Origin of the sequence: Actinoplanes palleronii (assembly GCF_016862315.1) — a bacterium.
GTDB classification, from domain to species: domain Bacteria; phylum Actinomycetota; class Actinomycetes; order Mycobacteriales; family Micromonosporaceae; genus Actinoplanes; species Actinoplanes palleronii.
Genome location: NZ_BOMS01000007.1, coordinates 1 through 42,062, shown reverse-complemented (window position 1 = coordinate 42,062; position 42,062 = coordinate 1). Strand labels below are relative to the sequence as shown.

Below are 42,062 nucleotides of genomic sequence, written 5' to 3'. Positions count from 1 at the left end.
CCTCGGCCCGGACGTGCGCGCCCTCCTCGGCCGGCGGGTGCGCGACGCGGGCCTCGTCGCGAGCCGCGCTCGAGGAGCTGCGCCTGCTGGGCCGCGGGATCAACCCGCCGGTGCTCGTCGAGCGCGGCCTGGCCGACGCGGTGCGGGCCCTGGCGCTGGACCTTGCGCCGTCAAAAGCGGCGTGAAGCAGGTGTGGTTTTCGTGATCTTCTGGTTGCGGCACCGACGTCATGGGGGCCGCTGCATCGAGGTTTATGGTTTTCTGCGGAAGTTCGGGTTGGCATGATCGAATGCTGACGGCGGGGCTTGCGGGTTCGAAAGAATATGTGCATGCGGCAGCTGTCATTGTTTGGGCGGACCGAGATCGCAGGAATGCGTGACCGGACCGCGTCGCGGCATTATTCGGCTGCTCGTGATGAATTCCGTCGCGAGCATGAACGTCATCGTGCCTGGGGCCTGCGGCGCCGACACGCTGAACGGCCACGCCAAATCCACGGTGACAGTTCCCGGCCTCGCGCAGTGCCGCCCACCCGGGATGATCAGCCGCAGCCGCAGCCGCAGCCGCAGCCGCAGCCGCGTGGGCCAACCTGGTGCTGCGGGCTATCCGGGTGTGGAGGTGGGTTATGGGCCGGGGATTTCCAGGGTGACCACCGCGCCGTCGGGGCCACCGCCGGTCGTGGCGGTGGTGGATATCTGGCGGGCGATGTCCAGGCCCAGGCCCGTTGAGTTGGCGCCTGACGTGCCTCGCTGGGATGCGGCCGGGGGGAAGCCTGGGCCCTTGTCGGCGACGGTGAGCAGGGCGCCTCCGGACGGGCGCGGGGTCAGGGTGACGGTGAACGGGGTTTCGTCCGGGGTGTGGGCGAAGACGTTTCCCAGCAGGGCGTCCAAGGCTGCGGCCAGGTCGTCGGCTGCTACCGCTACCGGGACGGGGGTGTCCGGGAGGGACTGGGTCACCGGGCGGCCGGTGTCCTCGGCCAGCACGCGCCAGAAGGCGACCCGGTCGGTGACCACCGCGGTCGCGTCGCAGACGGGTGGGGTGGCGGACGCGGAGGCGGCCGAGGCGCGGCGGGTTTGCTGGATCACCGCGGTGACGGCGCGGGCTACGCCGTCGGCGGCGGCGGAGATGCGGGAGGACTCGTCCGGGTCGCGAAGGGACTCGGCTTCCAGGCGCAGGGCGGTGAGCGGGGTGCGCAGGCGGTGGGAGAGGTCGGCGACACGTTCGCGTTCGGCGGCGAGGAGGTCCTGGATGCGGGTGGCCAGGTGGTTGAGGGCGCCGGCGACCTCACGGAGTTCCGGGGGGCCGGAGGGCTGTGCGCGGGCGGTCAGTTCGGCGCCGGCCAGGCGGTGGGAGACGTCGCTGAGCTGGGTGATCGGGGCGGTGATGGTGCGGGCCAGACGGTCGGCGACCAGCAGTCCGAGCAGCAGCAGCGCGATGCCCAGGGCGGCCAGGGTGAGCCACGAGCGGCTGACGCCGCGGGTCAGCTCGGCCGAGGTGACAACCGTGCGGACCACGCTGCGGCCGGAGGCGCCGACCACCGGCACCACCAGCTCGCGGCCGGCTTCGGTGGCCACGGTCAGGGCACGCCCGCGGGCGGCGGCCAGCCGGACGGCGGGGGTGGGCGCGGCCGGGGCGCCGATCACGGCGCCGTTCGGGAGGAAGACCGTGACCGGAACCTCCTGCGCGGTCACCGCCAGGCGCAGCGTCGCCTCGTCCCCGCCGGCCAGCGGCACGATGGTCCGGATCACGTCGTCGGCGCGGCTCAGGGCCTGGTTCTCGGCGACCTGGCGCAGCAGCAGCGCGATCGGCACCAGGAACGCCAGCAGCACCAGGACCGTGGTCGCCGCGACCAGCAGGGTCAGCCGGGCCCTCACGCCGGCTCGCTCAGCTTGACCCCGACCCCGCGGACGGTGTGCAGGTACCGCGGCTCCTGCGCGGTCTCGCCGAGCTTGCGGCGCAGCCAGGACAGGTGCACGTCGACGGTCTTGTCCGCCCCGCCGTACGGCACCTGCCAGACCTCGCTGAGCAGCTCCCGTTTGGTGACCACCTGCCCGGCCCGGGTCGCCAGGTGGTGCAGCAGGTCGAACTCGCGCGGGGTGAGTTCGACCGTCGCGCCGTCCAGGGTGACCGCCCGGCCGCCCGGGTCGATCCGCAGCCCGCCGACCGTCAGCACCGGGTCGGCCGTCTCGACGGCACCGCCGCGGCGCAGCACCGCACGGATCCGCGCGTCCAGCTGCGCGGCGGTGAACGGCTTCACCACGTAGTCGTCGGCTCCGGCGTCGAGCAGTCGTACCATCTCGGTCTCCTCGTCCCGCGCGGTCGCGATGATGACCGGGATCCGGCTCACCGCGCGCAGCATCCGGAGCAGTTCCCGCCCGTCGAGGTCGGGAAGTCCCAGGTCCAGGACGATCAGGTCGGGGCGTTCGGCGAGCGCGGTCTGCAAGCCGTCCATCGCGGCCGGCGACGCGGCCACCGCGTGTCCACGCTCCCGCAGGGCGCGCAGCAGGGTGTTCCGGATAGCCGGATCGTCCTCGATCAACAACAGTCGTGCCACGGCTGCACGGTAACGGCTGGACCGGCGGTGACGGGCGTTCTTAACCGTCCCTTAGCCATGTCCTGGGCCTGCCTTGTCCTGGCCGGGCGCATAGTGGGCCGGTGAGCAGGAACGGGCAGCGCGTGGTGATCGTCGCGGGATGGTTGGTCGCGGCGGTGCTCGCCGTGCTCGTCGGCGTGGTCGGTATCGGACTGGTGGGGACCGGGCTGACGACCCGGGCCGGTGAGTCGGTGAGTGAGGCCCAGGTCGAGCAGGAGCTGGGGAGCGTGTCCACAGCGCCGACGGCCGCCGCGGAGAGCCCGACGGCCGCGCAGGGGAAAGGGACCACGGCGCGGTCGTTCCCGACCCGGGGCGGGACGGTCGTCGCCGACTGCGACAAGATCACCTCGATGGCGCCGGCACAGGGCTACGAGGTGCACGAGCAGTCGGCCCGCGAAGGCGAGTTCCGCGGTCTGCGTGACAACCACGTACGGATAAAGGTGCAGTTGACCTGTGCGGCCGGAACCCCGCAGATCCGTGAGCGCGGGGAGAGTTGAAGCAGGCCAGGCCTGGTGAACTGGACCGCGACACCCCCGCCGCACCCTGCCTACCGTGCCCTGGTGGACTCTCGCCTCGCCGCTGACCTGACCGGTCTGCCGGATCTGCTGACCGCCGCCCGCGACTACGCCGCCACCGTGCTGGACGGCCTGCCGGACCGCCCCGTCGCGGTCCCGGCGCCGGAGGTCGCACCGGCTCCGCTGCCGGTGACCGGCGCCGGCGCGTCCGGAGCCCTCGTGGAGTTCCAGGACCGCTGGGCGCCCGGCTTCTCCGGCAGCGCGGGCCCCCGCTACCTGGGCTTCGTCACCGGCGGGGCGACGCCGGCCGCGCTGATCGGCGACTGGCTGACCGGCACGTTCGACCAGAACGCGGTGACCCGGCAGGACTCGTCCGCGGTCGACCTGGAACGGGAGACGGTCGCCTGGCTGCGCGAGCTGTTCGGCCTGAGCGACGCGCACACCGGCACGTTCGTGACCGGCGCGACCATGTCGAACACGGTCGGCCTGGCGATCGGCCGGGAGTGGCTGGGCGAGCAGCGCGGTGTCAGCGTGTCCCGGCAGGGCGTCGGCGCGCTCGGCGACATCGCGGTGCTGTCCGGAGCGCCGCACTCCAGCATCTACAAGGCGCTCGCCATGCTCGGCGTCGGCCGTGATCAGCTTCGGACAGTCCGGTTGCTGGCCGATCGGGAAGCCGTCGACGTCGCGGCGCTGGAGGAGGAGCTGAGGAAGGGGCCGGCGATCGTGGTGGCCAACGCCGGCACGGTCAACACCGTCGACTTCGACGACCTGCGGGCGATCGCGGCGCTCAAGAGCAAGTACGCGTTCTGGCTGCACGTCGACGCGGCGTTCGGTGCGTTCGCGGCGCTCTCGCCGGAGCACGCGGAGCTGCTCGCCGGGCTGGACCTCGCCGACTCGATCTGCGTGGACCTGCACAAGTGGCTCAACGTCCCCTACGACGCCGCGGTGCAGTTCACCCGACGCCGGGACCTGCAGGTCAGCGTCTTCCAGAACACGGCCGCCTACCTCACCCTGCCGAGCGGTGACCCGGACCTGTTCCATCTGACCCCGGAGAACTCCCGCCGGCTGCGCGCGCTGGCCGCCTGGTTCTCGCTCGCTGCGTACGGCGCGGAGGGTCACCGCGAGATCGTCATCCGGAACATCGCCGCGGCACGCCGGCTGGGCGACCGGCTCGCGGAGATTCCCGGGGCACGGCTGCTTTCCCCCGTACGTCTGAACGTGGTGTGTTTCGGGGTTGACCGTGACGTGCCCGCCCTCCTGGCGGCCGTCGCCTCCTCCGGCGAGGCGTTCCTGACGCCGACCGTCTATCAGGGAGTCCCGGCCCTGCGTGCGGCGTTCTCGAACTGGCGGACGCAGGAGTCCGACGCGGACCGCGTCATCACGGTGCTCCGCGATCTGCTCACTTAGACTGCCGCGATGTTCTCCGATCTGCTGACGCAGCACGTCGCCACCGCACACGCCCGCCAGCTCGCGCTCGCCGACCTGATCGGCGCGCGCGACTGGGAGCTCGACCTGAGCACCGGCCTGGTGACGTTCGGTGAGGACCTGCGCTTCCCGGTCCAGCTGCTCGGCACCGAGAGTCACACCGACGGCAGCTGGCTGTGGGCCTGGGCCAACCCGCAGAGCGGCCTGCCCCGGGAGCTGGTCACGCTGGCCGACGGGGTGCGCGCGTTCGGCGCCGAGCACGGGATCGCCGAGCTGACCGAGCCGTCGTTCCCGCTCGACCAGGCCGACGGGCACCAGCTCGCCCTGATCACTTCCGGACTGACCGGCCGCTGCTACTACCGCGGCCCGTACGACGGCGGCGCGGTCTTCTTCCACCTGGAGGGGGTGCCCGAGCAGCCGGTCGGCCCGGAGCGCGCGTTCACCGTGCTGGGCGAGGTGATCCAGGCGTACCCGGTCGCTCATCACGCGATGACCACCGCGTTCCTCGAGCAGCAGGGCTGGCGGGTGGAGAGCCGGGATGACCTGGTCATCGGCCTGCACCCGGGTGGCACCGAGATGCGGGTGGACTTCGACGAACTGGGACGGCTGATCAAGCTGAGTGGTCAGATCAGGCCCTGATCTACCCTTGGCCGCGTGCCCGAAACATCGTTGACCGCTGAAGCCCGTTCCGCGACCGGCGAGGAGGCGACCCGGATCGCTGAGATCTGCGTCTCCTCCTATCAGGCCGCCTACCAGGAGCTGCTGCCGCCCGGCTACATCGAGCGGACCGTCGCGGAGTATTTCGGCGAGGCGCGGGTCACCCGGCAGGTGCGGGCAGCACTGCCGGGCTGGTTCGGGTACCAGGTCGCCGAGGAGGGCGGCCGGCTGGTCGGCGTCTCCGGTGGCGGCCTGACCGCGCCGGGGGTCGGCGAGCTGCACCTGATCTATCTGGACCCGCGGGAGCGCGGCCGCGGCCTGGGCACCCTGCTGCTGGACCGGGTGACCGAGATGATCCGGTCGTCCGGCGGCACCCAGATGTGGGTCTCGGTGTTCCTCGGTGACGCGGCCGGGATCGGGTTCTACCGCTCGCGCGGCTTCCAGCCGATGGAGACGGTCCAGGCACCCCTGTCGCGCACCGACGACCACATCCGCAGCCTCCGGATGCGACGCCTGCTGAACTAAACAAGCCGGATAAATCGGTATCGGCGCCATACCCGAACTCGGCAGGATGTCGGGTGTGGAGAGCGGACCCGGGCGTTACCTGTGGTGGCTGGCACGACAGATCAAGGGCCGGGTGGCGCTCGGCGCGCTGTTCGGATCCCTGTGGTTCGTCAGCCTGGCCGCGATGCCGTACCTGATCTCGCAGGCCATCGACCACGGCCTGAGCCCGCGCCGTACCGGCCCGCTGATCGCCTGGTCGCTCGCCGTTCTCGGGATGGGCCTGACCGGCGCCGGGCTCGGCATCATGCGCCATCGCAGCATGACCAAACTGCGGATCGCCGCCGCGCTGCGCACCGCCGACCAGGTGCTGACCCACGCCACCGAGCTCGGCGCGGCCCTGCCCCGCCGGGTCACCGCGGGCGAGGTGGTCACCATCGGCATCTCCGACGTGTGGCTGATCGGCCGGGCCATGAACGTCGGCGGCGTCGGCGTGGCCTCGATCCTGGCCTGCTCGGTGATCGCCACCCTGCTCTACCGCACCGCGCCGTCGCTCGCGCTGGTCGTGGTGATCGGCGTGCCTGCGCTCGGCCTGGTCGTCGGGCCGCTGCTGCGGCGCACCCAGCGGTCCGGCTCGCACTACCGGGAACGGCAGGGTGAACTCAACGCCCGGCTGGTCGACGTGGTCGGTGGGCTGCGGGTGCTCAGCGGGCTCGGCGGCAGCGACACCCACCTGGCCCGCTACGTGCGCGAGTCCGGCCGGCTGCGTGACCTGGGCTACCGGGTGGGCCGCCCGTCCAGCTGGATCGGCGCGCTCGGCGACGGCCTGCCGATGGTGTTCCTGGCCGTGGTCATCTGGGTGGCCGCGCGGATGGCGGCGGCCGGCGAGATCACCGTGGGTGAGCTGGTCGCGGTCTACGGCTACACCGCGATGCTGGTCATCCCGGTCAGCGTGCTGATCTTCTGCGGGTTCGATCTGACGTACGGCCTGGTCGCCGCCCGGCGCGTGATCGGTTTCCTGAACCTCCCCGCCGACGACCCCGCCGGCGCGGCCGGACCACCCGGACCGGCCCCGCTGCACGACCCGGAGTCCGGGGTGACCGCCGAGCCCGGCCGGCTGACCGCGCTGGCCGGCGCCCGCCCGGCCGACGCCGCCGAGGTGCTCGACCGCCTCGGGCGATACACCCCCGCCCCGGCCACCTGGGGCGACCACCGGCTGTCCGAGCTGGCCCGCGACGTGGTCCGGGAGCGCATCCTGGTCGCCGAGAACGACGCCGACCTGTTCGCCGGCCCGCTGCGCGAGGTGGTGGCCGGCCGGCACGACCCGGACGACGACCTGGTCCGCGCCGCGATCGACACCGCGGTGGCCCACGACGTGGCCCACGACCTGGCACGACCGGTCGAGTGGGGCGGGCGCAACCTCTCCGGCGGCCAGCGGCAGCGGCTCCGGCTGGCCCGCGCCGTGCACGCCGACCCGGAGATGCTGCTGCTCGCCGAACCCACCTCGGCGGTCGACGCGCACACCGAGTCGGCCATCGCCGAACGACTGTCCCGGGCGCGGGCCGGCCGCGGCACCGTGGTGGCGACCACCTCGCCGGTGCTACTGGACCGCGCCGACACGGTGCACTTCCTGGTCGGCGGGCGGGTCGCCGCCACCGGCACGCACCGTGAGCTGCTCACCGCCGAGCCCGGCTACCGCGCCCTGGTCACCCGAGTGTTCGGAGACGACGCATGAGCAACCGACTGCCGGCCGCCGACCAGCGCCTGGTCATCCGGGCCGCGCTGCGGCTGCTCGCCGCGGACCGGCGCTCGGTGGCCGCGATGATCCTGCTGAACTCGCTCGCCGCGATCGCCGGGCTGGGCGGGCCGTGGCTGCTCGGCCGGGTGATCGACACGGTGTCCACCGGCGGTGGGGTGGCCGCGGTCGACCGGCTGGCGCTGGCGGTGCTGGGTTTCGCGCTCGCACAGACGTTGCTGTCCCGCTATGCGCTCGCGCTCGCGTACCGGTTCGGGGAACGCACCTCGGCCCGGATCCGCGAGACGTTCCTGCGCCGCGCGCTGGCCCTGCCCGCCGCCGTGGTGGAACGGGTGCCGGACGGTGACATCGCCGCGCGCGGCACCACCGACGTGGACGCGGTCGCCACCACGCTGCGCGACGTACTGCCCCGGATCCTGATCGGCCTGGTCGAGATGGTGTTCATCATGATCGCCGTGGTGGTGCTCGACCCGCTGCTGGGCGTGGTCGGGGTGCTCGGGCTGTCCGGCATCTGGTTCGTCACCCGGTGGTACCTGCGGCGGGCGCGGGACGCGTACCTGCGCGAGGGTGACGCGAACTCGTGGCTGGCCGAGGAGCTCTCCGCGACCACGTCCGGGGCGCGGACCGTGGAGGCGTTCGGGCTGGCCGACCGGCGGCTGGCGGCGGGGCACGCGGCGATTGCCGACACCCGTCGTACCCGGCTGATCACTCTCGGACTGCGGAGTGTGTTCTTTCCGCTCGCGGAGACGTCGTACGCGGTGCCGGTGGTGTTGATCCTGTTGCTCGGCGGGATGCTCTACATCGATCACCGGGTGAGCCTCGGCACCGTCGGCGCGGCCGTGCTCTACCTGCGGCAGCTGGTGAACCCGCTGGACACGCTGCTGATCCGGATCGAGCAGCTGCAGGCGGCGAGCGCGTCGTTCGCCCGGGTCGAGGGGCTCGGCGCGGCGCTGGCCGACTCGCCGGCACCGTCCGCGGCCACGCCGGCCGACGACCGGATCGAGGTCCGCGGGGTCCGCTTCGCCTACGACGGCGGCCGCGACGTTCTGCACGACGTCTTCTTGACGGTACGACCAGGGGAGCGCCTGGCCATCGTCGGTCTCTCCGGCGCCGGCAAGTCCACCCTGGGCCGCCTGCTCGCCGGCGTCGACCGGCCCACCGCCGGCACGGTCACCGCGGGCGGGGCGCCGATCGCCGACCTGCCACCGGAGTTGCTGCGCCGCCAGGTCGTCCTGGTGACCCAGGAGCACCACGTGTTCCGCGAGACGGTCCGGGACAACCTGATGGTGCCCGCCCCCGACGACGAGCTGCGGCGCGCCCTGGCCACGGTCGGCGCGGACTGGGCGTCGGATCTGGACCGCGACCTCGGCGCGCACCCGCTCGACGGCGCGCAGGCCCAGCAGCTCGCGCTGGCCCGGGTGCTGCTGGCCGGCCCGCACACGGTCATCCTGGACGAGGCGACCGCGCTGCTCGACCCGACCGCGGCCCGCGACGCCGAACGCGCCCTCGCGGCGGTGCTGCACGGCCGCACGGTGATCGCGATCGCGCACCGCCTGCAGACCGCCCACGACGCCGACCGGGTCGCCGTGATGGACGACGGCCGCATCATCGAACTGGGCACGCACGACGAGCTGCTCGCGGCCGGCGGTTCCTATGCGGCCCTGTGGCGCTCCTGGCACCGAGCCGATCAACTGCGTTAAGACCTTTCCGGTACGCATACCGGGCGGCCGCCCGCAGGCTACGAGCCGAGTCCCGCCCATGAGGCCACCGCGACGTGACTGCCCACCCCGGACCGCCACGCGCCCCGGCGCGGCCTCGGCTGGCTCCCAGGGGTGTCTCCGGGGTGGTGAGGCACCCCCGGGAGCCAGCCGGGGCCCATGGGCGGGCTGCGGTCTTGCGTCGGCCTCACGGGCGGGACTCGGCCGCGCTTCCGGGCTCTGGCTGGTCGTGGGGGGTGTGTCCGCGGGCTTGTGGCACCCCTGGGGGCCAGCCGGGAGGTTTCGGCTGGTGGTGAGGGGGTGTCTCAAGTGGCCGGAGACAACCCTCAGCACCAGCCGCGAGGGTTCGGCTGGCTCCCAGGGGTGCCTCACCACCCTCGAGGCACCCCGGAGGGCCAGCCGCGGGGGCGGGGGCGCGCGGCGGTCGGGAGAGGCTGCGGTCTTGCGGTGGCCTCAGGGGCGGGACTCGGCTCGGAGCCTGCGGGCGGCCGCCCTCCGTATACGTACCGAAAGGATGCGGGATGGGGGTGGACGGGAGCTATCGGAACCGCTACGCATCGGGTTAGATCGATGGCTGACGGTGATGTCCGGCGATGGGGAGAGCGATGACCGAGCATGGGATCAGGGCGGCTCGGCCGGAGCCGGAATCGGTCACGCCGCCGCCGGCTGCCGGGGCCGCGAGCGGGGTGAACCGGCGGCTGGTCGTGCTCGGGGTGGTCGCGGTCGTGGCGATGGCCGGGGTGGTCGTCGCGGTGGCCGGCCGGGGCGGCGCGGGACCGTCGGCGGCGACCTCGGCGGCGGACGCGGCGGGGAATGCCGCGGGGGCCGCGGGAGCTGCGGGAGCTGCGGGAGCTGCGGGAACGGGCGCGGCGGCGGGACCGGCGGGTGGCGCGCCAGGTCCGGCGGGCGCGGGCGGCGCAGACAAAGCCGGGAATGCCGGTAATGCCGGGCAAGCCGGGGAAGCGGTCGGCGCGGTGATGGGGATGTTGCAGGAGCAGGCCGCCGCGCTGATCCGCGGGGACGAGGCCGGCTGGATGGCGCCGGTCGATCCGGCCCAGGTCGACACCGTGGCGTATTTCCGCAAACGGTTCCGGGTGCTGCGGGCGCTGCACGTCAGTCACTTCAGCTATTCCCGGGGCAACACGCCCGCCGTCGAGGACGGTGACCAGGGGTTCCGGGACACGATCTACTCCGGGTTCTGTTTCAGCCTGACGAGTTGCCCGGCCATCATGCCGGTGGGCGGAGTGGAACTCGGCGCGCCGCGGATCCGGGAGACGTTCGCCTTCACCCGGGCCGCCGGCCGGTACCTGATCGGCAGCGTGGTCGCGGACCCGCCGGAGTCGTCCCGGGAGCCGATGCCGTGGCAGACCGGTGACCTGGTCTTCGCCGAGGGGAAGCGGGTCACGGTGGCCGCGGCCCCGGCGGTCGCCGGCCGGGTGACGGAGGCGCTCGCGGTGGCCGAGAAGGCCGCGGTCGTCGCGGATCGGTTCGCGGGGCTGTTCGGCAACCCGCAGCAGCGCTACCGGGTCTACCTGGCCGACGACAAGCAGTGGCAGCGCTGGTTCCGCAGCCCGATGGCGCGGAACAAGGCGGTGATCGGACTGACGATCCCGATCAACGGCGTGCAGAGCGAAATCATGATCAAAATGAGCGGGAACGGCACCCGGGCCGGGCTGGCCGCCACCGTCCAGCACGAGATGGGCCACGTGGTCTCGCTCGGCAACATCAACACGACGGGTCAGCAGGTGGCGCTCGACCTGCACGAGGAGTGGCTGACCGAGGGCATCGCCGAGTACATCGGCCGCTACCCGAGCCGCTCCGCGCAGTCGCCGCGGATGCCCGCCGTCCGTCAGCTGCTCGGCGGGGCGGGCCGGCCGCGAAGTCTCCAGGTGAGTTCGCTCGACTGGGACGACCCCAAGAAGATCAACGCCTTTTACGGGTACGGGCATCTGGCCGTCGACTGTCTCTCCCGCACGTTCGGCGAGCCGCGGACGGTGGCGTTCGTGAGCGCCGCGGCCCGCGCCGGCAACACCGCCGACGTGGCGTCGCGGAACGTGTTCGAGAAGCCGTTCGCCGACGTGGACAAGACGTGCCTGGCGTGGATCAGCGACCAGCTCTGATCAGACGCCGGCGCCCTCCCCTCGGGGTGGGGAGGGCGCCGGCCTGGGGGCGGAACATCAGTGGGAGGACGGTCCCGAGGTCAGAAAAACATAGGTGTCAATGAATGGGAAGGGTTTTCCGGCCGGTTCGTGGGCCCGGCTAGGCTCCCCGCGTGCGTTGGTGGAGATCTCTGGACCCGATGATCCGGGACGCGGTCGGGGCGGCCCTGCTGATCGGGGCGGCGTTCGTGCCCGGGATCGCGGAGCTCGGCCTCGCGATCGGTGAGCTGAACCTGCGCGGCACCGACGCGCTCGGGCTCGTGCTGCTGCTGGTTCAGGCGTCCGCGCTGGTGCTGCGGCGCCGCTGGCCGGCGGTCTGCCTGGCGGTCGTCGGGATCGCGTTCGTGGTGCATCAGACGCTGGGGTACCCGACGACGGTGGCGGGGCTCGCGCTGCTGGTCGCGCTCTACAGCGCGGGTGCGCACCAGGACCGGTTCCGGCAGGTCGTCGGCGGCGCCGCGGTGGGCGGGTACGCGCTGCTCGCGGTGCTGGTGCATCTGCGCGGAGCGGACGAGCGGGTGATCGACTACCTGACGTTCGGCGCGGTGCTCGCCGGGTGCTGGGGCGCCGGGGCGTGGGTGCGGGCGCGGCAGGCCGAGGAGGCTCGCAAGCGCCGGGAGAGCGTCGGCGAGGCGATCACGGCGGAGCGTGGGCGGATCGCGCGGGAACTGCACGACGTGGTCACCCATCACGTGACCGCGATGGTGGTGCAGTCCGACACGGCCGGGTTCCTGATCGGGCCGGATCCGGAGCGGGCCGGCGCGTCGGTCACGGCGGTCAGCCGCAGCGGGCGGGAGGCGCTCACCGAGTTGCGGCGGCTGCTCGGCGTACTGGAAAGCGGCGAAGCCGACCTGGAACCTGCCTCGGGCCGCCTCGCGGACCTCGCCGACCGGATGCGTCGCGCGGGCCAGCCGGTGGACTTCGTCGAGGAGGGCGGGCCGGGACCGGACGGTGGCCTGGGCCTGGCGATCCACCGGGTGGTGCAGGAGGGCCTGACCAACGCGGTGAAACACGCGCGCGGGCGGCCGACCCGGGTGCGGGTGCGGCACGGCAGCGACGGTACCGAGGTCGAGGTGATCACCGCAGGATCGCTGCGCGGCGAGGTCCGGCCCGGGCGCGGCCTGACCGGGATGCGGGAGCGGGTCAAGGTTTTCGGCGGAACGTTCGACGCGGGCGGTGGTCCGGATGGCGATTTCACGGTACGGGCGTTCCTGCCGATCGGGAGCCCCTCGTGATCCGGGTGCTGGTCTGTGACGACCAGGCGCTGATCCGGGCCGGGTTCGTGACCGTTTTCGGACTGCAGCCGGACCTGGACGTGGTGGGCGAGGCCTCCGACGGTGAGGCGGCGGTGCGGGAGGCGCTGCGGTTGCGCCCGGACGTGGTGGTGATGGACATCCGGATGCCGCTGCTCGACGGCATCGAGGCGACCCGGCGGCTGGCCGGCCCGGACGTCCTCGACCCGATCAAGGTGCTGGTGGTGACCACGTTCAACCTGGACCACTACGTCTTCGAGGCGCTGCAGGCCGGTGCGAGCGGCTTCCTGCTCAAGGACGCGCAGCCGGTCGAGCTGATCGACGGGATCCGGACGGTGGCGCGCGGTGAGGCGCTGCTGGCGCCGGCGGTGACCCGCGGGCTGGTCGGCCGGTTCGGTGACCGGGTCAAGCCGGCCCGGGCGGCGCCGGACGAGCGGCTCGGCGTGCTGACCGCGCGGGAGGTGGAGGTGTTCCGGCTGATCGCGGAGGGGTTGTCGAACGCGGAGATCGCCGGGCGGCTGGTGATCAGCCAGGAGACGGTGAAGACGTATGTGTCGCGGATCTTGACGAAGCTGGCGCTCCGGGACCGGGTCCAGGCCGTGATCCTGGCGCATCGGAGTGGCCTGGTCTCCTGACGGGCGCCGCGGTGGCCTGGATTCGTGGCGGGCACCGCGGCAGCCCGGTCTCCCGGCGCGCGCTGGAGCGGCCGGGTTTCCTCGCGCGCGCCGCGGTGGCCTGGTCCCCGGACCCGTGCCGCAGCGGTCGCAGGGATGCGAACTAGCCTCCTAGGATGACTCCGGACCTGTGAGCTTGGGACAGGAGATTTGGGGTTCCTCGACAGGGCGCGAGAGGATCGCACCGTGAGCGAGCACGGGGTGCGTGCCGGGCGGTTGCGGGTCGAGCTGTTCGGTGCGCTGCGGGTCTGCCGCGGGGACGCCGATCTGACGGTGCCGGGCGCGCGGCTGCGGGGACTGCTCGTGCGGCTGGCGCTGGCTGCCGGGCGCCCGGTCGGTGCCGCGACGCTCGTCGACGCGCTGTGGCCGCAGGACCGGCCGGCCGATCCGGCGAACGCGCTGCAGTCGCTGGTGTCCCGGTTGCGCCGGGTGCTCGGCGAGGCGGAGACGGTCACTCAGGACGAAGGCGGGTACCGGCTCGTGGTGGCCGGGGACGACGTGGACGTGATCCGGTTCGAGCGGGTGGCCGCCGCCGGGCGGCAGAAGCTGCGGGCCGGTGACGCGCAGGGTGCCGCCGAGCTGCTCGGCGAGGCGGCCGGGCTGGCGCGCGGACCCCTGGCTGCCGAGGTGGGCGCGGTGGCCGAGGCGGTCGGGGTGCGGCTGCGGCGGGCCGTGGCGGTGGCGCTGGCCGATGTCGCGGAGGCGGATCTGCTGCTCGGGCGGTATGACGCGGCCGAGGGACGGCTGACCCGGCTGCTCGAGGAACATCCGCTCGACGAGCGGGTGACCGCGCTGCTGATGGACGCGCTCGCGGTGCAGGGGCGGCAGGCCGACGCGCTGGCCCTCTACGAGCGGGTGCGCGAGGAGGTCGCGGACCGGCTCGGCGCGGATCCTGGCGCGGCGCTGCGGGACCGGCACCTGCGGCTGCTGCGCGGCTCCGACCTGCCGGCGACCGCGGGCGACGACGGAACCGGCCGCGAGGACAGAAACGGCCGTGCGGACAGAACCGGCCGGGGCGACGAGAGCGATAGAGGTAGTGGAACCGAAGACGGCACCGGGGATGAAGCGGAGGTGGGGCTGCACGACGTGCCCGGCAAGGACGCACGGCCGGGAGCCAGCAATCTGCCGGAACCACTGACGAGTTTCATCGGCCGTGAGGCCGACCTCGCGCGGATCGACGATCTGCTGGTCGCCGGGCGATTGATCACGGTGCTCGGGCCGGGTGGGGCCGGGAAGACGCGGCTGGCGACCCAGGCGGCGCGGCGGCGGCGGGGGGACTACCGCGACGGGGTCTGGCTGATCGATCTGGCGTCGGTGACCGCGCCGGCCGAGCTGCCGGCGGCAGTGCTGACCGCGACCGGGTTGCGGGCCGCGGCGCTGTTCGAGAAGTCCGGGTTGCGGCTGGAGGGGCGCACCGACATCGACGTGCTGGTGGATCAGTTCGCCGGGCGGGAGTGCCTGTTCCTGGTGGACAACTGCGAGCACCTGATCGACGCGGTGGCGCACCTGACCACGGCGTTGCTGGTGCGCTGCCCGGGGTTGCGGATCCTGGCGACCAGCCGGGAGCCGCTGGCGGTGGACGGCGAGGCGCTGGTGCCGCTCGGTCCGCTCGGTGTGCCGGAGCGCTCCGAGGTGGACGAGGCGCGGGTGGCTCCGGCGGTGCGGTTGTTCGCCGAGCGGGCCGCCGCGGTGCTGCCCGGGTTCGTGGTGGACGCCGCGACGGTGACCGACGTGGTGCAGATCGTGCGCCGGCTGGACGGTTTGCCGCTGGCTCTGGAACTGGCTGCGGCCCGGCTGCGCACGCTCGAGTTGCGGGAGCTGGCGGACGGTCTGGACGACCGGTTCCGGCTGCTGACCACCGGGAGCCGGACGGCGCTGCCCCGGCACCGGACGCTGCGCGCGGTGATCGCCTGGAGCTGGCAGCTGCTCGACGACGACGAGCGGGCACTGGCCGAGCGGGTGTCGGTGCTGCCCGGCGGAGTGACCGTGAGCTCGGCGACGGCGGTGTCGGCCGTGAAGGCGACCGTGGTGCCGGCCGCGGGGGCGACCGTGGTGCCGGCTGCGCAGGCGACCGTGGTGCCGGCCGCGGGGGCGACCGTGGTGCCGGCTGCGCAGGCGACCGTGGTGCCGGCCGGCGGGGCGGCGGCAGCGGGCCGGGCGCGGGCGCGGGTCACCGATCTGCTGGCCGCGCTCGTCGACAAGTCGCTGCTGCAGCGGTCGCCGGACGGGCGGTACCGGATGTTGGAGACGTTGCGGGAGTACGGCATCGACCGGCTCGCCGAGCAGGGCACGCTGTCCGTGGTCCGTGGGCTGGCCGCGCGGCATCTGGCGGAGCTGGTCGCCGAGCACGATCCGCGGCTGCGCACCGCCGAGCAGCTGGACGCGCTGCGGGTGCTGCGCGCCGAGTACGACAACGCCCTGGCCGCGATCCGGCACCTGTGCGACGAGGGTGACGCCGAGGGCGCGCTGCGGCTGGCGATGGGGCTGTGCTGGTACTGGCAGATGTTCGGCCGGCACGCCGACGCCGCGTTCTGGCTGCACGAGGCGTTGTCGGTGCCGGGGGAGCGGGACCAGCTGACCACCGACTGCGCCGAGGCGGTGCTGATGCTCAACCGGTTCGGTTCGGAGCACACCATGGTGCTGGAGAGCGCGGAGCAGCGCCGGCAGCGGTTGCGGGACCTGGCCGGACGGCTGATCGCACAGCCGGGGCTGCCCGGGATGATCGGCGCGCTGTCCGCCGTGGTGCTCTACATGGCCGAGGAGCCGGAGGCGGCCCGGGCCCGGATGGACGAGTTGATCGCCGGTCCGGACCGCTGGGTGACCGCGCTGGCCCAGCTGTTCCGGGCGCAGGTCTCGGAGAACAACGGTGACGTGGCGCAGGTCCGGCTGGACGTGACCGCGGCGCTGGCCGGGTTCCGGGCGGCCGGTGACCGCTGGGGCCAGGCGACAGTGCTGCCGTTGCGGGCGCTGCTGCGGCAGTACGAGGGTGACCTGGACGGCGCGCTCGCGGACCTGACCACGGCGAAGGCGCTGGCCGGCGAGTTCGGGTCGCTGGACCTGGGTGACGAGATCTTCATCGATCTGCGCCGGTCCGATCTGCACCTGCGGCGCGGTGAGGCCGACGAGGCACGGGCCGCGTTGCAGGGCGCCCGGGTGCGGGCCGACCGGTCGATGTCGCCGGAGATGAACATGCTGCTGGACGCGCTGGAGGCCGGGATGCTCGTCGCGCTCGGTGACCTGGACGGGGCCGAGGAGCTGATCAGGCAGGCCGAGGCGCGGGCGGGTGCCGACCCGTTCGAGTTCATGAGCGGCGACCACGGCACGGCGATCATCGAGGGGGTCCGGGCCGCGGTGGCGATCCGCCGCGGTGATCCGGTGCTGGCCGAGCGGGCGCTGACCAAGGCGTACGCGGCGGCGCAGGAGACCCGGGACATGCCGATCCTGTCGCTGGTCGCGGTCGGCGCGTCCGGGCTGGCCGACCTGCTGGGCCGGCCGCGGGACACGGCGCAGCTGCTCGGCGCGGCGGCCCGGCTGCGTGGCGCGCACGATCCGACCGATCTGCAGGTGGCGGCGCTGACCGCGAAGAGCCGGGCGGCGCTGGGGGAGGACGGGTTCGCCGAGGCGTACGCGGCGGGCTGGAGTCTGGACGCGGGCACGGCACTGGCCCGGGCGGACCCGGGCCAGTTGCACCGTGCGCTCGAGGCTTAGAAGCTTCAGGCGCGCTTGTTGTAGGCGCGCAGCGCCAGCGGGACGAAGACCACCAGCAGGCCGGCCATCCAGCCCAGCGTGATGATCAGGTGGTGGGCGACCGGGCCGCCGATCAGCAGGCCGCGTTCCGCGCCGACCAGGTGGGTGATCGGGTTGACGTGCACGAAGGCCTGCAGCCAGCCGGGCAGGGTATCGGCCGGGACGAACACGTCGCTGCCGAACGAGAGCGGGAAGACCAGCAGGAACATCACGCCCTGCACGGCGCCCGGGGTGCGCACCAGCATGCCGACCCAGACCGAGACCCAGCCGAAGCACAGGCCGAACCCGATGGCGAGCGCGACCGCCGCCACGGTTTCCGACGCGCCGGTCTCGATCCGGAAGCCCATGATGGAGCCGACGCCCAGGGTCACCGCGCAGACGGTGAAGTAGCGGACGATGTCGGCCAGCACCGCGCCGACCAGGGGCGCCGATCGGGAGACCGGCAGTGATCGGAACCGGTCGAAGACGCCCTTCTCGATGTCGGCGTTGAGGTTCTGGCCGAGCGCGATGCTGCCCATGGCGAGCGACTGGGCGAGCATGCCGGGCAGCAGGAGCTGCAGGTAGCCCTGCCGGCCGCCGACGCCGGCGATGGCGCCGCCGAACAGGTACGTGAACATCAGCAGGAAGATGACCGGCTGGATCGTCACGTCGATCAGGGCTTCCGGCGTCCGGGTGGTCTTGATCAGGCTGCGCTTGGCGAGCGCGCCGCTGTGCCGCAGCAGTGCGGCGAACGAGCCGCCGCGCGGGTGGTCGAGCCGGTCCGGGCCGGTGAGGACGGCGGCGGTCATACCAGGGCCTCCGAGCGCTTGTCGATGGTGTCGTCGTGGTCGCCGGTCAGGGTGTGGAACACCTCGTCCAGGCTGGGCAGGTGCAGGCCGAGCTCGTTGACCGCGATGCCGGCGTGGCGCAGCGCGGGGACGACCTCGTCGAGGGCCAGGTCCCCGGTGACCGGGACCGAGGCGGCGCCCGGCCGGGATCCGGCGGAGCCGTCGGGTGCGGCGTTCATGCCGGGCGCGGCGACCGCGTCGAGGATCCGGAGCACGTCCGGCAGCCGGCCCGGGTCGGCGGGGCGCACCCGCAGGGTCTGTCCGCCGACGCGGCGCTTGAGCCCGTCCGGGGTGTCCTGGGCGATCACCTTGCCGTGGTTGATCACCACGATCTCGTCGGCGAGTGCGTCGGCCTCCTCGAGGTACTGCGTGGTCAGCAGCACGCTGGAGCCCTGCGCGACCTGGTTGCGCACGACGCCCCACATGTCCTCGCGCTTGGCCGGGTCGAGGCCGGTGGTCGGCTCGTCCAGGAAGATCACCTCGGGGTGACCGACGAGGCTGGCAGCCAGGTCGAGGCGGCGGCGCATGCCACCGGAGTACGTCTTGGCCGGTCGTCCGGCCGCCTCGGTCAGGTCGAACCACGCGAGCAGCTCGACGGCGCGCTTGCGGGCGTCCCGGGTGGTCAGGTCGAGCAGCTGGCCGATCAGCACCAGGTTCTGGGTGCCGGTCAGGTCCTCGTCGACCGAGGCGTACTGGCCGGTCAGGCCGATCCGGCGGCGGACCTTCTGCGGCTCGCGCAGCACGTCGATGCCGGCCACGAACGCGGTGCCCTCGTCCGGGCGCAGCAGTGTCGCCAGCACCCGCACCGCGGTCGTCTTGCCGGCCCCGTTCGGCCCGAGCACGCCGAGCACCGTGCCGCGGCGCATGGCCAGGTCCACCCCGTCGAGTGCCTGGGTGTTCCCGAAGCGTTTGCGCAACCCTTCGGCGCGCACTACGAGATCGTCCACGATTCTCGCCCCCCTCATCCCGTCGTCGTCGAGCTCTCTCGTCGACAGGGGAAGCGTGCGGGTTAGCGCTGGCATGATCCGCACATCGCGCTGGCACGGCCGTGCCAGCGCGAGAACAGGCCCGGCGACAGGGAAAAGACCCCGCGGACACCCGGGACACCCGGGCCACCCGGGCCACCCGCGGCCCCGGCGGCACCCGCGGCCCCGGCGGCACCCGCGGCACCCGGCGGCCCGGCGGGCCCGGACAGGCCCCGCGGGCCCGGACAGGCCCCGCGGGCCCGGACAGGCCCCGCGGGCCCGGACAGGCCCCGCCGACACGGGGACAGGCCCCGCAGCGCCCCTGGGGGTAGGCGCGGCGAGGCCTGTCGGTCTCGGTGGTGGCTGGCCGTCAGGGGTGCCTCCCGGGCCGGGAGGCACCCCTGACGGCCAGCCGGGATCAGACGCCCGGCGCCGCGCCCCGGGGAGGAGGGCGCGGAGCGCGGCCGGCCGGGATCAGACGGCCGGCGTGCTGCCCGGCGCGGCGGGAGAGGCGGGCGCGGACAGCGCGGGAGAGGCGGGCGCGGACAGGGCGGGGGAGGCGGGCGCCGACGGCGGTGCGGGAGTGCCGGACGGGCCGTGGTCGTCGTCGAGCATGGTGGTCTCGTCGAACGGGTCGTTGCCGCTGAGCACCGCCTCGGCCTTCTCCCGGTCGAACTCCTTGGTCCAGACCCCGATCAGCACGGTCGCGATGGCGTTGCCGGCGAAGTTGGTCAGCGCCCGGGCCTCGGACATGAACCGGTCGATGCCGACGATCAGGCCGACCCCGTCGACGAGCTCCGGCCGGTGCGTCTGCAGGCCGCCGGCCAGGGTGGCCAGGCCGGCGCCGGTGACACCGGCGGCGCCCTTCGACGCGATGATCATGAAGAGGAGCAGGGAGATCTGCTCGGCGACCGAGAGCGGGTTGCCCATCGCCTGGGCGATGAACAGTGACGCCATGGTCAGGTAGATGGCGGTGCCGTCCAGGTTGAACGAGTACCCGGTCGGCACGGCGATGCCGACGACCGGCTTGCTGACCCCGATGTGCTCCATCTTCGCGATCAGCCGGGGCAGCGCCGACTCGGACGACGAGGTGGACAGGATCAGCAGGAACTCCTTGGCCAGGTACTTGAACAGCCGCAGGATGTTGATCCGGGCGACCAGCCAGAGCAGCGGGCCGAGCACCCCGAACACGAAGATCGCGCAGGTCAGGTAGAAGCCGAGCATGATCTGACCGAGGCTGATCAGGGCGTCCACGCCGGCCGAGCCGACCACCGCGGCGATCGCACCGAACGCGCCGATCGGGGCCAGCCACATCAGCATCGCCAGGACCCGGAAGACCAGGCGCTGGAAGACGCCGATGGCGCGCAGCGCCGGTTCGGCCCGGGCGCCCATCGACTGCAGCGCGAAGCCGACGAGCAGCGCGACCAGCAGGGTCTGCAGCACCTCGCTGCCGACCAGCGGGGAGATCAGGGTGGTCGGGATGATGCCGAGCAGGAAGTCCGCGGTGGTCTCGTTCGCGGTCTCGCCGACCTGCTTCTGCCCGGCCGCGGCGAGCGACGCGTCCAGGTGCAGGCCGGAGCCGGGGTGGATCAGGTTGCCGACCAGCAGGCCGACGGCCAGGGCCACGGTGGACATGGTCAGGAAGTAGCCGAGGGTGAGGCCGCCGACCTTGCCGACCTTGGCGGCCTGCCGTACCGAGCCGACGCCCAGCACCAGGGTGCAGAAGATGACCGGGCTGATCATCATCTTGATCAGGTTGACGAATCCGGTGCCGATCGGCTTCAGCTCCACCGCGACGTCCGGTGCGAGCAGGCCTACGGCGATGCCGAGGAGTACGGCCACGATCACGGCCGGATACAGGTAGCGGGTGCGATCCTTCATGGCCGTGACTGTGGTCTAGGTCTCAAGCGGGATCACGATTACGGTCATTCTGTTCACCGTCCCGAAACGCAGATCGGCCCCCCATGACCCGACGCTGGAGTATCGCGCGGCAGCTGTTCGCACTGCAGGCACTGGTCGTGACGCTGCTGGTGGCGGTCTGCACCACCGGTGCGGTGCTGCTCGCCCGGCGTGACGCCCGGAACGCGGCGATCGGGGAGGTCACCGCGGTGGCCGAGACGATCGCGCACACGCCGGCCGTGATCGGCGCGCTGGGCGCCGCCGACCCGAGCCGGGTGCTGCAGCCCTACGCGGAGACCACCCGGCTGGCCACCGGCACCGACTTCATCGTGGTGATGGCGCCGGACCGGACCCGGTACACGCACCCGAGCCCGGATCTGATCGGCCGGCCGTTCGCCGGGACGGTGGCCGGGGCGCTGGCCGGCGGGACGGTGGTCGAGGAGTACCACGGCAGCCTGGGCGACTCGTGGCGCGCGGTGGTGCCGATCCGCGCGCAGACCGGGACGATCGTCGGGCTGGTGGCGGTCGGGATCACCACCGCGGCGATCAACCGGGCGCTGATGGCGCAGTTCCCGGCGGTGGCGGCCGGGACCGGGGCGGCGCTGCTGCTGGCCGCGGCCGGGTCGGGGCTGCTCAGCCGCCGGTTGCGCCGCCAGACGCACGGGCTCGGCCCGGCCGAGATGACCCGGATGTACGAGTACTACGACGCGGTCCTGCACGCGGTCCGCGAGGGTCTCGTGGTGGTCGGCCGGGACGGCCGGGTCGAGCTGATCAACGACGAGGCGCGCCGGCTGCTCGGTGCGCCCGCCGCCGGCCCGGCCGACCTGCCCGCCGAAGTGGCCGGGCTGATCGCGGAGCGGCACCCGATGGTCGACGAGCCGGTCCTCGCCGGTGAGCGGATCCTGGTGGTGAGCCGCCGCGAGACCCGGTTCGAGGGCCGCACCCTGGGCACCGTGCTCACCCTGCGCGACCACACCGAGCTGCGCCAGCTGACCGGGGAGCTGGACTCGGTGCGCGGGCTGACCGAGGCGCTGCGGGCGCAGGCGCACGAGGCGGCGAACCGGCTGCACACCGTGCTCACCCTGGTCGAACTCGGACAGCCGGAGGAGGCGGTCCGGCTCGGCACCGAGGAGCTGGCGCTGGCACAGCAGCTGACCGACCAGGTGGTCGGCGCGGTGCGGGAACCGGCCCTGGCCGCGCTGCTGCTCGGCAAGTCGGCGCAGGCCGGTGAGCGCGGCATCGAGCTGACCGTGGACCCGGCGTCGCATCTGGACGGTTCGGCGCTGCCCAGCCGGGACCTGCTCACGGTGGCCGGCAACCTGATCGACAACGCGCTGGAGGCGGTCAGTGCGGGGCCGGCGCCGCGCCGGGTGCGGGTGCTGGTGCGCCAGGACGGCGACGAGGTGCTGGTCCAGGTGAGCGACACCGGTCCGGGTCTGACCGCGGATCAGGCCGCCGCCGCCTTCCGGCGCGGCTGGTCGACCAAACCGGGTCCGGGGCGCGGCGTCGGGTTGTCGCTGGTCCGGCAGGTCGCTGAGCGGTACGGCGGGAGCTACCGCATCGACCAGGCGACCGGGCACGGCGCGGTGCTCACCGTACGGCTGCCGGTGCCGGCGTGATCCGCGTGCTGGTGGTCGACGACGAGCCGCTGATCGCGCAGGCCCACCGGGCGTACACCGAGCGGATCGCGGGCTTCGAGGTGGTCGGCGTGGCGCACACGGCGCGCGACGCGATGGCGGTCCTGCGTACCCAAGAGGTTGATCTGATCTTGTTGGATCTCCACCTCCCGGATCGGCACGGTCTGGACCTGGTGCGGGCCCTGCGCGCCGCGGGCAGTGGCGCCGACGTGCTGGCGGTGACGTCGAGCCGGGACCTGGGCGTGGTCCGGCAGGCGGTGGCGCTGGGCGTGACCCACTACCTGCTGAAGCCGTTCACGTTTGCCGCGTTCCGGGACCGGATGGACCGGTACGCGCTGTATCGCGCGCAGGTCCGCGAGGTGTCCGAGGTGGCCGCCCAGCACGAGATCGACCGGGTCTTCGCCACGCTGCGCGGCGGCCCGCCGGACAGCCTGCCGAAGGGCCTGGACCCGGCCACCTTCGACCTGATCCGCGCGGCGTTGCAGGCGGCCGGCGGGCTGTCGGCGACCGAGGTGGCGGCCCGCACCGGCACGTCGCGGGTGACGGCGCGGCGCTACCTGGAGCACCTGGCCGAGGCCGGGCGGGCGGTCCGCAGCCCGCGGTACGGCGGACCGGGGCGCCCGGAGGTGGAGTACCGCCCGGCCTGAACTCGCCGGACCGGGTTCGGCCTGGGGCTCAACTCCGCGGCACTCGTGCCGAACTGACCGGATGTGACGGGTCTCCGGCGTCCCCCGTGGTGGCTCGCCTGGCTGCTGGGCGGCACGGCTGCCGCGGCCGGCTATTCGCTGCTGCCGTACGCCTGGCCGGCCGTGCTGATCTCCTCGCTGGTCACGGTCGGCTCCTGCGCGGTGATGGTGGTCGGCGCCCACCGGCGGCACCGGGCGCAGCGCGGCGCGTGGCTGGTCTTCGTGGCCGGTGTCGGCACCTGGTTCGCCGGTGACCTGGTCTACGCGACCCAGCAGCTGTCCGGCCGGGTCGTGCCGTTCCCGTCCTGGGCGGACGGGTTCTACCTGGGCGCCTACCCGCTGCTGATGATCGCGTTGTTCCTGCTGACCCGGCGGCGCGGCCCGATCTGGTCGGGCAACCTGATCGACTCGGCGATCGTGGCGATCAGCGTCGGGATCGCGTACTGGACGTTCGTGATCGAGCCGATCGTGGTCGACTCCGGGGTGTCGCCGATGACCCGGGCGACCACGGCCGGCTACCCCACGATGGGGGTGCTGCTCTGCGCGCTGCTGGTGCCGATGCTGCTGCGCCGCGGGCCGCGGACCGCCGGGATGTGGCTGCTCACCGTCGGCGGCGTGGTGATCCTGGCCGGCAACGTGGTCTACACGCTGCTGCCCGACGCGATGTACGCCTACGGCTCGTACGTCTACGCCGGCTACCTGTTCGCGTACGTCTGCTGGTCCGCCGCCGCCGCCCACCCGGCGCAGGCCACCGCGATCGCCGAGGAGGAGGAGAGCCTGGGCTGGAGCCGTCTGCTGGTGCTGACCGCCTCGATGCTGCTGGTGCCGGCGATCCTGCTGGTGCAGGGCGAGCGCGGCGGCGGGCAGATGAGCTGGCTCGCCGTCGGCATCGGCTCGATGGCGCTGTTCGTCCTGGTGGTGACCCGGATGTCCGGGTACATCAAGCGGGTGCACAGCCAGGCCCGCCGGCTGCACGACCTGGCCATGCGCGACGACCTGACCGGGCTGCCGAACCGGCGCGCGTTCGAGGAGGAGGCGATCCGGGGCGTGGCGGCCGGCCCGTGCCGGCTCGTGATGATCGACCTGGCCGGGTTCAAGCACGTCAACGACCGGCTCGGCCGGGCCGCCGGGGACCAGGCGCTGGCCGCGGTGGCCGGGCTGCTGCGCGCCTCGTTGCGCGAGGGTGACGCGGTGGCCCGGATGGGCGCCGACGAGTTCGCCGTGCTGGTCCTGGACACCCGGAAGGACGAGGGCGAGACGGTGGTGGCCCGGCTGGTCGACCTGCTGCGCCGGCCGGTCGTCTCCGGCGAGCACGAGCTGCTGCTCAACGCCCGGCTCGGGGTGGCCGACAGCGAGTACTGCGGCGCGGTACCGGTGCCGGAGCTGGTGCGCCGCGCGGACACCGCCCGGTACGCCGCGAAGGCGGCCGGCAGCCAGCTGATGATCTACACGGCCGAGCTGGACGAGAGCGCCGACGCGGCCGCGCAGCTCGGCGCGGACCTGCGGCACAGCCTCGACGACGGCGACTTCCGGGTGGTCTACCAGCCGATCGTGGAGCTGACCACGACCCGGTTCGAGGCGGTCGAGGCGCTGGTGCGCTGGCACCATCCGGTCCGCGGGTTCGTCAGCCCGGTCGACTTCATCCCGGTCGCCGAGGACAACGGGCTGATCGTCGAGCTCGGCGAGTTCGTGATGCGCACGTCGTGCCACAAGTTCGCCGGGTGGCGCCGCGACCTGGGCGCCGCCGCGCCGAGCTACATCAGCGTCAACGTCTCGGCCCGGCAGCTGCGCGAGCCGGAGTTCCCGGACGTGGTGGCCGCGATCCTGGCCGAGTGCGGGCTGGAACCGGCCGCGCTGCTGGTCGAGGTGACCGAGACCGCGCTGTTCGGCGGCGGCACCGCGGTGCACGCGGTGGAGACCCTGCACCGGACCGGGGTGCGGATCGCCCTGGACGACTTCGGCACCGGCCACTCGTCGCTGGGCCTGCTGCGTACCGTGCCGGTGGACGTGCTGAAGGTGGACAAGTCGTTCGTCGACGAGATCATCGCGGGCGGTGGCCGGGCGGTGATCGTGGACGCGCTGATCCACGTCAGCAAGGGCCTGGGGCTGCGGGCGGTCGCCGAGGGTGTGGAGACCGCGGAGCAGGCGGCGTACCTGCGCGAGCTCGGCTACGAGTACGCGCAGGGCTACTTCTTCGGCAAGCCGGTCCCGGAGCCGGACTTCACCCCGCGCGCCCTCGTCGTCGATCAGGCGTAGGCGATCCCGGCGATCTGGGTGTTGAACGAGACGAACGGGCTGTGCAGCCGGTACGGCTCGATGTCGACCCGGGCGAACCCGGCCGCGCGCACCAGCGCGGCCAGGTCCCGTTCGCACGAGCAGCCCTCGAACGTCCAGGCCCACGGCCGGCGCAGCGCCCGTTGCAGGTAGCGGGTCGGCGTGCCGGCCGGTGCCGCGACGTGCTCGACGAACCGGTACGTGCCGCCCGGGCGCAGCACCCGCCGCACCTCGGCCAGCACCTGGGCCGGATCGGTCACCGTGCACAGCACGAGCGAGGAGATCACCGCGTCGGCGCTGCGGTCGGGCAGCCCGGTGTGCTCGGCGACCCGCTCGCGCAGATCCAGGTCCACGCCGCGGCGTCCGGCGGCGGCCCGCAGCCGGGCGTGCATCGGCCGGTTGGGTTCGACGGCGACGAGCGTCGAACCCGGGCGTAGGTAGCGCAGGTTCGCGCCCACGCCGGAGCCGAGCTCGACGACGTTCTCGGGCAGGTCGGCGAACACCCGCCGCTTGTGCCGGCGCACGTGCCACTCGATGTACGGGCCCAGCACGCTGAAGAACGCGGCGTTGAACGGGCCGCGCATCGGGTGCACCGGGAAGGGTGGTGCGGACAGTTCAGTCATGGCGTCGACTCTGCGCCGATCCGGCCGGCCGGTCAGGCGGGGAAATACCTCACTGTGCGGCGAACCAGGCGGCGATCTGGGCCCGGGACCGGAATCCCAGGCGCAGCCGGATCCGTTCCACGTGCCCCTCGGCCGAGCGCTCGTCGATGCCCAGCCGCGCCGCGATCTCCCGGTTCGTGCAGCCCTGGCTGACCAGGGCGGCCACCTCGCGCTGGCGGGCGGTCAGCGTGCCGGTGCGACGCCGGGCGGCGGGCAGGCCGAGGAACCGGCGGACCACCCGCACCAGCTCGTCCCGGTCACCGGCGTACGGCAGGTGCGAGCGGCCGGGCAGCAGCACCAGGCCGGCGCCGCTGATCCCGGCGGCCAGGGCCTCGGCCTGCGCGACCGGCGCGGCGCGGTCGCCGGTGCGGTGCACCACGAGGGTCGGCGCCCGCACCCGGGCCAGCTGGTCGCGGACGTCGAGCCGGTAACTGAGCGCCAGCAGCTCCCGGGCGGTCGCCGCGGTCGAGCAGGCGCGCTGGTAGCGGGCCATCGCGGCGCGGGTCGGGCCGTCGGCGTCCGGGGCGAAGATGTCGGCGAGCACGTCCGAGCCCAGCCCCCAGTGCGCCTCGACCAGCCCCAGGAGGTGCTCGCGCACGCTCGGCGGGGACAGCTCGTCGCCGCGCGCCCAGCCGCCGTAGAGGACCAGCCGGCGTACCGTCTCGGGGTGTTGTGCGGCCCAGGCCGCCGCGACCGGCGCGCCCATCGACGTACCCATCAGGTCGAACGGCTCGCGCAGCGCGGCCGTGACCGCGGCCAGCTGCTCGAGTTCGAAATCCAGCGACGCCGGCCGGTCCGCGGCCGGCGACAACCCGCAGCCGGCCCGGTCGTAGCGGACCAGCCGGCAGCCCGCGCCGAGCGCCTCGTAGAGGGCCCGCTCGGCCGGCAGCTCCCAGCCCAGCTCGAGGTGGGTGAGCCAGCCCATCACGTAGACCAGCGGCCGGCCCGCGCCCGCCGACGAGTAGGCCACGGTGGCGCCGCCGGCCGTCACCACCCGATCGAGCCGCTGCTGCACGAGCCGATTATCGCTGCCGTCCGCCGATGCGGGAAACTGGTCCAACCAGTTGACGGGTTGATGTGTGACGGGGCACACTGCCGCGCATGGATTTCGATCCCGCACCCCGGCTCTCCGTCTCCGACCACGTGTTCGGCCGGCTCCGCGACGCCATCGTCGGCGGCGCCTACCCGGCCGGTGACCCGCTGCCCAGCGAACGGGAGCTGGCCGCCGGCTTCGCGGTGAACCGGCACGCGATCCGCGAGGCGCTGCGCCGGCTGCAGCAGCTCGGCCTGGTCCGGGTCAGTCAGGGCGGCGCCACCCGGGTGCTGGACTGGCGGGCCACCGCCGGGCTGGACCTGGCCATGACCCTGACCACCGCCGAGGACGTGCTGCCGGTCGAGACCCTGGCGCGCGACGTGCTCGAGATGCGGGCCTGCATCGGCGCGGACGCCGCCCGGCTCGCCGCCGAGCGGGCCACCCGCCCGGCCCGGGACGCGATCCTCGAGGCGGCCGAGGCGTACGCGGACGCGGCACCGGACCTGGCCGCGATGGCGGTGGCCGACCTCGCCCTGTGGCGGCGGATCGTCGAGGGCTCCGGCAACATCGCGTACCTGCTGGCGTTCAACAGCCTCACCGCCGGGACGCTCGCGGTCGGTCACGTGCCGGCTCACCGTCGTACCGAAGAGCTCTTGAACGTCACCGCCCACCGCAGGCTGGCCGCCCTGATCTCGGCCGGCGCGGCCGCCGAGGCCGAGCGGGCCGCGCGCGGCCTGCTCACCGCGCCCCTCGGCAGCGACACCGCCCTGATCGACAAGGAGCAGCGATGATCCCCGCCGTGCTCTACGCCGTCCCGGCGTTCCTGCTGCTCATCGTGATGGAGGTGCTGTCCTACCGGTTCCTGCCGGACGACGAGGAGCGCGGGTACGAGGCCCGCGACACCGCCACCAGCCTGTCGATGGGTGCCGGCAGCCAGGTGATCGGCGTGCCGTGGAAGCTGTTCACCGCGGTGCTGTACGCCGGGCTGTACGTGCTCAGCCCGTTCAAGCTGGACCCGAGCCACTGGTGGGTCTGGGTGCTGCTGTTCTTCGCCGACGACCTGGCCTACTACTGGTTCCACCGGCTGCACCACGAGGTCCGGGTGCTCTGGGCCAGTCACGTGGTGCACCACTCCAGTCAGTTCTACAACCTGTCCACCGCGCTGCGGCAGAGCTGGACCCCGATGACCTCGCTGCCGTTCTGGCTGCCCCTGGCGCTGCTCGGGATGCCGCCGTGGATGATCTTCCTGCAGCAGTCGATCAGCCTGGCGTACCAGTTCTTCCTGCACACCGAGCGGATCGACCGTCTGCCCAGGCCGGTCGAGTGGTTCCTCAACACCCCGTCGCACCACCGGGTGCACCACGGCTCGAACGACCCCTACCTGGACCGCAACTACGGCGGCATCCTGATCGTCTGGGACCGGCTGTTCCGCTCCTTCGAACCCGAGGGCGAGAAGGTCAGGTACGGCCTGACCAGCAATATCAGCACCTACAACCCGCTGCGGGTGGCGACGCACGAGTACCACGCGATCTGGCGGGACCTGCGCACCGCGACGAGCTGGCGGGCCCGCCTCGGTTACGTGTTCGGCCGCCCGGGCTGGCAGCCCGCCACGTGAGGATCACGCTCTTTGCCGCCGTCGCGATCATCGAGGTGGCCGCGGTCGCGCTGGACTGGACCGCCCTGCAATGGATCACGAAGCCGCTCCTGGCGCCCCTTTTGCTCCTTCACATCTATAAAAAAGCTGACAAAAGTCTGGCCGCGGCGCTGGTCCTCGCCACGCTCGGCGACATCGCACTGCTGATCCCGGGCACCCCGGCTTTCCTGGCCGGGATGGGTTTCTTCCTCGGCACCCAGCTCTGCCTGCTCACCGCGTTCCTCAAGCGCGCCCGGCCGCCGCTGGCCGCCGTGCTGGCCTACGCGGTGCTCTGGGCCGGGGTCAACGCGCTGCTGTGGAGTCGCCTCGGTGACCTGCGGGTGCCGGTGCTGGTCTACAGCCTGGCGCTGACCGCGATGGCGGCCGCGGCCACCGGGGTCTCCCGGCGCACCGCGGCCGGTGGCGCGTTGTTCCTGCTCTCCGACCTGATGATCGGCGCGGGCGCGGCCGGGATCGAGCTGCCCGCCGCCGGGGTGCTGGTGATGACCACGTACGCGGCGGCGCTCGCCCTGATCGTCACCGGCTCAGTTCCGGGCCCGGCGCACCGACTCGACAGTCATGAGATGTCGAGTCCTGCTCGGTAGCGTTCTGGTTGCGGGGGCGCTGGCCGCCCCGGCACCGGCCCACGCCGCGACCGCCGCCGGCGACCGCCTCGCCGCAGGTCACCTCGCCGTCCTTCGTCGTCGACTGACGCCGCCCGTGCACTGAACTGGAGCTGTTCCAGATCAAGGTTTAGCGTGCTGAGACCGGGTATCCCCTGTTCAGGAAAGGGAGGTTCTTCTCGTGAGCCCATCAGAACGCCCGCCGACCACTACGGACGCCGGCATTCCGGTCGCCAGCGACGAACACTCGCTCACCGTCGGACCGGACGGCCCGCTGCTGCTGCAGGACCACTACCTGATCGAGCAGATGGCCAACTTCAACCGGGAGCGGATCCCGGAGCGCCAGCCGCACGCCAAGGGCGGCGGCGCGTTCGGCACCTTCCAGGTCACCCAGGACGTGAGCGCCCTGACCCGGGCCGCGGTGTTCCAGCCCGGCGCCGAGACCGAGACGCTGATCCGGTTCTCCACCGTCGCCGGCGAGCGGGGCAGCCCGGACACCTGGCGGGACCCGCGCGGTTTCGCGGTGAAGTTCTACACCACCGACGGCAACCTGGACATCGTCGGCAACAACACGCCGGTCTTCTTCATCAAGGACCCGATGAAGTTCCAGCACTTCATCCGGTCGCAGAAGCGCCGCGCCGACAACAACCTGCGTGACCACGACATGCAGTGGGACTTCTGGACGCTGTCACCGGAGTCCGCCCACCAGGTCACCTGGCTGATGGGTGACCGCGGCATTCCGCGCACCTGGCGGCACATGAACGGCTACGGCAGCCACACCTACCTGTGGATCAACGCGCAGGGCGAGCGCCACTGGGTGAAGTACCACTTCAAGACCGACCAGGGCGTCGAGACGTTCACCCAGGACGAGGGTGACCAGATGGCGGCCATGGACACCGACTACCACCAGCGCGACCTGTTCGACCACATCGCCGGCGGGGAGTTCCCGAGCTGGACGCTGCACGTGCAGGTGATGCCGTTCGAGGACGCGAAGACGTACCGGTTCAACCCGTTCGACCTGACCAAGGTGTGGCCGCACGGCGACTACCCGCTGCGGGAGGTCGGCAAGCTGACCCTGAACCGCAACGTCACCGACTACCACACCGAGATGGAACAGGCCGCGTTCGAACCGAACAACGTGGTGCCCGGCACCGGGCTGTCACCGGACAAGATGCTGCTGGCGCGCGGGTTCAGCTACTCCGACGCGCACCGGGCCCGGCTCGGCGTCAACTACAAGCAGATCCCGGTGAACTCGCCGAAGGTGGAGACGCACTCGTACTCCAAGGACGGCGCGATGCGGATCCGGAACGTGACCGATCCGGTGTACGCGCCGAACTCGTACGGCGGCCCGCAGGCCAACCCGGCGCTGACCGACGACGGCGGCAAGTGGTACGCCGACGGCGAGATGGTCCGGTCCGCGGCCACCCCGCACGCCCAGGACGACGACTGGGGCCAGCCCGGCACCCTGGTCCGCGACGTGCTCAACGACGCGGAACGCGACCGGCTGGTCACCAACATCGTCGGTCACCTGCTCAACGGCGTCAGCGAGCCGATCCTGCTGCGCGCGTTCGAGTACTGGCACCAGGTCGACAAGAGCCTCGGCGACCGGATCGAGGCCGGCGTGCGCGCCAAGCAGCACGAGAAGGACCCCAAGGCCGCCCAGCAGGCGAACCCGGCCCGGTCCGCCGCCCAGGACAAGGCCTGATTTCTCGTCCGGCCACCGCGCCGCCCCCGGGAGTCACCGGGGGCGGTTGCGTATCCCGTCCAGGGCGAAGGCCAGCACCCGGTCGCGCTGGGCCTCGTCGACGAACGCGCCGGAGACCAGCCCGGAGATCATCCGCAGCACGTCGTCGAAGCTCGCGTCCGGGCGCACCTCGCCGGCCGCCCGGGCCCGCTCCAGCAGCGGCTCGCCGGCCCGGTACATCGCGACCCGGCACGACGTGAACAGCTCGGAGTCACGGTTCAGCGCGTCCATCACGGCGCGTTTGGTGACCACGTAGCCCACGAAACGGTCCAGCCAGGCCCGCAGCGCCTCCCACGGCGGCAGGTCGGCGACCGTCTCGGCGACGACGCTCAGCTGGTTGATCTCCTCGACGTAGACCGCCTCGAACAGGTCACGCCGGGTCGGGAAGTTGCGGTACAGCGTGCCGATGCCCACCCCGGCCCGCCGGGCGATCTCCTCGAGCGACGCGTCGGTGCTGCTCTCCGCGAAGATCTCGCGCGCGGCGGCGAGCAGCGCGTCGAAGTTGCGGCGCGCGTCGGCCCGTTGGGGGCGGCGCACCGAAACCGGCACATCCTGCATGGGGAGACCCTCCTCACATCACCCCCGGCGGTAATCGGCTTGCTAACCGGAGGCACCCCTCCGCTAATCTGGAGGCATGCCTCGACTTTACCAGGCGACCCCGCGCGTCACCTTCTCCGTGCTGGCCGCGGCCGCCGCCGCGTTCGCCCTCATGCAGTCCCTGGTGACCCCGGTGCTGCCCACCATCCAGCAGGACCTGCACACCACCACCGGCACGGTCACCTGGGTGCTCACCGCCTGGCTGCTCTCCGCCTCGGTCGCCACCCCGCTGATGGGCCGGATCGCCGACATGATCGGCAAGGACCGGACGCTGCTGGTCGCGCTCGGCGCCATCGCGCTGGGCTGCCTGCTCGCCGCGGTCGCCCCGAACGTGACCGTGCTGATCATCGCCCGCGTCGTGCAGGGCCTCGGCGCCGCCGTCTTCCCGGTCTCCTTCGGCATCATCCGCGACGTCTACCCGCCCGAGCGGGTCGGCTCCGCGATCGGCATCCTGGCCGCGGTCATCGCCAGCGGCTCCGGCCTCGGCATCGTGCTGGCCGGCCCGATCGTCGGCGTGCTCGACTGGCGCTGGCTGTTCTGGATCCCGATGATCGCGGTGACCGCCGTCGCGGTGCTCGCCTGGCGGGTCGTTCCGCCGTCGCCGGCCGGGGTCAAGGGCCGGATCAACTGGTTCTCCGCGACGTTGCTGGCCGGCTGGCTGGTCGCGCTGCTGCTGCCGCTCAGCAAGGGTGCGACCTGGGGCTGGGGCTCCGGTCGTACCGTCGGGTTGTTGATCCTCGCGGTCGTGATGTTCGCGGCCTGGATGGTGGCCGAGCTCCGGTCCACCGAACCCCTGATCGACATGCGGATGATGCGCCTGCCCGCGGTCTGGACCACCAACCTGGTGTCGCTGCTCTTCGGTGCCGCGATGTTCGGCGTCTTCGCGTTCCTGCCGCAGCTCATGCAGGTCCCGGCGAGCACCGGCTACGGCTTCGGCGCCTCGGTGACCACCGCCGGCCTGCTGATGCTGCCGATGATGGTGGCCATGGCGGTGTTCGGCTCGCTCAGCGGCCCGCTGACCCGCTGGGTCAGCAACAAGGCCCAGCTGCTCTGGGGCGCCGGCCTCGGCACGATCGCCTGCTTGAGCCTCGCGCTGCTCCACGACAGCCGGGCGATCGTCGCGCTCACCGGCGCGCTGTTCGGTATCGGACTCGGCCTGCTCTACTCCTCGATGATCAACCTGATCGTGCAGAGCGTGCCGCGTCACCAGACCGGCGCGGCGAGCGGCATGAACACCAACATCCGCACCATCGGCGCGTCGATCGGCACGGCGGTGGTCAGCTCGGTCGTGACCGGACACCCCGGCGCCGGCGGCCTGCCCGCGGAATCGGGTTACACCGAGGCGTTCCTGCTGCTCGCGGTGGCCAGCGCTGCGGCGTTCGCGGTCGCGCTGCTGGTCCCGGCCGGCCGCAAGCCCGAGGTCGCATCGACACCGGTGGCCCTGCCGGAGCTCAGCCCGGTCGAGGTCTGAGGTTCTGTTGCGGTTCAACGCAAGATCAAATTCTTGATGTCGTGCGTCCGCCGGGGTACAGATCGTCGCTCCCGCCGGGACCCCTCCGGGTTTCGCTGGCCGCTGGCGCGTCCATAACGCAAAACCCTCCGGGGCGATGTCCGCGGGTGGTCGCGGTCAGAGCGTCAGAGCCGGGCCCCGTCAGCTGACCGGGCCCGGCTCTCTTTCGTCGGCTAGCGGTAGTTCTCCTCGTCCGGCTCGTCCTCGGTGCCGCGCTCGACCACGTCGCTCTCCGAGCCGGGCCGGGCCTCCAGCTCGTCGTCGGTGGCCGGCGGCTCCTGCACGTCCTGTGGCCCCTGCGGCTCCTTGTCGGCGGGCAGCGGGCCGACCGGCTGCTCGTCGACATCCGCCGACCCGGGGCCGTCGCTGGTCACGAACTCGGCGAAGCTCTCCGGCTCAAGATCACTCATGCCCGTCTACATACCCGTTCCGCCGGCAAATAGCCGCCGTGCCCGCGCCGCGTGGCGAATAGCCGTGCCCGCGCCGCGTTGATCGGCTCACACGTAGCCGTGCCCGTGCCGCCAGTAGCCGACGAAGTCCACCTGGTGCTTGGTGAAGCCGCGCTCCTCGATCAAGAATCGCCGCGCACCGGTCGCCAGGGCGGACTCGCCGACCAGGTAGGCATAGCCCGCGCCGTCCGGCAGCGTGGAATCCCGCAGCGCGCTCAGCGCCAGCCCGCCCGGCACCGCGTGCTCCGCGCCCGCCTCGTCCCGCGCCACCCAGCGCACCGTGACCCCGGCCGGCACGGCGAACTCCTGCGCGTCGGCCGCCACCGGGATCTCCACGATGGCCAGACCGCGGGCGTCGGCCGGCAGCGAGCCGCAGATCCCGGCGACCGCCGGCAGCCCGGTCTCATCGGCGACCAGCAGCGTCCAGTCGGGTTCGGTGCGGGGGTTCCCGCTTCGGGGGTGGTAGCTGGTGCCCTGATCGAGCAGACCGACCTGGTCGCCGGGCTTCGCGTTCAGGGCGAACGCGGTCGCCGGCCCGCACCGCCCGTCCGCGTCGGTGTGAATGACGAAGTCCACGTCGAGCCGCCCGTCCGCGAACGCCCGCACCGTGTAGTTGCGCACCCACGGCCGCTTCGCCTTCGGCGTGGCCAGGTACTGCGCGTACCACAGGCTCGACGTCCGGGTCGGCAGCCGCAGCGTCTCCTGCCCCTCCCGCGGCAGGAACAGCCGGAACCACTGGTCGAAACCGAGCGGCGTGAACCTCTCGAGCCCGTCACCACCCAGCGTGACCCGGACGACGGTCGGCGACACCCGGCGCTGCCCGGTGACCTCCAGCATCAGAACATGCGGATCGACCGGCTTCCGCTGCCGAAGGCGTGACTCACTCACTGCGCAACCCTCTCGACCACCATCGCGAGTTGCTTAGGCTAGCCTAACTTCCCCTCGCTCCAGTGCCCGCCTCTCGCCTCCCGCGCCCGTCGGTCCGGGGTAGGGCGGTGAGAGTCCGCGCTGCCGGATCGCGTGCGTCTGCCGCCCGCCTGGGGGCGCTAGCCGCACGCACCACCCGACCGCGGACCGCCACCACCCCCGAACCCGGCCCACCGCGGACCCCAGCCGCCCCTTCAGCGCCGAGCGCGGTCTTCCGCCGCCCCTTCAGTGCCGAGCGCGGTCTTCCGCCGCCCCTTCAGCGCCGAGCGCGGTCTTCCACCGCCCCTTCAGCGCCGAGCGCGGACTCCTGCCGCCCCCGCCCACCCGCACCCGAACACATCGGACGCCATTCCACGGCCGCAGGGCCCCACCGAGATCAAGATGGGCTGAGCGGCATCGGGCCCAGCTCGGCGGGTGGTGGGCTCGAGAATTGCTCGAATAAATGCGTTGTCGGTCTTGGGGAGTGGGCCTAACGTAGTCATCACCACCGAGGCAGTCGGGGCGAACGGAAAGCACTGATCAGGGAAGGGGAAACCGATCATGCAGTGGCAGATTTCGATCATGTCGCAGCGGCCTGAGCCGCGCGGTGCGGCTGTCATGGCACGGTCCGGTCGATCCCTGGCCGCCAGTCCGCGGGCCCTGAGCAGCGACGTTCTGGCTCTCGGCGAACCGAAGCGCGACACGGGACGGTGGCGACGCTAGCTTTCCAGCTAGCGACGTTCAGCCGCCCTCCCGATCCGGGACCGGGCGGTTTTCTGTTTCTCCTACGGGTGTAGCTCAACGGTAGAGCGGCAGCCTCCAAATCTGTCAGGTGCGGGTTCGAATCCTGCCGCCCGTGCATCCGACCGCGGTGGAAACCGGCGGTCACGATCCTTGATAACTCCACAGTGGATGGCACATATCTTTGTACGTCCCGGCCACCGGCAGCATCGCCGCCGGTGGCCGGGGAAACGATGGGCTTGTGGCGCAGTCTGGTAGCGCACCGGTTCGGCAGACCGGGGGTCGGCGGTTCGAATCCGCCCAGGTCCACGCGATCCCGATCAGGGGATCACGTCTTCGTAGCTCAGCGGAAAGAGCACCGGATTACGGATCCGGGGGTCGGGAGTTCGAATCTCTCCGGGGACACGTTTCGGGCAGCCACCCGAAGAATGCGCCCGTGAGGTTGCGGAAGGTCAGACCACCGGACTCTCAATCCGGAGGACCGGGTTCGACCCCCGGACGGGCGACGCAGGAAAATGTGGTTGTAGCTCAACGGTAGAGCGCCGCCTCGCCATGGCGGAGGTTCCGGGTTCGAATCCCGGTAGCCACTCGACACAGCAGGCCCGGGTAGCCCAATGGCAGGAGGCACACCGCTCAGAACGGTGGCAGTGCGCGTTCGAATCGCGCTCCGGGTACGTATGGGCTCGTAGCTCAGTTGGTAGAGCGCCGCTCTCGCACAGCGGAGGCGGCCGGTTCGAATCCGGCCGGGTCCACGTTTTTATGCCAGCCCTGTTAGCTCAGTGGGAGAGCAAGCGCCTGTCGAGCGCGAGGTCGCCGGTTCGATCCCGGTACGGGGCGCGGTGGAGAGTTGGCCGAGCGGCCTAAGGCGGCGGATTGCTAATCCGTAGTGCGGGTCACGACCCGTACCGAGAGTTCGAATCTCTCACTCTCCGCTCCACGGGATGTGGCGCAGCTTGGTCAGCGCACCGGTTTCGGGAACCGGGGGCCGCGGGTTCGAATCCCGCCATCCCGACGTGAACATGGAGACGCCAGCCGATGGGCGCCGGCCGCCGCCTCGAAAGCGGTTGGGGGTAGTGATATCCCGTATGGGTTCGATTCCCATCGTCTCCGTTCATGCGCCGCTAGCTCAATGGGTAGAGCTACTGACTCTTAATCAGTGGGTTCGGGGTTCGAGTCCCCGGCGGCGCACGGAAAGGCTTGGCGCGGTGGACGAATAGGGAGAGTCACCTGGTTTTCACCCAGGGCATGTGCGGGTTCGAATCCCGTCCGCGCTGCTTCACGTCGTACAAAATGGGGGAGCCGGCCTGGCTTCGGAAACGCCGCTGGAATCGGCGTGGCCTCGTGAGAGGCCCGTGGGTTCGAATCCCACCTCCTCCGCGTCGGTCAGCACGACAGTTCCGCCTTCGTAGCTCAGTGGAGAGAGCACGGCGTTCCGAGCGCCGGGGTCGCTGGTTCGAGTCCAGCCGGGGGCACGATGTGGGCCATCCACTGTGGGGAGACCGCAGGCGAGCGTCGGGTTCTCAGCCGCCCCTCATAAGGGTGGCCCGCCCGGTTCGACACCGGGGCCTGCGACCGATGAAGTTGGCCCATGAACGGGTGCGGAACAGTCGTACGCTGGGGCGCATGGAGCTGCGCTGGTGGTCGATCGAAGTATTCGACGGGCCGCGGCAGTCCGCCGCCCGCTGGCAGGATTCGTATGGGAACGCGCTCGTCGAGGCCGCCGTGACGCACGGGGCCTACGACTGGGCGTGGCATCGGCACACCTGGGGTGTGCTCTTCGAGATCGGGTTCCGCACCGACGAGCAGTTCACCGGCTTCCGTGACCTGGCCGGCGTGCGTGCCGCGCTCGACGCGGTGCCCGACCCGGTGAACGGGCTGCTGATCTATCCGGGCCGGGGTGGCAGTTCCGGGCGGGTCCAGCCCCGCCGTCCGCTGCCGAAATCCGGTGCCGGTGCCGCGGCGCTGCCGGTCGAGCCGTCCCGCACCGAGCTGCGTCTCGGACCCACGTCACCGCCGGTCACCACGGGAGGCGTGAGGCGGGCCCGATGATGAGCATCGGGCCCGCCGTTTAGTCAGGCCGCCGGACGGTAGCCCGCGGGGCGGCTGGTGAACGTGCCGCGGCCGTGGGTGCGGCTGAGCAGCTGCGTCGAGTAGCCGAACAGCTCGGCGAGCGGCACGACCGCCGTCACCGCCCGTACCCCGGAGTCGGTGACCTGGCCGCGCCGGGCCGCGAGGTCACCGAGGACCGCGCCCAGCGTCTCCGACGGAGCGCTGACCGTGACCTCCGCGACCGGTTCGAGCAGTTCCATGACGCAGGCGCGCAGCGCTGTGCGCAGGCCGAACCGGCCGGCCGCGCGGAACGCCATCTCGGACGAGTCCTTCGGGTGGGTCTGCCCGTCGGTCAGCGTGACCCGCAGCCCGACCACCGGGTGACCGCCGAGCGGGCCCTCGGCGAGCGTCTCCCGGCAGCCGGCCTCGACCGCACGGACGTACTCGGCCGGGACCCGGCCACCGGTCACCGTCGAGGCGAAGGTGAAGCCGTCGCCGGGCGCCACGGCCAGCACGACGTGCGCGTACTGGCCGGAGCCGCCGTCCTGCTTGAGGTGCCGGTAGAGCAGGCCGGTCACGCCGTGCCGGACGGTCTCCCGGTACGCCACCTGGGGACGGCCCATGGTCACCGCCAGGCCGGTGCGCTGACGGAGCTTCTCCACGGCCACCTCCAGGTGCAGCTCGCCCAGTCCGGACAGCAGGGTCTGACCGGTTTCGGCGTCCATGCGTACGGTCAAGGAGGGGTCCTCCTCGGCCAGCGCGGCCAGGGCTCGCGGCAGTCGCAGCGCGTCGGGACGCGACCGCGCCTCGACCGCGACCGAGACCAGCGGATCGGTGATCCGCGCGGCCTCCAGCAGTACCGGGTTGCGCCGGGTGGCCAGCGTCGTGCCGACCTGGGCGGCCTTCACCCCGGCGACGGCGACGATGTCACCGGCGGTCGCCCGGTCGATCTCGGTGTGCCGGTCGGCCTGGACCCGCAGGATGCGGGCGATGCGTTCGGTACGGCCCGCGCCCGCGTCCCACACGGTGTCTCCCTTCGTGAGCGTGCCTTCATAGACGCGCAGGTAGGTGAGCCGGCCGGTGCGCGCGGTGTGCACCTTGAAGACCAGCGCGGCCAGGTCCTGCTCCGCGTTGCCGGTCGGGGCCGGCAGGTAGTCGACGATGGCGTCGAGCAGCGGCTCGATGCCTTTGTCGCGATAGGCGGAGCCGCAGAGCACGACAACCGCCTGACCGGAAAGGGTCAGGTCTCGGAGGGCGCGGCGGAGGGTCGCGTCCGAGATATCCCCCAATTCCTCCAGGGCCGCGGGGTGCAATGCGGCGACCTGTTCCTCGAGGTGACGGCGCCCGGCGCGGGCCTCTTCCGAAATGTCCGAACTTTCGGACATTTCGCCGTTGTTCCAGGTCAGGGCCCGCATGCCGACAAGATCGACGACACCACGGAACGCGCACTCCGCACCCAGCGGAAGCTGGACGAGCAGCGGCACGACCTCCAACCGATCCGCGATCGACGCGACCGCCGCCGACAACGACGCACCGGCCCGATCCAGCTTGTTCACGAACGCGATCCGCGGCACCTGATAACGATCGGCCGCCCGCCACACCGCTTCGGACTGCGGCTCCACCCCGGCCACGCCGTCGAACACCGCGACCGCCCCGTCGAGGACCCGCAGCGACCGCTCCACCTCGTCGGAGAAGTCCACGTGTCCGGGAGTGTCGATCAGGTTCAACCGGTGCTCGGCCCAGTCGCAGGTCACCGCGGCCGCGAAGATGGTGATGCCGCGGTCGCGTTCCTGCTGGTCGAAGTCGGTGATGGTGGTGCCGTCGTGCACCTCGCCGCGCTTGTGGGTGGCGCCGGTGACGTAGAGGATGCGTTCGGTCAACGTGGTCTTGCCGGCGTCGACGTGCGCGAGGATGCCGAGATTGCGGACACGCATGATGGCTCGTACTTTCGATGTCGATCGGTCGAGGGCGTGCGCCCGCCTGACCGCCGGCATCGGAGCTGCTCAGGCGATCAGGTACGGCCAGTCCCGGTGGCGCGGCCGGAACCGGGCACACCACTGAAGAGGATCAGGTCGAAACGCGACACGGGGGTCCGCATGATCGGGCTCCCCTTCCGTCGCTGTCGCTGTCGCCTTTTTCGTGCGATCTCCGTCGAAGATACGGAGCTCGTGGATCGGGGTCGAGCGATTTACCGTGAGGGGATGCTGCCGGTCCTCGTGATCATGGGCGTGGTCCGGCTCTGGACCGTCCGCGGCCCCGCCTGGACTCAGCCGATCACCGGGCCGCTGGCCGCGATCTTTCTGGTCGCGGTCTCCGGCTTCCCTCCCGGTGAGCTCGGGCTGACGACCGCCGGTTTTTGGTACGGCGTGAGCGCGGTCGCGGCCATCACCCTCGGGTACGCGATCGCGGTGCGGCTCCCGGTGGCGCGCCGATTCTTCCGCACCGACTACCCCCGCCCCTGGTACACCGCGCTCGTCGCGGTACCGCTGGCCACCGTCGTCTTCGAGGAGGTCGCGTTCCGTGGCGTGCTCTGGGCGCTGATCAGCCGGGAGCACGGCACGGCCTGGGCGACCGGGGTGACCGCGGTGCTGTTCGGACTCTGGCACCTGGGCCCGGCCCGGCCGTGGACGGACGCGCTGGCCACCGGTGTGGCGGGTGTGCTGCTCGGCGTCCTGCGTGGCCTGAGTGGCGGGCTGCTGACACCGGTGCTGGCGCACTGGGCCGCGGACGGGATCGGCGTGCTTGCCGCGGCCCGGGTGGCGCGGTCGCGCCGGGACGCGAGTGACGCCTGCGCGCCGTGATCCGGGCACCGCGATCGGGGGTCGCCGGAACAGGTGATCAGTGGGGAGCGCCACAGTCCGGAGCCGGATAATGGGGAGGTGAGCCGGGCTTTCGGTTCGTTACGCTCACGCCGTGACACGGCGGGCCCAGGGGGCTGAGCCCGTCCGATTCGCCCGACGATCTCGCCGCGTGGGTCCACGCGGTCTTTGGAGTTTCCTTTGAGTAGCCAAGCCCAGGCTGCGCCGGCCAAACTCGACGCCGCCGTTCTGAAAATCGCCGGGGTCGTGGTCCTCGGCGCGATCATGTCGATTCTCGACGTCACCGTGGTCAGCGTCGCGCTGCCCACCTTCCAGTCCACGTTCGGCGCCACGTATGCCGAGGTCGCCTGGACCATGACCGGCTACACGCTGGCCCTGGCCACGGTCATCCCGCTGACCGGGTGGGCGGCCGACCGGTTCGGCACCAAGCGGCTCTACATGACCGCGCTGGTGCTGTTCACCGTCGGCTCGGTGCTGTGCGCCACCGCCGACACGATCGGCCAGCTGGTCGGCTATCGGGTGCTCCAGGGCCTGGGCGGCGGCATGCTGATGCCGCTCGGCATGACGATCATGACGCGGGCGGCCGGACCGGAGCGGATCGGCCGGCTGATGGCCGTGCTCGGCATCCCGATGCTGCTCGGCCCGATCGGCGGCCCGATCCTCGGCGGCTGGCTGATCGACGTGGCCAGCTGGCACTGGATCTTCCTGATCAACGTGCCGATCGGCGCGATCGCGCTGGTCTACGCGTGGTTCGCGCTGGAGAAGGACAACCCGGAACCGTCCGAGTCGTTCGACTTCCTCGGCATGCTGATGCTCTCCCCGGGCCTGGCCTCCTTCCTGTACGGCGTCTCCTCGCTGCCCGAGGCGGGTAGCTTCTCGGCCACCAAGGTGTGGCTGCCGATGCTGCTCGGTGGCCTGCTGGTGATCGGGTTCGTGTTCTACTCGTTCAAGCCGAAGCACCCGCTGCTCGACCTGCGCCTGTTCACGAACCGGAACCTCACCGTCTCGACGGTCACCCTGGCGGTCTTCACGATCGCGTTCATGGGCGCCGGGCTGCTCTTCCCGAGCTATTTCCTGCAGGTGCGCGGCGAGTCCACGCTGCACGCCGGTCTGCTGATGGCCCCGCAGGGCATCGGCGCGATGGTCACCATGCCGATCGCCGGTGTGCTGGCCGACAAGATCCCGATCGGCCGGACGGTGCCGTTCGCGCTGCTGCTGCTCGCGGCCGGTTTCTTCACGTTCACCCAGGTGGGCACGGACACGTCGTACGTACTGCTGTGCGGTTCGCTGTTCGTGATGGGCCTGGGCATGGGCGGCACCATGATGCCGATCATGACGTCGGCGCTGAAGACGCTGACCAACCACGAGGTGGCCCGCGGTTCCACGCTGCTGAACATCATGCAGCAGATCGCCGGCTCGGTCGGCTCGGCGATGATGTCGGTGATCCTGACCAACCAGCTCAACGACTCCGCGGTCATCCCCGGCCTCACCACGCCCACCGGCGAGCCGATGACCGAGGCCGGCGCCGCGATCGCCTCGCACCAGGTCCCGCAGATCGCCGAGCAGCTCCCGCCGGACGTCCTGCAGCGCGGCTTCGAGTTCGTCGCGGACTCGTTCGCCACCACGTTCTGGGTCGGGTTCGCCCTGACCCTGGCCACGCTGATCCCGGCATACTTCCTGCCCCGCCAGCGCCAGGCCCCGAACCTCCTGGAACCGGACGCGACCCCCGCCGCCCCGATCGTCATGCACTGACCCCAGCGTCCCGCCACGGAGGCGCTCCCGGTGACCACCGGGAGCGCCTCCGTCGTTTCCACCGCGCCCCTCCCGCGTTCCAGCACCAAGCGGCGACCCCGGCTGGCACTGACGGCCGTCTCAGCCCACTCGAGGCACCCCTGAGCCCCAGCCCCCACATCCCGGCTGGTGCTCAGGGTCGTCTCGGCGCTGCTGAGGCACCCGTGAGCGCCAGCCGCCGCGTGTCTTGGCTGGTGCTCACGGGTGTCTCGGGCCGGTTGT

At 72.2% G+C, this 42,062-nt stretch carries 32 protein-coding genes, 15 tRNA genes and 1 pseudogene; 37 read left to right on the top strand and 11 right to left on the bottom strand.

What is annotated here, in order from left to right; translation table 11 throughout:
• Positions 1-185, top strand: a pseudogene (locus Apa02nite_RS01770) (hypothetical protein); the annotation flags it as partial.
• 435 nt (positions 186-620) lie between these two features.
• On the opposite strand, the gene Apa02nite_RS01765 reads toward Apa02nite_RS01770, so the two are convergent.
• Both Apa02nite_RS01765 and Apa02nite_RS01760 read right to left on the bottom strand, forming a co-directional pair.
• Positions 621-1,871, bottom strand: a complete 1,251-nt coding sequence (locus Apa02nite_RS01765; protein WP_203823510.1) for a HAMP domain-containing sensor histidine kinase — start codon at positions 1,869-1,871, stop codon at positions 621-623.
• The gene (locus Apa02nite_RS01760; protein ID WP_067697964.1) at positions 1,868-2,551 is read right to left on the bottom strand and encodes a response regulator transcription factor; all 684 of its coding nucleotides are present in this window, start codon (positions 2,549-2,551) and stop codon (positions 1,868-1,870) included. Before Apa02nite_RS01760 ends, Apa02nite_RS01765 begins: the two co-directional genes overlap by 4 nt.
• Positions 2,552-2,652: 101 nt before the next feature.
• On the opposite strand from Apa02nite_RS01760, the gene Apa02nite_RS01755 reads away from it, so the two are divergent.
• The 10 genes from Apa02nite_RS01755 to Apa02nite_RS01710 all read left to right on the top strand — a co-directional run bounded on the left by Apa02nite_RS01755 (position 2,653) and on the right by Apa02nite_RS01710 (position 16,956).
• Entirely contained in the window at positions 2,653-3,087 is a 435-nt protein-coding gene (locus tag Apa02nite_RS01755) for a hypothetical protein (RefSeq protein WP_239164049.1), read from the top strand.
• 63 nt (positions 3,088-3,150) lie between these two features.
• The gene (locus tag Apa02nite_RS01750) at positions 3,151-4,512 is read left to right on the top strand and encodes a pyridoxal phosphate-dependent decarboxylase family protein (protein ID WP_203823509.1); all 1,362 of its coding nucleotides are present in this window, start codon (positions 3,151-3,153) and stop codon (positions 4,510-4,512) included.
• Positions 4,513-4,521: 9 nt separating this feature from the next.
• Positions 4,522-5,169 (top strand): DUF6882 domain-containing protein, encoded by a 648-nt coding sequence (locus tag Apa02nite_RS01745; protein ID WP_203823508.1) that lies wholly within the window; start codon positions 4,522-4,524, stop codon positions 5,167-5,169.
• A gap of 15 nt (positions 5,170-5,184) precedes the next feature.
• Positions 5,185-5,712, top strand: coding sequence for a GNAT family N-acetyltransferase (locus Apa02nite_RS01740; RefSeq protein WP_203823507.1), 528 nt, complete (start codon positions 5,185-5,187; stop codon positions 5,710-5,712).
• A gap of 112 nt (positions 5,713-5,824) precedes the next feature.
• A complete protein-coding gene (locus Apa02nite_RS01735) occupies positions 5,825-7,423 on the top strand; it encodes an ABC transporter transmembrane domain-containing protein (protein ID WP_239164050.1) in 1,599 nt (532 codons plus the stop codon).
• Positions 7,420-9,144 carry an ABC transporter ATP-binding protein gene (locus Apa02nite_RS01730; protein ID WP_203823505.1) on the top strand — a complete coding sequence of 575 codons (1,725 nt, stop codon included), beginning with the start codon at positions 7,420-7,422 and terminating at the stop codon, positions 9,142-9,144. The genes Apa02nite_RS01735 and Apa02nite_RS01730 overlap by 4 nt, the downstream gene beginning before the upstream one ends.
• 623 nt (positions 9,145-9,767) lie before the next feature.
• Positions 9,768-11,282, top strand: a complete 1,515-nt coding sequence (locus tag Apa02nite_RS01725; RefSeq protein ID WP_203823504.1) for a hypothetical protein — start codon at positions 9,768-9,770, stop codon at positions 11,280-11,282.
• A gap of 152 nt (positions 11,283-11,434) precedes the next feature.
• Positions 11,435-12,556, top strand: coding sequence for a sensor histidine kinase (locus Apa02nite_RS01720; protein ID WP_203823503.1), 1,122 nt, complete (start codon positions 11,435-11,437; stop codon positions 12,554-12,556).
• On the top strand, positions 12,553-13,209 hold the full coding sequence (locus Apa02nite_RS01715) for a response regulator (protein WP_067697978.1): 657 nt from the start codon (positions 12,553-12,555) through the stop codon (positions 13,207-13,209). The genes Apa02nite_RS01720 and Apa02nite_RS01715 overlap by 4 nt, the downstream gene beginning before the upstream one ends.
• 225 nt (positions 13,210-13,434) lie before the next feature.
• The gene (locus Apa02nite_RS01710) at positions 13,435-16,956 is read left to right on the top strand and encodes an AfsR/SARP family transcriptional regulator (protein ID WP_203823502.1); all 3,522 of its coding nucleotides are present in this window, start codon (positions 13,435-13,437) and stop codon (positions 16,954-16,956) included.
• Positions 16,957-16,961: 5 nt separating this feature from the next.
• On the opposite strand, the gene Apa02nite_RS01705 is transcribed toward Apa02nite_RS01710, so the two are convergent.
• From Apa02nite_RS01705 to Apa02nite_RS01695, 3 genes are all read right to left on the bottom strand, one after another.
• Positions 16,962-17,783 (bottom strand): ABC transporter permease, encoded by an 822-nt coding sequence (locus Apa02nite_RS01705; RefSeq protein ID WP_203823501.1) that lies wholly within the window; start codon positions 17,781-17,783, stop codon positions 16,962-16,964.
• Entirely contained in the window at positions 17,780-18,787 is a 1,008-nt protein-coding gene (locus Apa02nite_RS01700; protein ID WP_203823500.1) for an ATP-binding cassette domain-containing protein, read from the bottom strand. Before Apa02nite_RS01700 ends, Apa02nite_RS01705 begins: the two co-directional genes overlap by 4 nt.
• Positions 18,788-19,261: 474 nt before the next feature.
• Complete coding sequence (locus Apa02nite_RS01695) at positions 19,262-20,668, bottom strand: cation:dicarboxylate symporter family transporter (protein WP_203823499.1); 1,407 nt, start codon at positions 20,666-20,668, stop codon at positions 19,262-19,264.
• Between the two features lie 83 nt (positions 20,669-20,751).
• On the opposite strand from Apa02nite_RS01695, the gene Apa02nite_RS01690 reads away from it, so the two are divergent.
• From Apa02nite_RS01690 to Apa02nite_RS01680, 3 genes are all read left to right on the top strand, one after another.
• Entirely contained in the window at positions 20,752-22,305 is a 1,554-nt protein-coding gene (locus tag Apa02nite_RS01690) for a sensor histidine kinase (protein ID WP_203823498.1), read from the top strand.
• Positions 22,302-22,970 carry a response regulator gene (locus Apa02nite_RS01685; protein WP_067697988.1) on the top strand — a complete coding sequence of 223 codons (669 nt, stop codon included), beginning with the start codon at positions 22,302-22,304 and terminating at the stop codon, positions 22,968-22,970. Before Apa02nite_RS01690 ends, Apa02nite_RS01685 begins: the two co-directional genes overlap by 4 nt.
• 63 nt (positions 22,971-23,033) lie before the next feature.
• The gene (locus Apa02nite_RS01680) at positions 23,034-25,265 is read left to right on the top strand and encodes a putative bifunctional diguanylate cyclase/phosphodiesterase (RefSeq protein WP_203823497.1); all 2,232 of its coding nucleotides are present in this window, start codon (positions 23,034-23,036) and stop codon (positions 25,263-25,265) included.
• On the opposite strand, the gene Apa02nite_RS01675 is transcribed toward Apa02nite_RS01680, so the two are convergent.
• The gene (locus Apa02nite_RS01675) at positions 25,256-25,906 is read right to left on the bottom strand and encodes a class I SAM-dependent methyltransferase (protein ID WP_203823496.1); all 651 of its coding nucleotides are present in this window, start codon (positions 25,904-25,906) and stop codon (positions 25,256-25,258) included. The two genes, Apa02nite_RS01680 and Apa02nite_RS01675, sit on opposite strands and share 10 nt — an antisense overlap.
• A 49-nt stretch (positions 25,907-25,955) precedes the next feature.
• Positions 25,956-26,960 (bottom strand): alpha/beta fold hydrolase, encoded by a 1,005-nt coding sequence (locus Apa02nite_RS01670; protein ID WP_239164047.1) that lies wholly within the window; start codon positions 26,958-26,960, stop codon positions 25,956-25,958.
• An 86-nt stretch (positions 26,961-27,046) separates the two neighbouring features.
• Here Apa02nite_RS01670 and Apa02nite_RS01665 point away from each other — a divergent pair, with 86 nt between their 5' ends.
• The 4 genes from Apa02nite_RS01665 (at position 27,047) to Apa02nite_RS01650 (ending at position 30,939) form a co-directional block, all read left to right on the top strand.
• The gene (locus tag Apa02nite_RS01665) at positions 27,047-27,769 is read left to right on the top strand and encodes a FadR/GntR family transcriptional regulator (RefSeq protein WP_203823495.1); all 723 of its coding nucleotides are present in this window, start codon (positions 27,047-27,049) and stop codon (positions 27,767-27,769) included.
• Positions 27,766-28,593, top strand: a complete 828-nt coding sequence (locus Apa02nite_RS01660; protein WP_203823494.1) for a sterol desaturase family protein — start codon at positions 27,766-27,768, stop codon at positions 28,591-28,593. The genes Apa02nite_RS01665 and Apa02nite_RS01660 overlap by 4 nt, the downstream gene beginning before the upstream one ends.
• Positions 28,590-29,216: a lysoplasmalogenase family protein gene (locus tag Apa02nite_RS01655; RefSeq protein WP_203823493.1), complete on the top strand. Its 627-nt coding sequence runs from the start codon at positions 28,590-28,592 to the stop codon at positions 29,214-29,216. Before Apa02nite_RS01660 ends, Apa02nite_RS01655 begins: the two co-directional genes overlap by 4 nt.
• A gap of 199 nt (positions 29,217-29,415) precedes the next feature.
• Positions 29,416-30,939: a catalase gene (locus Apa02nite_RS01650; protein WP_203823492.1), complete on the top strand. Its 1,524-nt coding sequence runs from the start codon at positions 29,416-29,418 to the stop codon at positions 30,937-30,939.
• Between the two features lie 33 nt (positions 30,940-30,972).
• On the opposite strand, the gene Apa02nite_RS01645 is transcribed toward Apa02nite_RS01650, so the two are convergent.
• On the bottom strand, positions 30,973-31,536 hold the full coding sequence (locus tag Apa02nite_RS01645) for a TetR/AcrR family transcriptional regulator (RefSeq protein WP_203823491.1): 564 nt from the start codon (positions 31,534-31,536) through the stop codon (positions 30,973-30,975).
• A 76-nt stretch (positions 31,537-31,612) separates the two neighbouring features.
• Between Apa02nite_RS01645 and Apa02nite_RS01640 the strand changes: the two genes are divergently transcribed.
• Positions 31,613-33,046, top strand: coding sequence for an MFS transporter (locus tag Apa02nite_RS01640; RefSeq protein ID WP_203823490.1), 1,434 nt, complete (start codon positions 31,613-31,615; stop codon positions 33,044-33,046).
• 212 nt (positions 33,047-33,258) lie between these two features.
• Here Apa02nite_RS01640 and Apa02nite_RS01635 read toward each other — a convergent pair whose 3' ends face one another.
• Both Apa02nite_RS01635 and Apa02nite_RS01630 read right to left on the bottom strand, forming a co-directional pair.
• Entirely contained in the window at positions 33,259-33,495 is a 237-nt protein-coding gene (locus Apa02nite_RS01635) for a hypothetical protein (protein WP_067698007.1), read from the bottom strand.
• 87 nt (positions 33,496-33,582) lie between these two features.
• Positions 33,583-34,371 (bottom strand): siderophore-interacting protein, encoded by a 789-nt coding sequence (locus tag Apa02nite_RS01630; RefSeq protein WP_203823489.1) that lies wholly within the window; start codon positions 34,369-34,371, stop codon positions 33,583-33,585.
• Positions 34,372-35,227: 856 nt separating this feature from the next.
• On the opposite strand from Apa02nite_RS01630, the gene Apa02nite_RS01625 reads away from it, so the two are divergent.
• From Apa02nite_RS01625 to Apa02nite_RS01550, 16 genes are all read left to right on the top strand, one after another.
• Positions 35,228-35,299: transfer RNA gene (locus tag Apa02nite_RS01625), tRNA-Trp, on the top strand.
• Positions 35,300-35,416: 117 nt separating this feature from the next.
• A tRNA-Ala gene (locus Apa02nite_RS01620) sits at positions 35,417-35,490 on the top strand.
• Between the two features lie 23 nt (positions 35,491-35,513).
• Positions 35,514-35,586 (top strand) — tRNA-Arg (locus Apa02nite_RS01615).
• 26 nt (positions 35,587-35,612) lie between these two features.
• A tRNA-Glu gene (locus Apa02nite_RS01610) sits at positions 35,613-35,687 on the top strand.
• A gap of 11 nt (positions 35,688-35,698) precedes the next feature.
• Positions 35,699-35,770, top strand: a tRNA-Gly gene (locus Apa02nite_RS01605).
• 11 nt (positions 35,771-35,781) lie between these two features.
• A tRNA-Leu gene (locus Apa02nite_RS01600) sits at positions 35,782-35,855 on the top strand.
• Positions 35,856-35,860: 5 nt separating this feature from the next.
• Positions 35,861-35,933, top strand: a tRNA-Ala gene (locus Apa02nite_RS01595).
• Between the two features lie 13 nt (positions 35,934-35,946).
• Positions 35,947-36,018, top strand: a tRNA-Asp gene (locus tag Apa02nite_RS01590).
• Positions 36,019-36,022: 4 nt separating this feature from the next.
• A tRNA-Ser gene (locus Apa02nite_RS01585) sits at positions 36,023-36,113 on the top strand.
• A 5-nt stretch (positions 36,114-36,118) separates the two neighbouring features.
• Positions 36,119-36,193: transfer RNA gene (locus Apa02nite_RS01580), tRNA-Pro, on the top strand.
• A 9-nt stretch (positions 36,194-36,202) separates the two neighbouring features.
• Positions 36,203-36,291 (top strand) — tRNA-Ser (locus tag Apa02nite_RS01575).
• 5 nt (positions 36,292-36,296) lie between these two features.
• Positions 36,297-36,369: transfer RNA gene (locus tag Apa02nite_RS01570), tRNA-Lys, on the top strand.
• An 11-nt stretch (positions 36,370-36,380) separates the two neighbouring features.
• Positions 36,381-36,455: transfer RNA gene (locus tag Apa02nite_RS01565), tRNA-Glu, on the top strand.
• An 18-nt stretch (positions 36,456-36,473) separates the two neighbouring features.
• Positions 36,474-36,558: transfer RNA gene (locus Apa02nite_RS01560), tRNA-Ser, on the top strand.
• A 22-nt stretch (positions 36,559-36,580) separates the two neighbouring features.
• Positions 36,581-36,653 (top strand) — tRNA-Arg (locus Apa02nite_RS01555).
• 151 nt (positions 36,654-36,804) lie between these two features.
• Positions 36,805-37,230 carry a hypothetical protein gene (locus tag Apa02nite_RS01550; RefSeq protein ID WP_203823488.1) on the top strand — a complete coding sequence of 142 codons (426 nt, stop codon included), beginning with the start codon at positions 36,805-36,807 and terminating at the stop codon, positions 37,228-37,230.
• A 23-nt stretch (positions 37,231-37,253) separates the two neighbouring features.
• Here the strand turns inward: Apa02nite_RS01550 and fusA are convergent, their stop codons facing one another.
• Complete coding sequence (gene fusA, locus Apa02nite_RS01545; protein ID WP_203823487.1) at positions 37,254-39,164, bottom strand: elongation factor G; 1,911 nt, start codon at positions 39,162-39,164, stop codon at positions 37,254-37,256.
• 267 nt (positions 39,165-39,431) lie between these two features.
• On the opposite strand from fusA, the gene Apa02nite_RS01540 reads away from it, so the two are divergent.
• Positions 39,432-40,031, top strand: coding sequence for a CPBP family intramembrane glutamic endopeptidase (locus Apa02nite_RS01540; RefSeq protein ID WP_203823486.1), 600 nt, complete (start codon positions 39,432-39,434; stop codon positions 40,029-40,031).
• Positions 40,032-40,229: 198 nt separating this feature from the next.
• Positions 40,230-41,801 (top strand): DHA2 family efflux MFS transporter permease subunit, encoded by a 1,572-nt coding sequence (locus Apa02nite_RS01535; protein ID WP_203823485.1) that lies wholly within the window; start codon positions 40,230-40,232, stop codon positions 41,799-41,801.
• Positions 41,802-42,062 lie beyond the last annotated feature (261 nt).

Excerpts from the sequence above, each read along its gene's own strand:
- Apa02nite_RS01705 (WP_203823501.1), bottom strand. The coding sequence starts at position 17,783 with ATGACCGCCGCCGTCCTCACCGGCCCGGACCGGCTCGACCACCCGCGC.
- fusA (WP_203823487.1), bottom strand. The coding sequence starts at position 39,164 with ATGCGTGTCCGCAATCTCGGCATCCTCGCGCACGTCGACGCCGGCAAG.
- Apa02nite_RS01745 (WP_203823508.1), top strand. The coding sequence starts at position 4,522 with ATGTTCTCCGATCTGCTGACGCAGCACGTCGCCACCGCACACGCCCGC.
- Apa02nite_RS01645 (WP_203823491.1), bottom strand. The coding sequence starts at position 31,536 with ATGCAGGATGTGCCGGTTTCGGTGCGCCGCCCCCAACGGGCCGACGCG.
- Apa02nite_RS01660 (WP_203823494.1), top strand. The coding sequence starts at position 27,766 with ATGATCCCCGCCGTGCTCTACGCCGTCCCGGCGTTCCTGCTGCTCATC.
- Apa02nite_RS01700 (WP_203823500.1), bottom strand. The coding sequence starts at position 18,787 with ATGAGGGGGGCGAGAATCGTGGACGATCTCGTAGTGCGCGCCGAAGGG.
- Apa02nite_RS01630 (WP_203823489.1), bottom strand. The coding sequence starts at position 34,371 with ATGCTGGAGGTCACCGGGCAGCGCCGGGTGTCGCCGACCGTCGTCCGG.
- Apa02nite_RS01540 (WP_203823486.1), top strand. The coding sequence starts at position 39,432 with ATGCTGCCGGTCCTCGTGATCATGGGCGTGGTCCGGCTCTGGACCGTC.
- Apa02nite_RS01690 (WP_203823498.1), top strand. The coding sequence starts at position 20,752 with ATGACCCGACGCTGGAGTATCGCGCGGCAGCTGTTCGCACTGCAGGCA.
- Apa02nite_RS01665 (WP_203823495.1), top strand. The coding sequence starts at position 27,047 with ATGGATTTCGATCCCGCACCCCGGCTCTCCGTCTCCGACCACGTGTTC.
- Apa02nite_RS01640 (WP_203823490.1), top strand. The coding sequence starts at position 31,613 with ATGCCTCGACTTTACCAGGCGACCCCGCGCGTCACCTTCTCCGTGCTG.
- Apa02nite_RS01730 (WP_203823505.1), top strand. The coding sequence starts at position 7,420 with ATGAGCAACCGACTGCCGGCCGCCGACCAGCGCCTGGTCATCCGGGCC.
- Apa02nite_RS01725 (WP_203823504.1), top strand. The coding sequence starts at position 9,768 with ATGACCGAGCATGGGATCAGGGCGGCTCGGCCGGAGCCGGAATCGGTC.
- Apa02nite_RS01550 (WP_203823488.1), top strand. The coding sequence starts at position 36,805 with ATGGAGCTGCGCTGGTGGTCGATCGAAGTATTCGACGGGCCGCGGCAG.
- Apa02nite_RS01675 (WP_203823496.1), bottom strand. The coding sequence starts at position 25,906 with ATGACTGAACTGTCCGCACCACCCTTCCCGGTGCACCCGATGCGCGGC.
- Apa02nite_RS01695 (WP_203823499.1), bottom strand. The coding sequence starts at position 20,668 with ATGAAGGATCGCACCCGCTACCTGTATCCGGCCGTGATCGTGGCCGTA.
- Apa02nite_RS01635 (WP_067698007.1), bottom strand. The coding sequence starts at position 33,495 with ATGAGTGATCTTGAGCCGGAGAGCTTCGCCGAGTTCGTGACCAGCGAC.